Annotated in this window: 49 protein-coding genes, 1 tRNA gene and 1 riboswitch (2 of these 51 running past the window's edge); of the genes, 29 read left to right on the top strand and 21 right to left on the bottom strand. The window is 72.5% G+C overall.

Features of this window, described 5'->3' with window-relative positions:
- The 5 genes from ACGFI8_RS06885 to ACGFI8_RS06865 form a co-directional block, all read left to right on the top strand.
- Positions 1-418 carry the end of a fatty acid desaturase family protein gene (locus ACGFI8_RS06885; protein WP_392800976.1) on the top strand. Its footprint begins 578 nt before the window's first position, so 418 of the gene's 996 nt are visible here — the last part of the coding sequence; the start codon falls outside the window, past its left edge; the stop codon is at positions 416-418.
- A gap of 10 nt (positions 419-428) precedes the next feature.
- Positions 429-992, top strand: coding sequence for a DUF1684 domain-containing protein (locus ACGFI8_RS06880; protein ID WP_392800973.1), 564 nt, complete (start codon positions 429-431; stop codon positions 990-992).
- Positions 993-1,348: 356 nt separating this feature from the next.
- Positions 1,349-3,190 (top strand): potassium channel family protein, encoded by a 1,842-nt coding sequence (locus ACGFI8_RS06875; RefSeq protein WP_392800970.1) that lies wholly within the window; start codon positions 1,349-1,351, stop codon positions 3,188-3,190.
- 135 nt (positions 3,191-3,325) lie between these two features.
- Positions 3,326-3,796 carry a trypsin-like serine peptidase gene (locus ACGFI8_RS06870; RefSeq protein ID WP_392800968.1) on the top strand — a complete coding sequence of 157 codons (471 nt, stop codon included), beginning with the start codon at positions 3,326-3,328 and terminating at the stop codon, positions 3,794-3,796.
- Positions 3,797-3,827: 31 nt separating this feature from the next.
- Positions 3,828-4,532, top strand: coding sequence for a phosphatase PAP2 family protein (locus ACGFI8_RS06865; RefSeq protein WP_392800965.1), 705 nt, complete (start codon positions 3,828-3,830; stop codon positions 4,530-4,532).
- On the opposite strand, the gene nagA is transcribed toward ACGFI8_RS06865, so the two are convergent.
- Together nagA and ACGFI8_RS06855 are read right to left on the bottom strand one after the other, a co-directional pair.
- On the bottom strand, positions 4,517-5,638 hold the full coding sequence (nagA, locus tag ACGFI8_RS06860) for an N-acetylglucosamine-6-phosphate deacetylase (protein ID WP_392800962.1): 1,122 nt from the start codon (positions 5,636-5,638) through the stop codon (positions 4,517-4,519). The genes ACGFI8_RS06865 and nagA overlap by 16 nt on opposite strands.
- Entirely contained in the window at positions 5,638-6,576 is a 939-nt protein-coding gene (locus ACGFI8_RS06855) for an ROK family protein (protein WP_392800960.1), read from the bottom strand. The genes nagA and ACGFI8_RS06855 overlap by 1 nt, the downstream gene beginning before the upstream one ends.
- Before the next feature lie 221 nt (positions 6,577-6,797).
- Here ACGFI8_RS06855 and ACGFI8_RS06850 point away from each other — a divergent pair, with 221 nt between their 5' ends.
- Entirely contained in the window at positions 6,798-7,583 is a 786-nt protein-coding gene (locus tag ACGFI8_RS06850) for a DeoR/GlpR family DNA-binding transcription regulator (protein WP_392800958.1), read from the top strand.
- Here ACGFI8_RS06850 and ACGFI8_RS06845 read toward each other — a convergent pair.
- Positions 7,573-8,181, bottom strand: coding sequence for a PadR family transcriptional regulator (locus ACGFI8_RS06845; protein ID WP_392800955.1), 609 nt, complete (start codon positions 8,179-8,181; stop codon positions 7,573-7,575). The genes ACGFI8_RS06850 and ACGFI8_RS06845 overlap by 11 nt on opposite strands.
- A 115-nt stretch (positions 8,182-8,296) precedes the next feature.
- On the opposite strand from ACGFI8_RS06845, the gene ACGFI8_RS06840 reads away from it, so the two are divergent.
- A complete protein-coding gene (locus ACGFI8_RS06840; RefSeq protein ID WP_392800952.1) occupies positions 8,297-9,091 on the top strand; it encodes a PIG-L deacetylase family protein in 795 nt (264 codons plus the stop codon).
- Here ACGFI8_RS06840 and ACGFI8_RS06835 read toward each other — a convergent pair.
- Positions 9,056-9,700 carry a MarC family protein gene (locus ACGFI8_RS06835; protein ID WP_392800949.1) on the bottom strand — a complete coding sequence of 215 codons (645 nt, stop codon included), beginning with the start codon at positions 9,698-9,700 and terminating at the stop codon, positions 9,056-9,058. The two genes, ACGFI8_RS06840 and ACGFI8_RS06835, sit on opposite strands and share 36 nt — an antisense overlap.
- A gap of 119 nt (positions 9,701-9,819) precedes the next feature.
- Here ACGFI8_RS06835 and ACGFI8_RS06830 point away from each other — a divergent pair, with 119 nt between their 5' ends.
- Complete coding sequence (locus ACGFI8_RS06830; RefSeq protein WP_392800947.1) at positions 9,820-10,203, top strand: DUF3263 domain-containing protein; 384 nt, start codon at positions 9,820-9,822, stop codon at positions 10,201-10,203.
- 8 nt (positions 10,204-10,211) lie between these two features.
- On the opposite strand, the gene ACGFI8_RS06825 is transcribed toward ACGFI8_RS06830, so the two are convergent.
- Positions 10,212-12,476: an AAA family ATPase gene (locus ACGFI8_RS06825; protein ID WP_392800945.1), complete on the bottom strand. Its 2,265-nt coding sequence runs from the start codon at positions 12,474-12,476 to the stop codon at positions 10,212-10,214.
- Positions 12,477-12,553: 77 nt separating this feature from the next.
- Here ACGFI8_RS06825 and ACGFI8_RS06820 point away from each other — a divergent pair, with 77 nt between their 5' ends.
- Together ACGFI8_RS06820 and ACGFI8_RS06815 are read left to right on the top strand one after the other, a co-directional pair.
- A complete protein-coding gene (locus ACGFI8_RS06820; RefSeq protein WP_392800943.1) occupies positions 12,554-15,241 on the top strand; it encodes an alpha/beta fold hydrolase in 2,688 nt (895 codons plus the stop codon).
- Positions 15,238-16,110, top strand: a complete 873-nt coding sequence (locus ACGFI8_RS06815) for an ABC transporter permease (protein ID WP_392800940.1) — start codon at positions 15,238-15,240, stop codon at positions 16,108-16,110. Before ACGFI8_RS06820 ends, ACGFI8_RS06815 begins: the two co-directional genes overlap by 4 nt.
- Positions 16,111-16,158: 48 nt before the next feature.
- Here ACGFI8_RS06815 and ACGFI8_RS06810 read toward each other — a convergent pair whose 3' ends face one another.
- Positions 16,159-17,079 (bottom strand): glucosyl-3-phosphoglycerate synthase, encoded by a 921-nt coding sequence (locus ACGFI8_RS06810; RefSeq protein ID WP_392800938.1) that lies wholly within the window; start codon positions 17,077-17,079, stop codon positions 16,159-16,161.
- Positions 17,080-17,177: 98 nt separating this feature from the next.
- Positions 17,178-17,312, top strand: a riboswitch (SAM riboswitch).
- Positions 17,313-17,325: 13 nt separating this feature from the next.
- On the opposite strand from ACGFI8_RS06810, the gene thrC reads away from it, so the two are divergent.
- From thrC to ACGFI8_RS06775, 7 genes are all read left to right on the top strand, one after another.
- Complete coding sequence (thrC, locus tag ACGFI8_RS06805) at positions 17,326-18,594, top strand: threonine synthase (RefSeq protein WP_392800936.1); 1,269 nt, start codon at positions 17,326-17,328, stop codon at positions 18,592-18,594.
- 368 nt (positions 18,595-18,962) lie between these two features.
- A complete protein-coding gene (locus tag ACGFI8_RS06800; RefSeq protein WP_392800933.1) occupies positions 18,963-19,973 on the top strand; it encodes a GNAT family N-acetyltransferase in 1,011 nt (336 codons plus the stop codon).
- Between the two features lie 67 nt (positions 19,974-20,040).
- A complete protein-coding gene (gene paaN, locus ACGFI8_RS06795) occupies positions 20,041-21,714 on the top strand; it encodes a phenylacetic acid degradation protein PaaN (RefSeq protein ID WP_392800930.1) in 1,674 nt (557 codons plus the stop codon).
- Positions 21,715-21,994: 280 nt separating this feature from the next.
- Positions 21,995-22,198, top strand: coding sequence for a cold-shock protein (locus tag ACGFI8_RS06790; RefSeq protein ID WP_223100800.1), 204 nt, complete (start codon positions 21,995-21,997; stop codon positions 22,196-22,198).
- 454 nt (positions 22,199-22,652) lie between these two features.
- On the top strand, positions 22,653-24,275 hold the full coding sequence (gene groL / locus ACGFI8_RS06785; RefSeq protein ID WP_392800927.1) for a chaperonin GroEL: 1,623 nt from the start codon (positions 22,653-22,655) through the stop codon (positions 24,273-24,275).
- Between the two features lie 356 nt (positions 24,276-24,631).
- Positions 24,632-25,501, top strand: coding sequence for a GNAT family N-acetyltransferase (locus tag ACGFI8_RS06780; protein ID WP_392800924.1), 870 nt, complete (start codon positions 24,632-24,634; stop codon positions 25,499-25,501).
- A gap of 219 nt (positions 25,502-25,720) precedes the next feature.
- A complete protein-coding gene (locus tag ACGFI8_RS06775; protein ID WP_392800922.1) occupies positions 25,721-26,794 on the top strand; it encodes a dipeptidase in 1,074 nt (357 codons plus the stop codon).
- A gap of 256 nt (positions 26,795-27,050) precedes the next feature.
- On the opposite strand, the gene ACGFI8_RS06770 is transcribed toward ACGFI8_RS06775, so the two are convergent.
- Complete coding sequence (locus ACGFI8_RS06770) at positions 27,051-29,408, bottom strand: S8 family serine peptidase (RefSeq protein ID WP_392800919.1); 2,358 nt, start codon at positions 29,406-29,408, stop codon at positions 27,051-27,053.
- Between the two features lie 62 nt (positions 29,409-29,470).
- Here ACGFI8_RS06770 and ACGFI8_RS06765 point away from each other — a divergent pair, with 62 nt between their 5' ends.
- Positions 29,471-31,042: a phytoene desaturase family protein gene (locus tag ACGFI8_RS06765; protein WP_392800916.1), complete on the top strand. Its 1,572-nt coding sequence runs from the start codon at positions 29,471-29,473 to the stop codon at positions 31,040-31,042.
- On the opposite strand, the gene ACGFI8_RS06760 is transcribed toward ACGFI8_RS06765, so the two are convergent.
- The gene (locus ACGFI8_RS06760; protein WP_392800914.1) at positions 31,039-31,491 is read right to left on the bottom strand and encodes an SRPBCC family protein; all 453 of its coding nucleotides are present in this window, start codon (positions 31,489-31,491) and stop codon (positions 31,039-31,041) included. The genes ACGFI8_RS06765 and ACGFI8_RS06760 overlap by 4 nt on opposite strands.
- A gap of 67 nt (positions 31,492-31,558) precedes the next feature.
- Here ACGFI8_RS06760 and ACGFI8_RS06755 point away from each other — a divergent pair, with 67 nt between their 5' ends.
- Positions 31,559-33,403, top strand: coding sequence for a glycerol-3-phosphate dehydrogenase/oxidase (locus ACGFI8_RS06755; protein ID WP_392800911.1), 1,845 nt, complete (start codon positions 31,559-31,561; stop codon positions 33,401-33,403).
- Positions 33,404-33,469: 66 nt separating this feature from the next.
- Here the strand turns inward: ACGFI8_RS06755 and ACGFI8_RS06750 are convergent, their stop codons facing one another.
- The gene (locus ACGFI8_RS06750) at positions 33,470-33,748 is read right to left on the bottom strand and encodes a hypothetical protein (RefSeq protein ID WP_392800908.1); all 279 of its coding nucleotides are present in this window, start codon (positions 33,746-33,748) and stop codon (positions 33,470-33,472) included.
- Positions 33,749-33,777: 29 nt separating this feature from the next.
- Between ACGFI8_RS06750 and ACGFI8_RS06745 the strand changes: the two genes are divergently transcribed.
- A complete protein-coding gene (locus ACGFI8_RS06745) occupies positions 33,778-34,389 on the top strand; it encodes a metal-dependent phosphohydrolase (RefSeq protein WP_392800905.1) in 612 nt (203 codons plus the stop codon).
- Here ACGFI8_RS06745 and bfr read toward each other — a convergent pair.
- The 3 genes from bfr to ACGFI8_RS06730 all read right to left on the bottom strand — a co-directional run bounded on the left by bfr (position 34,364) and on the right by ACGFI8_RS06730 (position 35,425).
- Positions 34,364-34,846, bottom strand: coding sequence for a bacterioferritin (gene bfr / locus ACGFI8_RS06740; RefSeq protein WP_392800903.1), 483 nt, complete (start codon positions 34,844-34,846; stop codon positions 34,364-34,366). The two genes, ACGFI8_RS06745 and bfr, sit on opposite strands and share 26 nt — an antisense overlap.
- A 30-nt stretch (positions 34,847-34,876) precedes the next feature.
- Positions 34,877-35,062 (bottom strand): bacterioferritin-associated ferredoxin, encoded by a 186-nt coding sequence (locus ACGFI8_RS06735; protein WP_392800901.1) that lies wholly within the window; start codon positions 35,060-35,062, stop codon positions 34,877-34,879.
- Between the two features lie 84 nt (positions 35,063-35,146).
- Positions 35,147-35,425 carry a DUF4031 domain-containing protein gene (locus tag ACGFI8_RS06730; RefSeq protein WP_392800898.1) on the bottom strand — a complete coding sequence of 93 codons (279 nt, stop codon included), beginning with the start codon at positions 35,423-35,425 and terminating at the stop codon, positions 35,147-35,149.
- 19 nt (positions 35,426-35,444) lie between these two features.
- Here ACGFI8_RS06730 and ACGFI8_RS06725 point away from each other — a divergent pair, with 19 nt between their 5' ends.
- Together ACGFI8_RS06725 and ACGFI8_RS06720 are read left to right on the top strand one after the other, a co-directional pair.
- The gene (locus ACGFI8_RS06725) at positions 35,445-36,848 is read left to right on the top strand and encodes an FAD-binding oxidoreductase (RefSeq protein ID WP_392800896.1); all 1,404 of its coding nucleotides are present in this window, start codon (positions 35,445-35,447) and stop codon (positions 36,846-36,848) included.
- Between the two features lie 64 nt (positions 36,849-36,912).
- On the top strand, positions 36,913-38,133 hold the full coding sequence (locus tag ACGFI8_RS06720; protein ID WP_392800893.1) for an acyltransferase family protein: 1,221 nt from the start codon (positions 36,913-36,915) through the stop codon (positions 38,131-38,133).
- A 384-nt stretch (positions 38,134-38,517) separates the two neighbouring features.
- Here ACGFI8_RS06720 and ACGFI8_RS06715 read toward each other — a convergent pair.
- From ACGFI8_RS06715 to ACGFI8_RS06705, 3 genes are all read right to left on the bottom strand, one after another.
- A tRNA-Pro gene (locus tag ACGFI8_RS06715) sits at positions 38,518-38,591 on the bottom strand.
- An 84-nt stretch (positions 38,592-38,675) separates the two neighbouring features.
- On the bottom strand, positions 38,676-39,851 hold the full coding sequence (locus ACGFI8_RS06710; RefSeq protein ID WP_392800890.1) for an alpha/beta hydrolase family protein: 1,176 nt from the start codon (positions 39,849-39,851) through the stop codon (positions 38,676-38,678).
- A complete protein-coding gene (locus tag ACGFI8_RS06705; protein ID WP_392800887.1) occupies positions 39,848-40,741 on the bottom strand; it encodes a metallophosphoesterase in 894 nt (297 codons plus the stop codon). The genes ACGFI8_RS06710 and ACGFI8_RS06705 overlap by 4 nt, the downstream gene beginning before the upstream one ends.
- Positions 40,742-40,805: 64 nt before the next feature.
- Between ACGFI8_RS06705 and ACGFI8_RS06700 the strand changes: the two genes are divergently transcribed.
- Positions 40,806-41,258 carry a GatB/YqeY domain-containing protein gene (locus ACGFI8_RS06700; protein ID WP_392800885.1) on the top strand — a complete coding sequence of 151 codons (453 nt, stop codon included), beginning with the start codon at positions 40,806-40,808 and terminating at the stop codon, positions 41,256-41,258.
- A 79-nt stretch (positions 41,259-41,337) separates the two neighbouring features.
- Here ACGFI8_RS06700 and ACGFI8_RS06695 read toward each other — a convergent pair whose 3' ends face one another.
- Positions 41,338-43,797, bottom strand: coding sequence for a penicillin-binding protein (locus ACGFI8_RS06695; protein WP_392800883.1), 2,460 nt, complete (start codon positions 43,795-43,797; stop codon positions 41,338-41,340).
- A 433-nt stretch (positions 43,798-44,230) separates the two neighbouring features.
- Here ACGFI8_RS06695 and ACGFI8_RS06690 point away from each other — a divergent pair, with 433 nt between their 5' ends.
- A complete protein-coding gene (locus ACGFI8_RS06690) occupies positions 44,231-44,536 on the top strand; it encodes a WhiB family transcriptional regulator (RefSeq protein WP_392800880.1) in 306 nt (101 codons plus the stop codon).
- Between the two features lie 21 nt (positions 44,537-44,557).
- Here the strand turns inward: ACGFI8_RS06690 and ACGFI8_RS06685 are convergent, their stop codons facing one another.
- The 3 genes from ACGFI8_RS06685 to ACGFI8_RS06675 are packed head-to-tail and all read right to left on the bottom strand — an operon-like array spanning position 44,558 to position 47,612.
- On the bottom strand, positions 44,558-45,700 hold the full coding sequence (locus tag ACGFI8_RS06685; RefSeq protein WP_392800877.1) for an ArsA family ATPase: 1,143 nt from the start codon (positions 45,698-45,700) through the stop codon (positions 44,558-44,560).
- Between the two features lie 28 nt (positions 45,701-45,728).
- Positions 45,729-46,706, bottom strand: coding sequence for an ArsA-related P-loop ATPase (locus tag ACGFI8_RS06680; RefSeq protein ID WP_392800874.1), 978 nt, complete (start codon positions 46,704-46,706; stop codon positions 45,729-45,731).
- Positions 46,707-46,736: 30 nt separating this feature from the next.
- Positions 46,737-47,612, bottom strand: a complete 876-nt coding sequence (locus ACGFI8_RS06675; protein WP_392800872.1) for a hypothetical protein — start codon at positions 47,610-47,612, stop codon at positions 46,737-46,739.
- Between the two features lie 124 nt (positions 47,613-47,736).
- Between ACGFI8_RS06675 and ACGFI8_RS06670 the strand changes: the two genes are divergently transcribed.
- The 5 genes from ACGFI8_RS06670 (at position 47,737) to ACGFI8_RS06650 (ending at position 54,677) form a co-directional block, all read left to right on the top strand.
- Positions 47,737-47,895: a hypothetical protein gene (locus tag ACGFI8_RS06670; protein ID WP_350549782.1), complete on the top strand. Its 159-nt coding sequence runs from the start codon at positions 47,737-47,739 to the stop codon at positions 47,893-47,895.
- A gap of 1 nt (position 47,896) precedes the next feature.
- Positions 47,897-48,355 carry a RidA family protein gene (locus ACGFI8_RS06665; protein WP_392800869.1) on the top strand — a complete coding sequence of 153 codons (459 nt, stop codon included), beginning with the start codon at positions 47,897-47,899 and terminating at the stop codon, positions 48,353-48,355.
- 199 nt (positions 48,356-48,554) lie between these two features.
- Positions 48,555-49,340, top strand: coding sequence for an MBL fold metallo-hydrolase (locus ACGFI8_RS06660; protein WP_392800866.1), 786 nt, complete (start codon positions 48,555-48,557; stop codon positions 49,338-49,340).
- A complete protein-coding gene (locus ACGFI8_RS06655; protein ID WP_392800864.1) occupies positions 49,337-52,921 on the top strand; it encodes an adenylate/guanylate cyclase domain-containing protein in 3,585 nt (1,194 codons plus the stop codon). Before ACGFI8_RS06660 ends, ACGFI8_RS06655 begins: the two co-directional genes overlap by 4 nt.
- A gap of 61 nt (positions 52,922-52,982) precedes the next feature.
- A complete protein-coding gene (locus ACGFI8_RS06650) occupies positions 52,983-54,677 on the top strand; it encodes a protein kinase (RefSeq protein WP_392800862.1) in 1,695 nt (564 codons plus the stop codon).
- 16 nt (positions 54,678-54,693) lie between these two features.
- On the opposite strand, the gene ACGFI8_RS06645 is transcribed toward ACGFI8_RS06650, so the two are convergent.
- Both ACGFI8_RS06645 and ACGFI8_RS06640 read right to left on the bottom strand, forming a co-directional pair.
- Complete coding sequence (locus ACGFI8_RS06645; RefSeq protein ID WP_392800859.1) at positions 54,694-55,854, bottom strand: acyl-CoA dehydrogenase family protein; 1,161 nt, start codon at positions 55,852-55,854, stop codon at positions 54,694-54,696.
- 24 nt (positions 55,855-55,878) lie between these two features.
- Positions 55,879-56,797 carry the final stretch of a biotin carboxylase N-terminal domain-containing protein gene (locus ACGFI8_RS06640; RefSeq protein ID WP_392800856.1) on the bottom strand. Its footprint extends 1,112 nt past the window's final position, so only the last 919 of its 2,031 coding nucleotides appear in the window; the start codon falls outside the window, past its right edge; the stop codon is at positions 55,879-55,881.

The following is a 56,797-nucleotide window of genomic DNA, read 5'->3' as shown; positions in this document are numbered from 1 at the left end:
CTTCGCCGTCTACGTGGCCGCCGCGTTCCTGCTGTTCTCGCCGGGCCTGGCGATCGCCTTCATCGCGGTACACCAGGGGCTGTTCGGCTTGTATCTCGGCCTGACGTTCGCACCCAACCACAAGGGCATGCCGGTGCTCACGGCCGCCGACGAGCTCGACTTCCTGCGCAAGCAGGTGCTCACGTCACGCAACGTCCGCGGCGGCGCCTGGCTCGACGTCGCGCTCGGCGGCCTGAACTACCAGATCGAGCACCACCTGTTCCCGAACATGCCCACGCCCAACCTGCGCCGCGCCCAGCCGATCGTCGAGCGGTTCTGCGCCGAGATCGGGGTGCCGTACCACTCGGCCACCTTCGTCGGCTCCTACGCCCAGGCGCTGCGCCATCTGCACGAGGCCGGAGCGCCGCTGCGGCGGTAGCTTTCGGTGGGTGGATGCTCTCTCACTCGCCGACTACCGGGCCCGGGTCGCCGCCATGTACCTGTCCGATGCGGACCTGGCGGGGTTCCGGGCCCTTCGCGACGACCTGTTCGCCACCCACCCGCAGTCGGCGGCGCCGGGACCGCTGCGCTACTTTCCGGCCTCGGAGGATTTCATCGCGACGGTACGGCCGGAGCCCGCCCACGGCACCCTGGAGATCGCCGCCGGCGGCCCGGACGGCGTGCTGCCTTACGACCGCGTGGGCATCCTGCCCACACCGTGGGGCCCGCTGACCCTGTTCTGGCTGGCCGCGTACGGCGGCGGCCTGTTCCTGCCCTTCCGCGACACCACCAGCGGCCACGAAACCTACGGCGCGGGCCGCTACCTGACCGACACGATCAAGGGCACCCACGGCCGCGGCGTCGAGATCCTGCCCGACGGCCGGGTCCGCCTGGACTTCAATTACGCCTACAACCCCTCGTGCGCCTACGACGATGCGTGGGCCTGCCCACTGGCGCCGTACGAGAACCGCTTGACCGCCGAAATCCGCGCCGGCGAACTGTCCTACCACTGACCGCGCCTCGGATTGCTGGTGTTCGGGCCTGGCGGCCGCGGCGCGCGGGGTTCGCCGTGATCCACCGTTGCCGTGCCGGCTATCCAGGATGGCCGAAACTGCCCCCTTCCGTCCGACTTCGGGCCGCCGGCGGGCGAGAACAGATCGTCCAGCTGGCCGGGTGCCGGTGCGGTGTCATCGGCGTGTGCTGCGCCGGCGCCGAGCAGCAGCATGCCGCCGGCGATGCCGACGGTGCCTACCGTCCGGCGAAACCACGTGTTCATCCTCGAAAACCCATCTGGTCGACAATGCGATTCGCCGGGCCCAACGAGGTCGGGCGGTCATCGGAAACTGGTGATCTTCGCTAGGATCGCCCGGTGGCGTCCGAGTCGTGGCTGATGCGGCGGCTGCGCGGCAACCTTCCACGCGTTCAGGCGATCACCCGTCCGTGGTCGATCGAGCCCGGCGGCGGGGCGGACCGGCCGGCGGAGCGGCACGTCGTGCACGCGCCAGCCAAGCGGGTCGTGGTCTGCGGCGACGACCCGCTGGCGCTGCGGCTGATCGGGGAGCTGATCCAGCAGTATGGCGTCCAGGTGACGGCGATCCTGCCCAGCGCCAAGCGGCGGCACGGGCCCGAGATCGCGCGGCTGCTGGCCGAGCGCGGCGGCCGGGTCGTCGAGGCCGAGCGGCCCGACACCGAGGCGTTCGAGCGCGCCGACCTCGCCGACGCCGACGCGCTCGCGCTGGTCAAGCAGGACGACATCGGCAACCTCGACGCGGCGCTGCAGGCGCAGGAGGTCAACCGCAAGATCCGGCTGGTCATCCGGATGTTCAACCTGCGTCTCGGGCACAGCGTGCGGCGCAACTTCGCCGACGTCCGCGTGCTCTCCGACGCCCAGATGGCCGCGCCCGCGTTCGTCTCCGAGGCGCTCGGCGAGGTCGCGCCGGTGCACGTGCGGGTCGCGCAGCGCACGCTCTTCGTCGCCCGCCGCGCCGAGGTGCGCCCCGACGACGTGGTCTGCGGGCTGGCCCGCACGGACGGCACGGACGTGGCCGAGCTCCTGCCGGAAGAACAAGCCGATCTGGTACTCGCCGTCGCCACCGGCGAACGCGCCGCCACGGTCCTCGCGCGGGACGAGCGGCTCCAACCGCGGCGAAGGGCGCGCGCCGACCGGGTGCGGCGCTGGTGGCGCCGGCAGCTGCACAGCCCCCTGCGCACCCTGCGCGGCCTGGTCAGCCGCCGGTTGTGGGTCACCGCGGCGGTGCTGGTGGCCGTGCTCGTCGCCGGCACCGCGGTGATCGCGCACTACAAGCACGTCAGCTGGTGGAACGCCGGCTACGTGACCCTGCTGTCCGAGTTGACCGGCGCCAGCCCCGACCTCGAGGAGCACTGGCCGGAGAAGCTGGTCACCACCCTGCTCGGCCTGGTCAACGTGGCGCTGATCCCGGTCATCACGGCCGCGGTCGTCGAGGCCGTCGTCAACGCGCGGCTCGCGATCGCGCTCGGCCGGCTGCGCGAGCCGGTGTCCGACCATGTGGTGGTGGTCGGGCTGGGCAACGTGGGCACCCGGGTCATGCACTCGTTGGTCGACCTCGGCGTGCCGGTCGTGGTGATCGACCGCAACGAGAACGCCCGCGGCGCGCAGGCGGCCCGGGAGCGCGGCGTGCCGTTCATCGTCGGCGACGCGAGCCGTGTGGAGACCCTGCGGGCCGCGTCCGTGGACACCTGCCGGGCCCTGATCGTGGTCTCCACCGACGACCAGGCCAACCTGGAGGCGGCGCTGGAGGGCCGGGCGCTCAAGCCCGACCTGCGGGTCATCCTGCGGCTGTTCGACGGCCGGTTCGCCGACCGCGTCCAGCGCGCCTTCGGCATCACCGCTTCGCGGAGCGTGTCGTATCTCGCCGCGCCCGCCTTCGCCGCCGCCCTCCTCGAGCGCGAGGTCATCGGCACGATCCCGGTGGACCGCCAGGTGCTGCTGCTGGCGGAGGTGCCGGTGTGCGCCGGCTCGCAGTTGGACGGCCGCACGGTCGACGCGGCCCAGGAGGTCGGCGGGGTCCGGGTGCTCGCCGTGGCGACGGACGAGGAGCGCCAGACCGTCTGGGCGCCGCCGGCCGCCTATGTCCTGCGCGCCGACGATCTGTTGACCGTGGTAACGACGCGGCTGGGACTCGGCGACCTGTTGGCTCGGACCGGCGGGACGGTCGACGGATCCCGGTGAATTCCCGATCCCTGCCGGCGGGATCGCTCGTTGAATGGGCGGATCGCCCGATTTACCCCTAACGGTGCGGGCGTCCCTTCTCGCGAACCCATCGGGAGGACGCGCTCATCCGATCGCGTACGCCAACTCAAGCCGGTGGCGTGGATCCTCATCAACGGCGTCGAGCTGTGCACCGCCTGGCGCGTCGGCACGCAGAACCGCATGCTGACCAACCGCCACTGCTTCGCGACGACCCGCGAGGCGCGCGGCACCGAGGTGTGGTTCAACCAGATCCAGCAGTTCGGATACCTGGAGATCGACGACCGTGCGCCGGTGCGCGGCGAGGAGCTTTACATCCCGCAGCACCCGCGCGGCGCCCCGACCCTCATCGCCATGCAGGACAGCATCGAGCGCAGCGGCAACTGCGCGGTCAGCAACCCGTCCTACAACGGCTACGCCGCGAACACCGACATGTCGTACTTCTGCGACACCGACGGCGGCTCGTCCGGCTCCCCGGTCATCTCCCGGCGCACCAACAAGGTCATCGCCCTGCACCACTTCGGCGGCTGCCCGAACTCCGGCGTTCGCATCGACCGCATCGCCGCCCAGCTGCGCGGCCTGGCTTAGCTTTCGGGAGCGCTCGGGTACCGTTCCCCTCGTGCGCCTTGAGTTACGACCGGTCCGTCCCCCAGGTTGGTGGCTCGACGCGCTGTTGGTGGCGGGCTTCGCGGCGATCACGATCCTGCTCGCCGCGAAGACCCCGCTACTGGGCCTCGACCTGGCCGTCCGCGACTTCGTCGACGCGCACCGCCCGGGCTGGGTCGACACCACGCTGCGGATCTTCAACCGGCTCGGCCAGGGCGGCCAGGTGCTCACCCCGCTGGCCCTGATCACGGCGTTCTTCCTGGCCCGGGCCCGGCACACGGTACGCCCGTTCCTGCTGGTCGCCGGCGCCTACGTGATCACCTACCTGACCATCGGCCCGCTGAAGATCTGGACCGACCGCACGGCCGCGAGCGATCACCAGATCACTCATCCCGAGTACCTGTTCCGCATCGACTCGGGGATGTCGTACCCGTCGGGCCACGTGGTCAACGCCATCGTCTGGTACGGCGTGCTGGCCACCCTGCTGACCGGCGTGCTGAGCCGGCGCCTGGTGGCCGCGATCCGCTACACGGTCCCGCTGGTGCTGCTGCTCACCACGACGTACCTGAGCTTCCACTGGATCACCGACGGCCTCGCCGCCCTGCTGCTGGGCCTGTTGCTGGACCGCATCCTGCAGCGCGCCCCGTGGGACGCGCTGCCGCTGGGCTCACGCCTGACCCGCTCCGGCTGGGCCGGCCCCTTCTACGACACCCACTGACCGTCGCGCATGACGCGCCGGACGTTCAGCGCGTCGTCGAGCAGGACCAGGTCGGCGCGGGCGCCCGCGCGCAGCGCGCCGCGCTCCTCGGCCAGGCCGATCGCGCCGGCCGGGGTGGCCGAGGCCATGCGTGAGGCAGGGACCAGCGACAACCCGGCGCCCACCGCGCGGCGGAAGGCCTTGTCCATGGTGAGCGTGCTGCCGGCGATCGCGCCGTCGCGGGTCAGCCGGGCCACGCCGCCGGCGACGTCGACGCTCTGCCCGCCGAGCTCGTAGGTGCCGTCGGGCATGCCGGCGGCGGCCATGGCGTCGGTGATCAGGGCGGCGCGGGCCGGGCCGGTGACCGAGGCGGCGAAGGCCAGGGTGCCGTCGTGCAGGTGGATGCCGTCGGCGACGAACTCGCAGACCACGTCGGCCGCGCCGAGCAGCGCGAAGACCGGGCCGGGCTGGCGGTGGTGGGGCGGGCGCATGCCGTTGAACACGTGGGTGCCGACGGTGGCGCCGGCCTCGACGCCGGCGAGGGTCTCCTCGTACGTGGCGTCGGTGTGCCCGATCGCGGCGACGACCCCGCGGGCGACCAGCAGCCGGATCGCGTCCAGGGCGCCGGGGAGCTCGGGGGCGATCGTCACCAGGCGTATCGCACCCTCGCCCGCCTCGATGAGCGCGTCGAGCTCGTCGAGGGACGGGTGGCGCAGGTGGGCCGGGTTCTGCGCGCCGCAGCGGGCCTGCGAGAGGTACGGGCCCTCGAAGTGGATGCCGGCGAGCACGCCCTCGGCCACGAGCGGGGCGAACGCCTTGGTGGCGCTCATCATCAGCTCCGGCGGCGAGGTCACCAGGCTGGCCAGCATGGTCGTGGTGCCGTGGCCCAGGTGGTACGCGGCGGCCTTGCGGGCCTCGTCCGCGTCGCCGGTGGTGAAGGTCGCGCCGCCGCCGCCGTGGACGTGGATGTCGACGAAGCCGGGCACCACGACGCCGGCCGACGCGTCAGCCGCCGTTGAGGAGCCCGACGAACCGACCTCGGCGATGCGGTCGCCCTCGACACGGACGAAGCCGTCGTCGATGACGCGGTCGCCCGCGACCACCCGGACCCCGGACACCACGGTCATCAGTTGTTCCCCTTCGTGATCAGGTTGTCCAGCGCGATCAGGGCGGCGCCCAGGCAGCCCGCCTCGTCGCCCAGCGCGGCGCGGGTGATGGCCGGCTCGCGGTGGAAGGTCACGCGGGCGTGCACGCCCTCGCGCAGCGGAGCCAGCAGCGCCTCGCCGGCCTCGGCCAGGCCGCCGCCGAGCACGATCACCGCCGGGTCGAACAGCGCGATGCCGGTCATCAGCCCGTCGGCGAGCGCGTCGATCGTCTCGCGCCAGACGGCGACCGCGGTCGGCTCGCCCTCGGCGGCCAGGCGGGCGACCTCCTCGGCGGTGGCCGGGCGGCCGGCCTGCTCGGAGTACCGGCGGCCGACCGCGGACGCCGAGGCGATCGCCTCCAGGCAGCCGCGCTGGCCGCAGCCGCACCGCGGGCCGCCCGGGCGCACGACGATGTGGCCGATCTCGCCGCCGGCGCCGTGCGCCCCGGTGTACACCTGGCCGTGCACCACGTTGGCCGCCGCGATGCCGGTGCCGATCGGGATGACCAGCACGTAGTCGTGGCCGCGGCCGGCGCCCAGCCGCGCCTCGGCCAGGCCGCCGGCGCGCACGTCGTGGCCGAGGGCCGCGGGCAGCCCGAGGCGTCGCTCCAGAAGAGCCTGCAGCGGTACGTCACGGAAGCCCACGTTCGCCGCCCAGACCGCGACGCCGTTGGCCTCGTCGATGACCCCCGGCACCACCAGCCCGGCGCCGATCGGCTCCAGGCCCTTCGCGTGCGCCGTCGCGGCGAGCCCCTCGGCGATGCCGAGGATGGTCTCGATCACAGCCTCCGCGCCGCGGTCCGCCCCGGTCGGGTGGCGCTCCGCGTGCTGGACCGTGTGCAGCGCGTCGCCGTCGGCGCCGACCAGGGCACACTTGATCCCGGTGCCCCCGACATCGAGGGCGATCACGGTCTGCGTCATGTGCGGTTCGTCCTCTGGCTGGTCTCAGGCTGATCTCGGGGTGATCTCGGGGTGATCGTTACGGCATCAAACCCGGCAGGTTCGCGCATCATTGCGCACCGACAGCCCGGCTGGCAACCATATCCCCCTGGTTAGTTTGAGCAGTTGCCTTTGCGTTTACCCGCCGTTTCGCGCATTATTGTGCACACATCTCGCACCGTACGCGCAGGGGAGGGGGCCGCGTGGACCGCTATGCGCGCTGGAATGCGCTCCTCGAGATCCTCACCGACAGTGGGCGGATCAGCGTGGAAGACGCCGCTGGGCGGCTCGACGTGTCGCAGGCGACCATCCGCCGCGACTTCGACCAGCTCGCGCAGCAGCAGATGATCACGCGCACCCGTGGCGGCGCCGTGGCCAACGGGGTGTCCTACGACCTGCCGCTGCGGTACAAGACGGCCAAGCACGCCCCGGAGAAGCAGCGCATCGGCGCGGCGGCCGCCGCGCTCGTCTCCCCGGGCATGGTGGTCGCGCTCAACGGCGGCACCACCACGACCGAGGTCGCCCGCGCCCTCGCGGTGCGCCCCGAGCTCACCGGCGGCGTCGACGACGCGCAGCTCACCGTCGTCACCAACGCCCTGAACATCGCCAACGAGCTGCTGGTCCGTTCCCGGATGAAGATCGTCGTCACCGGCGGCGTGGTCCGGCCCCAGTCCTTCGAGCTCGTCGGCCCGCTCGGCGGCAACATCCTGCGCGACGTGACCCTGGACATCGCGCTGCTCGGCGTCGACGCGCTCGACGTGACGCTCGGTGCCGCAGCCCACCACGAGGGCGAGGCCGCCATGAACAGCCTGATGGTCGCCCGGGCCCGGCGGGTCGTGATCATCGCGGACAGCTCGAAGCTCGGCGGCCACGCGTTCGCCCGGATCTGCCCGATCGACCGCATCGACACGCTGGTCACCGACTCCAACGCGACCACCGCGACGCTGGACGCCTTCCGCGAGGCCGGCGTCAAGATCGTCACCGCCTGACGCGGGCCAGCTCGTCGAGGGTGGCGAGCGCGTCCCAGTCGCCCGGGTCGGTCGTGTCGTTCCACCGCAGGACCTGCTCCCGGGCCCAGCGGGCCCAGCGCAGGACGGCGTCCTCCTGCTCGTACTGCAGCCGGAGCCCGATCGCGCTGAGATGCGCCCGCCGCGCGAACGGCACCGGACGCGTCGCGGCCATCTCCGCCAGCGCGGCGATGCGCCCGGCCGCCTCCGCCTCGATGCGCTCCAGCGTGGCCAGCAGCTGCTCCGGCGTGCCCGCGTCGGCGAAGAAGACCTTGACCATTCCCTCGAACTCGATGGTCCGCGGCGCCGGCGGCTCGCCCAGCCACTCCCGCAGCGCCGTCCGGCCGTCGTCCGTGATGCGGTAGACGGTGCGGCCCCGCTGGCCGGTGAGCTCCCGCACCGAGGTGGCCAGGCCCTGCTCGACGAGGCGCTTCGGCTCGTCGTAGAGCTTGCGCTCGGCCCGTGGCCAAAACCAGTTGAGGCTGCGTTTGACCTGCTTGGCGAGCTCGTACGTGGTCCAGTCGCGCACCGCGAGCAGGCCGAGCAGGGCGTAGGAGGTGGTGGTTCTCGTCGGGGGCATGACAGTCACGTTGACATGCTGCCCAGGGCAGCGTCTACTCAGCGCATACTGCACAGGGCAGTATCTGGAGGGAGTTGCGATGACGATCTCGGCGGCCCCCGATCGGGGAGTTCGTATGCGCGCTCGGCTGATGGTCGTGGTGGCGCACCCCGACGACGAGACCTTTGGGTGCGGATCGCTGCTGCTGCACGCGGCGGCGGCCGGCGCCACGACCGCGGTGGTCTGCGCCACCCGGGGCGAGGCCGGCGAACCGGCGCCCGGCAGCGGCGTCACCGCGGCGGAGCTCCCGGCGGTGCGCGAGCGGGAGCTGCGTGCCGCGGCCGAGCTGCTGGGTGTGGCCCGGGTGGACCTGCTCGGCCTGGCCGACTCCGGCATGGCCGGGCCGGCCGGGCCCGGCACCCTCGCCGGCGCGGACCCCGCCGTCGTCGCCGGCCGGGTGCTGGCGCACATCGAGGACTTCCGGCCGGACGTGGTCGTCACCCTTGACGCCGGCGACGGGCACCGCGACCACGTGGCGATCCGGGACGCGACGCTCGCCGCGGTCGAGCGCTCAGAGTGGCGGGTGCCGCGGGTGTACCTGCAATGCCTGCCCCGCTCGCTGATGCGCCGCTGGCTGCTGCACCTCGCCGGTGAGCGCCCGGACTCGCCGTACCTGGAGGCGGACGTGCCGGGGACGCCGGACGAACTCGTCACCACGGTCGTGGACACCGGGCGGCATCTGGCTCGGCGGGAGCGGGCGATCGCGGCGCACGCGTCGCAGGTCTCGCCCTACGAAGGGATGCCGGACGACCTGCGGCGGGCCTTCCTGACCTCGGACCACCTCCGCCGGGTCGTTCCGGCCTGGGACGGCGGCGCGCCCGAGCCGGACATCTTCTCAGCGGCCGTGTCCTCTCAGGCCGTGCAGGACTGATGCGACCAGCCGGGTGAAGCCGCTGGCCAGCAGGGTCGCGGCGATCGCGGTGAGCAGCAGGCCGGCGACGCGGTCCTGCACGACGCGGGCGCGGCCGGACGGCCGGCGACCGGCCCGCCCGGCGACGAGCACGCAGACGCCGGTCACCGCCGCGTAGAGCAGCGCGGCGACGATCAGCGCGAGCACGCCGACGGCGCCGCGGGCCTCGGCCCGGAAGCCGATGAGCACGGCGATCGTGGCGCCGCCGACCGTGAGCGGAAACGTCAGCGGCATGAGGACCACCTGGCGCCAGCTCTTGCCGGACGCCGCCGTCACCTCCTGGTCGGGGTCGGCGGTGCGGCCGAGCATCAGCGGTACCGCCGCGATCATGAGCGCGATGCCGCCGGTGGCCGACAGGGCACCGCCGGGCAGGCCGAGCAGCTCCAGCACGGGCTCGCCGGCGAGCAGCGTGACCACCGCGACGCCGGCCACGCCGAGGAACAGCCCCACCGCGAGCCGCCGCCGCTGGCCGTCGTCGAAGGGCTGCAGCAGCGCGGCGTACGACATACCGGCGCCGACCGGGCGGTAGAGGCCGACGAGCGCGAGCAGCAGCAGGATCCCCAGGTCCATGTGCGACACCCGGCGCACTACCCCCGGCCGCCCGTCTCACACCCCGGCGCGAAGCCCCTCGTTGTGGGGTGGGTGATCGTGGGTGTGAGCAACTAGGGTGGGGCGCATCCCCATACCGGATGAGCTGCCAGGAGCCGACGATGAAGCGCGACGACCTCGCCGCCGCCCGCGTCCCGGTCCAGCCGTCCACAGAGGACGCCGACGACTTCGTCGACGGTGACGAGCCCGCGGACGACGAGGCCGGGCCGCCCCGGGACATCGCCGTCGCCGAGGAGCCGGCCGAGCTGGACGAGCGCGGCAAGCGGATCCTGGCGTTCGAGAAGCAGTGGTGGCGCCGGGCGGGCGCGAAGGAGCAGGCGATCCGCGACACGTTCGGGCTCAGCGCGACGCGGTACTACCAGCTGCTCAACGCCCTGCTCGACGACCCGCTGGCCCTGGCACACGACGCGATGGTGGTCCAGCGCCTGCGCCGCGTACGCGCCTCCCGCACCCGCCGCCGCTAGCGCCTGAATCAGCGGACCTTCTGCTGCTCCGCGTAGTTCGCCAGCCAGGCCACCTGCGTCGGGTCCAGGGACGGGCGGACGCGCTCCCGGGCCAGTTCGACGTGCGCCGCTGTCACCTCCGTGGCGTCCAGCGACTCGCGCATCGCGGCCAGGGCCGACTCGCGGACCAGGGCGGCGCAGTCCGCGGCCGAGAAGCGGTCCAGCGAGGTCGCCAGGGACTTCAGGTCGACGTCGGCGGCGAGCGGTACCGACTTCGCGGCCGCGCGCAGGATCTCGGCTCGCGCGTCGGCGTCCGGGGGCGGGACGAAGACCAGGCGCTCCAGGCGGCCGGGGCGCAGCAGGGCCGGGTCGATCAGGTCGGGGCGGTTCGTAGCGCCGATGACCACCACGTTGCGCAGCGACTCCACGCCGTCGAGCTCGGTGAGCAGGGCGGCCACGACCCGGTCGGTCGTGCCGCCGTCGGTGGCCTGGCCGCGGGTCGGGGCCAGGGCGTCGACCTCGTCCAGGAACACGAGCGTGGGGGCGGCCTCCCGGGCGCGGCGGAAGAGCTCCCGCACGGCCCGCTCGGACTCGCCGACCCACTTCGACAGCAGCTCCGCGCCCTTGACCGAGAGGACGTTGGCCTTGCCGGTGCCGGCGATCGCCTTGACCAGGAACGTCTTGCCGCAGCCGGGCGGGCCGTAGAGGAGCACGCCGCGGGGCGGCTCCACGCCGAGGCGGGAGAAGGCGTCGGGGTACGACAGCGGCCACAGCACCGACTCGGTGAGCGTCTGCTTGACCTCGACCATGTCGCCGACGTCGTCCAGGGTGACCTTCGCCAGCTCCAGGGAGCTCTCCGCCATCGAGGTCGGGCGGACCACCTCCAGCGCGGCCTCGAAGTCGGCCATGACCACGCGCGGGGTCTCGCCCTCGCGGCGGTGGCGCAGCGCCGCCCGCACCCCCGCCTCGCGGGCCAGCGCCGCGAGGTCCGCGGCGACGAAGCCGGGGGTGCGGCCGGCGACCTCGTCGAGGCGTACGTCGTCGTCGAGCGGCATGCCCCGGGTGAGCACGGCGAGCTGCTCGCGGCGCAGCGCGGCGTCGGGCAGCGGCAGCGAGATCTCGTGGGCCAGCAGCTCGGGGGAGTGCAGCGCCGGGTCGACCGCCTCGGGGCGGCTCGTGGTGCACACCACCGCCTCGCCCTCGCGGATCAGCTCGGCGAGGAGCTGACGGAAGACCGTGGCCAGCGGCCCCGGCTGGTCGCGCGGGGCGAGCGCGTCGACGTCGGAGATGAGCAGGATCGCCGGGCCCGGGGCGCGCATCTCGTCGGCGGCCCGGCGCAGCCGGCCGGCCGCGTCGTTGTTGGTCAGCGCGGCGATCTCCGGCGCCCACAGCGGGATGACCTGCGCGCCGACCTCGTTGCCGACGGCGTGCACGAGCGCCGACTTGCCCGAGCCGGCCGGGCCGGTGACGAGGACGCCGAGGGAGACCGAGGTGCCCAGCTTGGCCAGCACCTCGCCGTGGTGGAAGCCGAGGTCCAGCAGCTCGATCAGCTGCTCGGCCTGTGCACGCAACCCGGGCAGGTCGTCGAGAACGGGCGCCGGCCTGGCGGGCGCCGTGGTCACGGCTACCGCGGCCGGGGCCGACGCGGGCACGGCCATGACGCTGCCGGGGGCGTGCGTGGCCTGGCCGTGCTCCCAGCCGACCGTGGTGTCCATGGTGACCAGCGCGCCCTGGCCCGGGTCGGCGGCGACGACGGTCAACAGGGCGCTGGTCCAGGCGTAGCCGACGGTGTTGGACAGGCTGCGCCGAGCCGCCTCGACCAGGCCGCGGTCCACCATGTGTACCGCCGTCGGTACCGACGACGAGGACACGGGCAGTGTGCCCAGCGACACGTCCTGCGGCAGCAGCGACACGTTGTCGCCGACCGTGACGACCTTGCCGAGCAGGGCCAGCCGCAGCATCTCGGGCGAGACGACCGCCATGATCTCGACGGGGCCGGACAGGGTGACGGTCTGCGCGGCGCGCAGCGGGGCGGCTGCGACGGTGACCTGCCCGCCGTTGCGCAGGCCGAGGTTGCCCAGCACCAGGTCGTCGGCGTAGAGCAGGGCCCGGCTGGCGCCCGGCTCGGCCACCGCGACGATCCCGGCCGACGTGCGGCGGCCGGCGAGCGAGATCGGGTCGCCGGGGCGCAGGCCGAGCGCGGTGATCACCTCCGGGTGCAGGCGGACGACCCCGCGGCGGGCGTCGAGCGCGGCTGGGCGCAGGCTGGCAGTAAGGGTCAAGGTCGCCGACACGAAAACGAGCGTAGCCGTTGCTGTGAAGGGCCTGAGTGTTTCCGTCGCGCGCAACATCGGGTGCGTACGTTTGGTCAATGCGACTTCGCCTGCCGAGCCTCAGTCGGCGCCAGCTCATCGCCGGCGCCGTCGTGGTAGTGCTCGTGGCGGGGCTGGTCGGCTGGGCCGTCGCGCCCGCGCCGAAGAGCTTCCGCACCATCGACCAGTTGATCACGGTGCGCACCGGGCCGGACGACTCGGCCGAGGTCACCCTCGACACCACGCTGTACCTGCCCAAGTCCGCGAGCGCCACCGACCCGGTGCCGGCCGTACTGCTGGCCCACGGCTTCGGCGGCACGAAGCAGAGCGTGCGCGGCGACGCCGAGCAGTTCGCCGACCTCGGCTACGCCGTGCTCGCCTGGACCGCGCAGGGCTTCGGCCGCTCGACCGGCGAGATCCACGTCGACAGCCCGGACTGGGAGGTCAAGGACGCCCAGCGGCTCATCGACTGGCTCGCGGCCCGGCCCGACATCCGCAAGGACGGCACCGACCCGCGGGTCGCGGCGGTCGGCGGCTCGTACGGCGGGGCGCTGTCGCTGCTGCTCGCCGCGCAGGACACCCGGGTCGACGCGATCGTACCGATGATCACGTGGAACGACCTGGTGAACGTCTTCCTGCCGGGCGGAGTCTTCAAGAAGCAGTGGGCCGGGCAGTTCTTCGGGGCCTCGGAAAACCCCGACGACCCGCAGTGCGGTCGCTTCGCCAAGGACATCTGCCAGGCGTACCTCGACATCGCCACCACCGGCCGGGCCACCCCCGCCGACGAGGCGCTGCTGCGCAAGTCGTCGCCGTCGCAGGTGCTCGACAAGATCAAGGCGCCGACGCTGCTCGTCCAGGGCCAGGTGGACACGCTGTTCCCGCTGAGCGAGGGCGACGCCAACGCGCGCGGCATCGCCGCCAACGGCACGCCCGTGCGGGTGGCGTGGTTCACCGGCGGGCACGACGGCGGGACCGGGCCCCAGTCCGAGGTGGACCGGCTGCGGTACCTCACCGGCCAGTGGCTCGACCACTACCTCAAGGGCAACGGCAAGGCGCCCGGCACCAGCTTCACCTACTCGCGCGTGTCCGGCCTCAACGCGCAGGGCCGCGGACTGGTCACCGCCGCCTCCTCGGTCGATGCCTACCCCGGCCTCAACGGCGCCGGCAGCTCCGTCGACCTGCGGGGCCCGGCCCAGCAGATCGCCAGCCCGCCGAACGGTAACCCGGCGCCGATCTCGTCGCTGCCGATCGCGGGCCTGTCGAGCCTGCTCGGCGCCAGCGGCATCTCCCAGGAGATCCCGGGCCAGCACGCCGACTTCGTCTCCGCGCCGCTCGGCGCCGCGCTCGATGCCGCCGGCGCGCCGAGGGTGCGCATCCGGGCGGCGTCGCCGACCGGCGAGGCGACGCTGTTCGTGAAGCTCTACGACGTGCCCGCCAAGGGCGCGCCGTCGATCCCGGACGGGCTGATCGCCCCGGTCCACCTGACCGGCCTGCCGAAGGACATCGCCGACGCGGTGCCGGTGACCGTCACCCTGCCCGCGGTCGTGCACCGCTTCGAGGCGGGCAGCCGGGTGCGGGTCACGGTCGCGACGGCCGACTCCGGCTACTGGTCGGCGCGGGACCCGGTCTTGTACTCGGTCGCGGTCGACGGCGCGATCACCCTGCCCGCCATCGCCGGGACGCCGATCGCCAGCCCCGACGTGATCTGGCGGTACGTGCTGGCCGGCCTCGTCGCCGCCATCGCGCTCGGGCTCGCCGCCGCGCTGCTGATCGCCCGCCGCCGGGGCCGGCGCATCGACCGCAGCGTGGCCGCCGAGCACGTGGACACGCCGCTGGTGGTGCGGGGGCTGCGCAAGGAGTACAAGAACTTCGTCGCGGTGTCCAAGGTGGACTTCACCGTGCGGCGCGGGCAGGTCGTCGGCCTGCTCGGCCCGAACGGCGCCGGCAAGACCACGTCGCTGCGCGTGCTCATGGGCCTCACCCGCCCGACGTCCGGCGAGATCTTCGTCTTCGGGCACCGGCTGCTGCCCGGCTCGCCGGTGCTGTCGCGGGTCGGGGCGCTGGTGGAGGGGCCGGGCTTCCTGCCGCACCTCACCGGCGCGCAAAACCTCGAGCTGTTCTGGCGGGCCACCGGCCGGCCCGCCGCCGACGCGCACTTCGAGGAGGCGTACGACATCGCCGGCCTCGGCACCGCGGTACAGCGGCGGGTGGGCACGTACAGCCACGGCATGAAGCAGCGGCTCGCCATCGCGCAGGCCATGCTGGGCCTGCCGGAGCTGCTGGTGCTCGACGAGCCGACGGACGGGCTCGACCCGCCGCAGATCGCGGAGATGCGCAAGGTGCTGCGGCGGTACGCCACCGGCGGCCGCGCCGTGCTGGTCTCCAGCCACCTGCTCGCGGAGGTGGAGCAGACCTGCACCGACGTGGTCGTCATGCACAAGGGCGAGGTCGTCGCGGCCGGGCCGGTCGAGGAGATCGTCGGCGACTCGCCGAGCGTGCAGCTCGACGTGTCCGACGTGGACGCCGCCGAGAAGGTGCTGCAGGAACTGACCGGCGTGCGCGCGGTGGCCTGGTCCGGCGGGCGCGGCCTGGTCGTCGACATCGACAGCACGCCGCGCGCCGAGGTGGTGGCGGCCCTGGTGCGCGCCGGCGTCGGCATCGACCGGGTCGCGCCGCGCAGGCGGCTGGAGGACGCGTTCCTCTCCCTCGTGGGCGGGGACACCAAGGCGAGTGGGGAGCGATCGTGAGTACGGATGTGATCGGGGGCGCGGTCGGCTACCGGCCGGGCGCCACCCTCTCGCTGTGGACCGAGATCCGCCGGCAGGCCTCCCGCCGGCGCACCCAGCTGGCGCTGGGCTTCATGGTGCTGCTGCCGCTGATCATCCTGACCGCGTTCCAGCTGGACAACGGCAACCACGACGACCAGGGCGGCCAGAGCGGCCAGTTTTCCCGCCTGTCCGACCTCGCCACGTCCGGCGGCCCCAACTTCACCCTCTTCACGCTGCTGGTCTCGGCGGGCTTCCTGCTGGTCGTGGTGGTCGCGCTGTTCTGCGGCGACACGGTGGCCAGCGAGGCGAGCTGGGGGAGCCTGCGGTACCTCCTGGCGATGCCGGTGCCGCGGGCCCGCCTGCTCGGCATCAAGCTGGCCGTGTCGCTGCTGTACAGCCTGCTCGCGATCCTGACCCTGGTGGCCACGGCGCTGCTGGCCGGGACGCTGCGCTACGGCTGGGCACCGCTGAGCGCCCCGATCGGCGGCGATATTCCGGCGGGCACGGGCGTCCTGCGGCTGCTGGAGATCGTCGCGTACCTCTGCGTGACCCTCCTGGTCGTAGCCTCACTCGCGTTCCTGCTGTCGGTGTCGACCGACGCCCCGCTCGGCGCCGTCGGCGGCGCGGTGCTGCTGCAGATCCTGTCGAACATCCTCGACCAGATCACCGCGCTGGGAAACCTGCGCACCGTGCTCCCCACCCACTACGCCGACGCCTGGCTGGGCCTGCTCTCCAGCCCCATGCAGACCGACGACCTGGTCAAGGGCTGCATAGCCGCGCTGGCCTACGCCACCGTGTTCTTCTCCCTGGCCTGGTGGCGTTTCCTGCGCAAGGACGTGGTGAGCTGACCGATAGCCGGACGGCCCGCGACCGCGACCGTCCGGCCGCGGCCCTGGTCAGGCGGGGGAGTAGCCGGGGACGCTGCGCATCGGGGGGCGGTCCGGGTGGGCGACCGGCGTCACCCGCGGTACGACCGCGGAATCATGGCGCTCGAACTGCGTCAGGGTCGGCCAGAGCGGGTGGCCGGGGGACACGCGGGCGTTGATCGTGTGCACGATCGTCGCGGCCATGCGGCCCAGGGCGGCCGTGTCCTGGTGGCCGTGGGTGCGCTGGCCCAGGTCGACCTGGGCCACCGCGTCCAGACCGTGGCGGCGGTAGGTGTCGACGAGGAGGCCGGTCTCGACGCCGTAGCCGGCGGCGAACGGCAGCGACTCCAGCAGCGTGCGGCGGGCCGCGTACTCGCCGGCCAGCGGCTGTACCACGCCGGCCAGCTCCGGGAAGTGTGCGTTGAGCAGCGGGCGGGCGGCGAGCTCGGTGACCCGGCCGCCGCCGGCCGCGGAGACGTCGAGCAGGGGGCGGTCGTAGAAGGCCTTCACCATCAGCGTGCCCGGGTCGCCGAGCAGCGGGCCCAGCAGGCCCGTCACGAAGTGTGGGCGGAAGTCGGTGAGGTCGGCGTCGACGTACACCAGGATGTCACCCTTGGTGACCGCCAGCGCCTTCCACAGCACCTCGCCCTTGCCCGGGCGGGAGCCCGTCGCCGGCAGGATGTCGTCGCGGTGGTGGACCGTGGCGCCGGCGGCCGCGGCGACCTCGGCGGTGCGGTCGACCGAGCCGGAGTCGACCACGACCAGCTCGTCGACGAGCGGGCCGAGGGTCCGTACGCCGGTCACGATCTCGCCGACCGTGGGCTCCTCGTCCAGGGCGGGCAGCACGACGCTCACCCTCGTATCGCCTTTCGCGTCGAGCAGCTCGTCGGCGGGCCAGTCCCGCCAGCTCGACGTGCGCCGCGAGAACCAGTCGGCCGCGATCGGGTGCATGAGTGAAACGCTAGTCGGCGCCATGTCGTGACTTGACTCATACCCGGGCGCCGGTGGTGCCCCTTACACTCGTCTGAAGCGCACGAACACAATTGCATACCTCATCCAGAGGGGCAGAGGGATACGGCCCGATGAAGCCCCGGCAACCCCTGCGGCGACTCGATGTTGAGGTCGGCCGCGGTAGGTGCCAAATCCGTCCCGGTGCACGCCCGTGTGCTTGGGAAAGATGAGAGGAAGGCCTCCGTCATGACCTCGACGCTCAGCGTCTTCACCGACTCCCCGGCCCGCAACCTCGTCTGCCGGGGCTGTGGGGCCACGTTCCCGCTCGCCGCGCAGCACGCCTGTTACGAGTGTTTCGGCCCCCTTGAGGTGGGCTACGACCCCGCGGCGCTGGCGGCGGTGACCCGCGAGCAGATCGAGGCGGGGCCGAAGAACATCTGGCGCTACGCGCCGCTGCTGCCGGTCGGCGTCGACCCGGAGACCCGCGTGACGCTCGACCCGGGGCTCACCCCGCTGGTCAAGGCCGACGGGCTGGGCAAGGAGCTCGGCTTCACCGCCCAGCTGTGGGTCAAGGACGACTCGGCCAACCCCACGCACTCGTTCAAGGACCGGGTCGTCTCCGTCGCGCTCACCGCCGCGCGGGCGCTGGGCTTCACGCGGTACTCCTGCGCCTCCACCGGCAACCTCGCCAACTCCGTCGCCGCGCACGCGGCCCGGGCCGGCGTCCCGTCGACCGTGTTCATCCCGGCCGACCTGGAGCCGGGCAAGGTCGTCATGACCGCGGTGTACGGCGGCGAGGTCGTCGCCATCGAGGGCTCCTACGACGAGGTGAACCGGCTCTGCTCGGAGCTGACCGAGACCGACGAGTTCGAGGACACCGCGTTCGTCAACGTCAACGTCCGGCCGTTCTACGCCGAGGGCTCCAAGACGCTCGGATACGAGGTCGCCGAGCAGCTCGGCTGGCGCATCCCGGCCCAGGTGGTCATCCCGATGGCCAGCGGCGAGCTGCTCACGAAGATCGACAAGGCGTTCGCCGAGCTGGTCGAGATCGGCCTGGTGCCGAACACGCCGTGGAAGGTCTTCGGCGCCCAGTCGGCCGGCTGCAACCCGATCGCGAAGGCGCTGCACGACGGCGTCGACGAGATCACCCCGGTCAAGCCGACCGGCATCGCCAAGTCGCTGAACATCGGCGACCCGGCCGCCGGCGTCTACGCGCTGGAGTCGGTGCGCCGTAGCGGCGGCTGGATGGAGTACGTGGACGACGACGAGATCCGCGCGGGCATCCAGCTGCTGGCCCGCACCACCGGCGTCTACGCCGAGACGGCCGGCGGCGTGACCACCGCGGTGCTCAAGAAGCTCGTCGAGTCCGGCCGGCTCGATCCCAGCGCCGAGACGGTCATCTTCAACACCGGCGACGGGCTCAAGACCCTCGATGCGGTGGCGGACCGGGTGGGCCCCACCCATCGGGTGAAGCCGTCGCTGAAGTCGGCGCGGGAGGCCGGCCTGCTCGGATGATTTTTTTGGGTTACTCGATCACCGAGCGTTCAGATTGAGAGAGCGCTTCCACGCTTGGACGAGGGAAGGGTCGTCCGATTGGTGGAGGTGATCGACACCGAGCGTAATCGGCGGCGAGCCGTACGTTCGGTGGTGGACTTGACGCCTTAAGACCCGAGCGCCAGGATGCTCGGTGCGGGAGGACGTGTCGCCGCGAGGCTCTAACCGATTGCTCGGTGGGAGCCCGCGACCACAACACCGGAGGTGTTGGCGAGCGTCCTCTCGACCAATTTCCGGACCTTCTGGTTCTCCCTGGTTCTCCGGACCGTCGGACGGTCACCGGCATAAATGGATTGCCGGGGCGTCGCGTCGCGGGCGACCCTGGCGGTATGGCCCAATCTCCGCTCGAGATCGTCGAGGTGCGCGCCGATGACCCGGCGGCGATCGACGCTGTGTTCGAGATCGGCAACGACGCGCTGCGCGCGGACCTGCCGGATTTGCCGGACAACTGCCGATACCAGCACGACATGAGCTTCGTGGTCCCGCCGCTGTGGGGCGAGCGGCGCGTCTTCCTGGCGCTGGACGGCGACGTGCCGGCCGGAACCGTCCAGGTCGACCTGCCCCGCTACGACAACCTGGACAAGGCGCACGTCGAGGTCCAGGTCCGGCCCGCACACCGGCGCCGGGGGATTGGCCGCGCGCTGTACCGGCACGCCGCGGGCATCGCCCGGGCCGCCGGCCGCACGAGCCTGCTCGGGTTCAGCCGCTTGGATCCCGCGCCGTCCGGGTTCGCCGCGGCGTTCGGGGCGAGCAACGGGCTGACCGACGCGCGGCGCCGGCTGCTGCTGGCCGACCTCGACGAGGGCGGGATCGACCGCCTGTACGCCGACGGCCTGGCCCGGTCCGGGGGCTACTCCGCCGTGCAGTGGCACAACGGGCCGCCGGACGAGCATCTCGAGGACCTCGCCGCGCTCGACAGCTCGTTCCTGGCCGAGACGCCCATGGGGGAGCTCGACTACGAGCCGGAGAAGATCGACGCCGAGCGGCTGCGGCGCCAGCACGAGGTGTACGCGAAGTGGGGCTCCCGGCGGTACGAGACCGGCATGATCCACGAGGCGACCGGCCGGCTCGTCGCCTGGACCGCGCTGCGGGTGACGAAGAGCGTGGACTGGCACGGCTGGCAGCTCATCACCCTGGTGCACCCCGCGCACCGCGGGCACCGGCTGGGCGTCGTGGCGAAGGTGGCGAACCTGCGCTTCCTGCGCGCGCACGAGCCTGCGGTGACGACGATCGACACGTTCAACGCCGCGGAGAACTCCTACATGATCGCGATCAACGAGGCCATGGGCTTCCGCTTCGTCGAGCTCTGGGCCAACTGGCAGGGGCCCGCACCCGAATAGGGTTGTCCGGCCGCTGGGAAATCGTCAGATCGTCGGCGGCCCCGCCCGGCGGTGGCAGGATGGCGCCATGGAGAACTCACACCCCATGTTCGCCAGCCACGCCGACACGCTGGAGCGGGCGCTGACCGCGATCGCCGAGCGTGCGTACTGGTCCAACTACCCCGAGTCGCCGAGCCCCCGGATCTACGGCGAGCACGCCGCCGCCGAGGGCGAGGCCGCATTCCGCGCCTACCTGGGCGCCGACTTCCCCCTCAAGGACCAGCCGGGCATCACCGACTGGGTGTCGACCGAGCGCTCGCCGTTCGGCGTCGCGCTCGACGTGCGGTACCCCCACCTGGATCTTGATCTTGCCTTTGCCGCGCTCGCCGAGGGCATGCCGGCGTGGCGCGCGGCCGGCCCGCAGACCCGCGCCGGCGTGTGCCTGGAGATCATCGCCCGCCTGCACCGGGCCGCGTTCGAGCTGGCCAATGCCGTGCACGCGACGACCGGTCAGGCCTTCGTCATGGCCTTCCAGGCCGGCGCGCCGCACGCGTTCGACCGCGCGCTGGAGGCGGTCGCCTACGCCTACCGGGAGATGATCCGCACCCCGGCCACGGCCGACTGGGAGAAGCCCGCCGGCAAGGGCCAGACGCTGCACATGTCGAAGACCTTCCATGTCGTACCGCGGGGTGCGGCCCTCGTCATCGGCTGCAACACGTTCCCGACGTGGAACTCCTACCCCGGCCTGTTCGCGTCCCTGGCCACGGGCAACCCCGTGATCGTCAAGCCGCACCCGCGTGCCGTCTTGCCGCTCGCGATCACGGTCAAGATCGCCCGCGAGGTGCTCGCCGACGCCGGCTTCGACCCCAACCTCGTGCTGCTGGCCGCCGAGGCCCCCGGCGAGGGGCTGGCCAAGACGCTCGCGCTGCGCCCCGAGGTGCGCATCATCGACTTCACCGGCTCGACCGAGTTCGGCGACTGGCTGGAGGCCAACGCCCGCCAAGCCGTCGTCTACACCGAGAAGGCCGGCGTCAACACCGTGGTGATCGACTCGACGGACGATTTCGCCGGGATGTGCCGCAACATCGGATTCTCCCTGGTGCTGTACTCCGGGCAGATGTGCACGACCCCGCAGAACATCCTCGTCCCGGCATCCGGCATCGCCACGAACGAGGGGCACAAGAGCCTCGACGAGGTGGCGGGCGGCATCGCGACCGCGGTGGGCGCGCTCACCGCCGACGCCGCCAAGGGCGTCGAGCTCACCGGCGCGATCGTCAACGACGGCGTGCTGGAGCGGCTCGAGAAGGCCGGCGCGGTCGGCGAGGCGGTGCTCGAATCCTCAGATGTTTCGCACCCCGCGTATGAGGGCGCGACCGTGCGTACGCCGCTCATCCGGAAACTGGGCGCGGGCGACGCGCAGACCTATGGGACGGAGTGGTTCGGGCCCATTTCCTTCGTTGTTGCAACCGATTCCACCGAGGGCAGTTTGCGGATCTTCACCGACACCGTCGGCAAGAAGGGCGCATTGACCGCTTCGGTGTATTCGACATCGGACGAGGTCCTGGACGCGATGGAAGAGGCCGCTCTGCTTGCTGGTGTGCATTTGTCAGTCAACCTTACCAGCGGGGTCTTCGTGAACCAGTCGGCAGCGTTTTCCGACTTCCATGCCAGCGGCGCCAATCCGGCGGCCAATGCCGCGCTCACCGATGGTGCCTACGTGGCCAGCCGCTTCCGCGTCGTGCAGTCGCGCCGCCACGTGTAGCTTCCCGGGTTAGTAAGACGTTGTCGCCGGGCGATGTTTGACTCTGCAAGGGAACGCGTGGAGAAGGCATGCTCGGCGACCTTTTCTAACTGCATGATTCGTGACCTTGCTGTCCGATTTGGGCCTGTCGAGGCTCGGGTTACCTCGTGTACCGTGCGGTTCGGTCGTCGTTCCTTCGCCGGAGCCACCCCCGGAACCGGCGGCTGTGGTCGAAGGCCCAGGGGCTGGTCCCCACAGCCAGCCGAGTGACGCAGCAGGACCGAAGTAGAGGAAGTGCACCGTGGCACAGGGCACAGTCAAGTGGTTCAACAGCGAGAAGGGCTATGGCTTCATCGCGGTCGACGGGGGGCAGGACGTGTTCGTCCACTTCTCCGCGATTGAGATGGACGGCTACAAGTCGCTGGAAGACGGACAACGCGTCGAGTTCGAGATCGCGCAGGGTCAGAAGGGCCCGCAGGCGGAGCAGGTGCGCCTTCTCGCCTGACCAAGTCCGCATTCACCCCGCCGGGCACCGTCCTCATTGACGAGGAACGGTGCCCTGCGTCTTTTTCCGGCAATTCTGGCGCGATACGCGGGCTCATTGTGTGGTTTTTGATCTTTGAGTGATTTACGCCAATGCCGTCCCTTTTGGGGGCCTTGGCGGGCCCGGTCGCCGAGTTGATCTTGCCAGGGCGCCACCTTGTGCGTCACCCCGGGTTTGCTTGCACTCGACCAGCCAGAGTGCTAAACAAGGACTTGGCACTCGCAACAGGTGAGTGCCAATGGTCGGGACGGTGCAGTCCTCCGGTGGGCAACCGCCGCGAGGCTGGTCGTCGCGGGCTCATCCGGCCCGACCGCCGAGGATCCCGCTGGGTCCCCGAAGGTGCGAAAGCAGGCGGTGAGCCGCAGGCCCCACGTGGGTCGAGGCGAATCGTGAGTGTCCAGGAGGACAACGCCGAATGGCCAAGATTATCGCGTTCGACGAAGAGGCGCGCCGCGGTCTTGAGCGGGGTATGAACACCCTCGCCGACGCCGTCAAGGTGACGCTGGGCCCGAAGGGCCGCAACGTCGTCCTCGAGAAGAAGTGGGGCGCGCCCACCATCACCAACGATGGTGTGAGCATCGCCAAGGAGATCGAGCTCGAGGACCCGTACGAGAAGATCGGCGCTGAGCTGGTCAAGGAAGTCGCGAAGAAGACCGACGACGTCGCCGGTGACGGCACGACGACGGCGACCGTGCTGGCGCAGGCGCTGGTCCGCGAGGGCCTGCGTAACGTCGCCGCGGGCGCGAACCCGATGGCCCTGAAGCGCGGCATCGAGGCGGCGGTCGCGTCCGTCGCCGACGAGCTGGCCAACCTGGCCAAGGACGTGGAGACCAAGGAGCAGATCGCCTCCACCGCCTCCATCTCCGCGGGCGACTCCACGGTCGGCGAGATCATCGCCGAGGCGATGGACAAGGTCGGCAAGGAAGGCGTCATCACCGTCGAGGAGAGCAACACCTTCGGCCTCGAGCTCGAGCTCACCGAGGGCATGCGCTTCGACAAGGGTTACATCTCGCCGTACTTCGTGACCGACACCGACCGGATGGAGGCCGTCCTCGACGACCCGTACATCCTGATCGTCGAGTCGAAGATCTCCGCGGTGAAGGACCTCCTCCCGGTGCTGGAGAAGGTCATGCAGTCGGGCAAGTCGCTCGCCATCATCTCCGAGGACGTCGAGGCCGAGGCCCTGGCGACCCTCGTGGTGAACAAGATCCGTGGCACCTTCAAGTCGGTCGCCGTCAAGGCCCCCGGCTTCGGTGACCGCCGCAAGGCGATGCTGACCGACATCGCGATCCTGACCGGCGGTCAGGTCATCAGCGAGACCGTCGGCCTCAAGCTGGAGAACGCCGACCTGTCCCTGCTCGGCCGCGCTCGCAAGGTGGTCGTGACCAAGGACGAGACGACCATCGTCGACGGCGCCGGCGACGCTGACGCGATCAACGGCCGGGTCTCGCAGATCCGCGCCGAGATCGAGAAGAGCGACTCGGACTACGACCGCGAGAAGCTGCAGGAGCGGCTGGCCAAGCTGGCCGGCGGCGTCGCGGTCATCAAGGTCGGTGCGGCCACCGAGGTCGAGCTCAAGGAGCGCAAGCACCGCATCGAGGACGCCGTGCGCAACGCGAAGGCGGCCGTCGAGGAGGGCATCGTCCCCGGTGGTGGCGTGGCCCTGGTGCAGGCCGGCAAGACCGCGTTCGACAAGCTGGACCTGGTCGGCGACGAGGCCACCGGCGCGCAGATCGTGCGCGTCGCGCTCGACGCCCCGCTGCGGCAGATCGCCGTCAACGCCGGCCTCGAGGGCGGCGTCGTCGTCGAGCGCGTCCGCAACCTCGACGCGGGCCACGGCCTCAACGCGGCGACCGGCGAGTACGTCAACCTGCTGGCCGAGGGCATCATCGACCCGGCCAAGGTGACCCGGTCGGCGCTGCAGAACGCCGCCTCCATCGCGGCGCTGTTCCTCACCACGGAGGCCGTGGTGGCGGACAAGCCGGAGAAGGAGAAGGCCCCGGCGGGCGCGCCGGGCGGCGGCGACATGGACTTCTGAGTCCAAGTCTCTCGTCAGGGCGGGTCGACCTCCGGGTCGGCCCGCCCTTTCGCATCCCCACGCCGCGCTTGCGGGATGCCCGCCGCGCCGCGCCGGGCTCGTGTCGGGCCGCGCTGCGTCGGGCCGGGTCTGCGTCCACGCGCCTGCGTGCGCGTGCTCGGCTTGCCGCGTCCGGTCGCCGCGCCGCGTCTGTGGGACGCTGTCCGCGTCCGTGCGCCGTGTCCGCGTCGGTTTGGTCTGTGTGGCGCGAGCGGGGCCGGGGCGTTTGTTGCGGGGCGTCGGTGGCTCGTTTCGTTTTCCTCACATCCGTGCTACGAGTGCGCCTGACAGCCCAAACAGTTAGATATGTTTACCAAATGATCGTGGATCTCCAGGACGTTTCCGCAGCGGAGGGGCTTGTCGCCCGGGCGCTGGACCTGCCGGAGGACGCGGCCGAGGCGGGGGGTCTCGTCGGGCGGCTCGCGGCGCCGCCGGCCGGGCGGGTCGTCGCGCGCCTGGCCGCCGCCGACGGCAGCGGCGTCGTCTTCGCCTCGATCAACGACTCCGACCCGGGGCTCGGGCACATCGAACTGCTCGCCGTGCTGCCGCAGGCCCGGCGCCGGGGCCTCGGCTCCGCCCTGGTGCGCGCCGCCGAGGAACGCCTGGCCGCCCTCGGCGCAGATCGGATCCGCCTCGGCGGCAACCCGCCGTGCTACGCGTGGCCGGGCGTCGACGTGCGGTACACCCCGGCGGTCTGCCTGGCTCGCCGGGCCGGCTACAAGGTCTCGGACACGGCCTGGAACATGACCGCGGACCTTGCGCTGTCCAGCCCGGAGGCCCCGGCCGACGAGGCCCGCCTGGAGGCGTCCGGCGTGAAGGTGCTCCCGGCCGGCCCCGACGCCCCCGACTGGGTTCGCTCGATCTGGGGCGACGGCTGGGCCTGGGAGGTCGAGCAGTCGGTGGACCGGCGCGGCGCCGGCTGCTACGTCGCCGTGCGGGATGGGGAGATCCTGGGCTTCGCCGCGTACGGCGCGAACCGCCCGAGCTGGTTCGGCCCGATGGGCACCGCGCCGGCCGCCGAGGGCCTGGGTGTCGGCCGGGTACTGCTGCGCCGCTGCCTGTCCGACCAGCGCGCGGCCGGCCACGCGACGGCGCAGATCGGCTGGGCGGGCCCGATCGGCTTCTACTCCAAGGCGGTGGCGGCCCGCCTGGAGCGCATCTTCTGGATCTACACCAAGACCCTCTAGGGGGTCGGCGCCACGGCAGACGCGTGCGGGGCGGGCCGTGGGTTCGCCACGATCCTGCCCCGCACACGTGCCGCCGGAGCCCGTGATCCCCCGTCACGCCACGGGCGCCGACGCGCTTTTTCTGCGGCGAGCCCCCGTATGGCGGCCGACTTCACCATATGAGGACAGTTCGCATGGTGTGGGCAAATCGTGCATTTCGGAAACCGTAGAGTCGGGGCCATGGATGTGATGGACGGGCACAACGACCTGCCCTGGCGGCTGCGGGTCCGCGACCCCCACGGGGCGCTCGACCTCGCTGCTGACCTCACCGCCACCGGCCTGCACACCGACCTCCCGCGCCTGCGGCGCGGCGGCGTCGGCGCCCAGTTCTGGAGCGTCTACGTTCCCGACGACCGGCCCGAGCCGCAGGCCGCCGTCCAGGTCGTCGAGCAGGTCGAGCTCGTGCGCCGGATCGTCGCCCGTCACCCGGACCGCCTCGCCATCGCCACCAGCGCCGCCGAGGTCGAGCGGGTCCGTGCCTCCGGCCGCATCGCCTCGCTGCTGGGGGCCGAGGGCGGGCACTGCATCGACAACTCGCTGGTCGTGCTGCGCTCGCTGTACAAGCTCGGCATCCGCTACCTCACGCTGACCCACTCCCGCAACACCGCCTGGGCCGACAGCGCCACCGACGAGCCGGCCAGCGGCGGGCTGTCGCCGTTCGGCCACGAGGTCGTGCGCGAGCTCAACCACCTCGGCATGCTCGCCGACCTCTCCCACGTCGCCGACACCACCATGCACGCGGCGCTGGACACCTCGACCGCGCCTGCGTTCTTCTCGCACTCGTCGGCCCGCGCGCTGTGCGACCACCCGCGCAACGTCCCCGACGACGTCCTGCGCCGGGTCCGCGACACCGAGGGCGTGGTGATGGTGACCTTCGTGCCCTTCTTCCTCACCGACGAGTGCCGGCACTGGGGCGACGAGCTGTACCGGGTCGAGGACGCCATCGCCCTGCCGTGCGACAGCCCCGAGTTCCTGCGCGAGCGCCAGGCCTGGATCGAGGCCAACCCGTGCCCGCCGACGAGCGTGCGCGACGTCGCCGACCACGTCGAGCACGTACGCGAGGTCGCGGGCGTCGGCGCCGTCGGCCTCGGCGGCGACTTCGACGGCACCGAGGTCGTGCCCGCCCGCCTGCCGGACGTGTCCGCGTACCCGGCGCTGTTCGACGAGCTGACCGCCCGCGGCTGGTCCGAGCCGGAGCTGCGCGGCCTCGCCTGGGACAACGCGATGCGCGTCCTGCGCGCCACCTGCGGCTGACGCCCCGCGCGGGCTGGTCCGCCGCGCCGGGGCGGTGCGGGCGGCGGGGCTACAAGACGACCGGGTCGAGGTCGGGGCGGGTGAACGCCGCGCGCGGGCCAGGTCCCGGGGCGGGTGTGGGCGTCGGGGTTACGAAACGTCCCGGGCTGAGGTTGGAGCGGGTGGCGCTCCGTGCGGGCCGGGTCCGGGGCGCTGCCGGCGGCGGGGCGCGCGGAGTGGGCAGGACGGACCGGGCCGCGAAACGGCTGGGGCGGGGTCAGGGCGGGGGGAGTGCGACCGCGGCCTGCACCGCCGCCAAGGCGTCGACCAGGCCGGCGCCCTCCGTGTCGGCCGGGGGGCCGCAGGCCGGGCCGGTGAGCTGTACCGGGCGGGCGGTGGTCGCCAGGATCGCGCGGGTCCGGGTGATGTCGCCGACCAGCGCCGGGTTGGCCGACCACATCAGCGCGACCACGCCCGCCACGTGCGGGGTCGCCATCGACGTGCCGCTGAGGTAGCCGTAGCCGCCGCCCGGCAGCGCGGAGAGCACGTCGACGCCGGGCGCCATGACGTCGGGCTTGGCCAGGCCGCCGGGGGTCGGGCCGCGGCTGGAGAAGGCGGCGACGCGGCTGTTGCGGTCCACGGCGCCGACGGTCAGCGTGGTGGCGTAGTTGGACGGCGGGTCGGTGATCGACTCGCAGCGCGGGCCCGTGTTGCCGGCCGCCGCGACGAAGAAGATGCCCGCGGCGGCGAAGGCGTCGATGGCGGGGCGCATCGAATACAGGTCGCAGCCCTCCACCGCGGGGCACCCCCACGAGTTGGTGAGCACCTGCGGCGCGCGCTCGGGGCGCCCGGCGTGCCACGGGTCGGCACCCGGCGCATAGGGCGCGAGCATGAACTGCAGGCAGGTCAGGTAGTTGGCCATGCTGCCGAGGTTGCGGGGCAGGTTTGCGCAGGCCATCCACTGCGCGCCCGGGGCCACGCCGACGCCGGCGCCGACCGCGGTGGCCATCGTGTGGGTGCCGTGGCCGTTGTTGTCGGACGGGCTGCGGGCGGTGCCGAAGGGGTCGAGCCACGAGTCGTCACCACCGCGGAAGTTGCCGCGCAGGGCCGGGTGGGTGCCGTCGACGCCAGAGTCGGAGCTGCCGACGACGATGCCCTTGCCGGTGGAATACCGCGCCCAGACCTGGTCCGCCCCGATGAGCGTGAGATTCCACGGCGTCCCGGACGGCGCGCCGACCGTGCCGTGCATCGGCGGCGCGGTCGCCGGCAGCGGCCGCAGGTGCGGGTTGAGCAGCACGTGCGCGACGTCGGAGCGGCTCGCCAGCCACTGGCGCGCGACCGGCCCGGCGTCCACCTCCACGCCGTTGACCAGGTAGAACGGCGTGAACGAGATGTGCCTGTCCTGCAGCACGTCCCGCAGCGGGGCCTGCGTGCGCTCGGCGGTGGCGACCAGGCGCTCATACGTCTGCCGGACCCGGGCCGTGCGGTCCGGGATCGCGGACAGCCCGGACAGGTCGGCCTGCTCGCGCATGACCACGAACAGCCGCTCGCCCTCGAAACCGGGCCGGCCGGCCACGGCGTAGACCGCGGCGCCGCCCGCGGCGACCACGGCGGCCAGCACCGCGGCGAGCCAGGGGCGCCAGCGCACCCGGCGGAACACCACCAGCACCGCGATCGCGGCCAGCAGGGCCAGCACGCCGGTCAACACGGCGCCCACCGCGCCCCAGAACAGCCCGTCGCGCAGCCCCAGGATGAGCGACGTCTCGTCGGGGTCGACGAAAGCGAGCAGGCCGAACAGCACCGGCGTGAGCAGCGCGACGACCGACGGCTCACCCTTGTGCCGCAGGGCGGCGAGGGCGAAGGCCACCGGCGGCACGCACAGCAGCGCCAGCAGCTGCACGGCCGGCTCGCCGACGCCCGCGGCCAGCGGCACCAGGCCGACGCCGGCGAGCAGGCCCGCGAGCGCCCCGCGCCCCCAGCCGCTGCCGCCGCAGGTCGCGACCCGGCCGGTCAGCGCCAGCATCGGGCGGGTCGCGAGCCAGCCCACCGCGAGCGCGGCGACCAGGGCGAGCACCGTCTCCACGATGCCGCCGAGCGAGCCGACCCACAGCCAGGGCAGCAGGAGCAGCAGGCCCGCGCCGAGCGACAGCCAGAACATCCAGCGGTCCGCCGGGATGCGCCGCTCCAGCCGGCCGGCGATCGTCATGTGCACGGCCGCGGTCACGGCGGCCAGCGCGGCGAGGACGGCGAGATAGACCTCGTGATAGGTCACCGGGACCAGCCGCGCCAGGCCCAGCAGCACGCCGAAGATCGAGGCGAGCAGCCACTGGCGGCCGGCGGTGCGGGCGAACGGCACCGGGGACAGCTGCGCGAGCAACAGCGCCGGCAGCCCGGCCAGCAGCGCGGTGAGCACCGACACCATCGGCCAGAACACCACCGGCAGCGAGAGTCCCTCGATGACCAGCGAGTCGCCCATCAGCCAGACGAACGCGTTCGCCACGACGACCACGGCCACGGTCCACAGCCCGAGCAGGATGGTCAGCGCGAGCGACCAGCCCCAGGCGCGCCGCGACGGCGTCGCCGGCGGAGACGCTGGGGGCGGCGGGACCACGGGCCCGGCCTCGGGGGGAACCATGGTCGGGACTCTACGTGGCGGGTATGACAAATCGGGGCGCGAAGGGAAGGAGACTGGGGAGCATGACGGAGACGGTCGACGCGGTCGTCATCGGCGCCGGGCACAACGGGCTGGTCGCCGCCAACATGCTCGCCGACGCCGGCTGGGACGTCGCGGTACTGGAGGCCACCGAGCACCTCGGCGGCGCCGTCCGCTCGGCCGAGATCGCCGCGCCCGGGTTCCTCAGCGACCTGTGCAGCTCGTTCTACCCGCTCGCCGCCGCCTCGCCCCCGCTGCTCGCGCTCGACCTGGAGGCGCACGGGCTGCGCTGGACCCACGCCCCCGACGTCGTGGCGCACCTCTTCCCCGACGGGCGGGCCGCGGTCATCAGCCGCGAGCTGGACCTCACCGTCGAGTCGCTGGAGCGCTTCGCGCCGAGGGACGGCAAGGCATGGCGGCAGTGGTACGCCGAGTGGCACCGCCTGGCCCCCGACCTCCTCGCCGCGCTGCTGACCCCGTTTCCGCCCGTCCGCGCCGGCGCCCGCCTCGCCGCCGGGGCGGGCCTGGGCGGCGCGCTCCGGCTGGGCCGCCGGTTCCTGGCCCCGGCGCGGGTCCTGGGCGAGGAGCTGTTCGCCGGCGAGGGTGCCCGCATGCTCCTCACCGGGCTCGCCCTGCACACCGACCTGGCACCCGACGACGCGTCCGGCGGCGGGTTCGGCTGGCTGCTGGCGATGCTGGCCCAGCAGTACGGCTTCCCGGTCCCGGCGGGCGGCGCGCAGCAGCTCACCGAGGCGCTGCTGCGCCGCTTCGACGGGGTCGTGCACCGCCGGGCCGAGGTGGACCGGATCGTCGTCGGCGGCGGCCGTGCGCTCGGCGTGCGCTGCGCGGACGGGCGACTCTTCCGGGCCCGCCGGGCGGTGATCGCGGATGTTCCGGCGCCCCAGCTGTACCAGCGCCTGATCGGACCGGAGCATCTGCCCGGACGGCTGCTCGCGGACCTCGCCGGGTTTCGCTGGGACAATCCCACCCTCAAGATCGACTGGGCGCTGTCCGGCCCGGTGCCGTGGATCGCGCCGGAGGTCGCCGGGGCGGGCACGATCCACCTCGGCGCCGATCCGGTCCGCTACGCCGCCGACCTGTCCGCCGGCCGTCCGCCCGAGGAGCCGTTCCTGCTGGTGGGGCAGATGACGACCGCCGACCCGAGCCGGTCGCCGGTCGGGACCGAGTCGCTGTGGGCGTACACCCACCTGCCCCGCGGGACCACCGCGGACCAGGTGGCGGCCCACGTGGACCGGGTGACCGACGTGCTGCGACGGCACGCCCCCGGCTTCGACGACTTGGTGCTCGGCCGTTACGTCTTCGGCCCCGCGGAGCTGCAGCGGAAGAACCCCTCGCTGGTCGAGGGGGCGATCAATGGGGGGACGGCCGCGGCGTACCAGCAGCTGATCTGGCGCCCCACGACGGGGCTGGGTCGCGCCGACACGCCGATCGACCGGCTCTTCCTGGCCAGCTCCAGCGCGCACCCCGGCGGCGGCGTGCACGGCGCGGCCGGGGCCAACGCGGCGCGCGCGGCCCTGGCTCGGCACCGCCCCGTGGTCGGGGACGCCTACCGGGCCGTGATCGGCGCCGCGATGCACCGGATCTACCCACGTTAGTGCGTCGGCTGCCCGGTGCGGTGCTCGGCGATGTCGGCCAGGCGCTGCAGTACCTCCGCGTTGCGGAAGTGCAACAGCGCGTCACCGACCCGGTTGCGCATGTTCAGCAGCGGCCCCTCGGTGAAGCGCTCCTGCAGGGTGACCCGGGTCGCCTCGGCGTCGAGCGGGTCGAGCGTGAACCGCGCCTGCCCGGCCCCGAGCGGCCACACGTGCACCTTGAGCAGCAGCATCCGGCCCGGCTCGCACTCCAGCGACTCGCTGCGTTCGCGGACGGAGACCGGCCACGGCCCGGCCTTGTGGTGCACCCGGGCTCCGGGCGCGGGCCAGCCTGCATCGACGTCGCGGACGTGCGCCGTGCCGACCACCCAGTCGGAGTACGACCAGCCGTCGGACAGCACGGAGTACACCCGGTCGGCCGGCGCGCGGACGATGCGTTCGGTGATGGACACCCCCGTGTGATTCCCAGGGCAACGCATCTCACACCAACGGCGTGACAGGCGAGGCTACCGTGTAGTAGTGCGCCGTGATCCCTCCGAATCCCGCTTCGAGGCGTCCCGCCTGTCGCCCGCCCGCCGCGCGGCCGACGTGGCCCGGCTGCGCCGCGAACGCTTCGACGTCCTGATCATCGGCGGCGGCGTCACCGGCGCCGGCGCCGCGCTCGACGCCGCCTCCCGCGGGCTCTCGGTGGCCCTCATCGAGGCGCGCGACCTGGCCTCCGGCACGTCGAGCCGCTCCTCGAAACTCATCCACGGCGGCCTGCGATACCTCGAACAGCTCGAGTTCGGCCTGGTCGCCGAGGCCCTGCAGGAGCGCGGCCTGCTCGCCACCCGCCTGGCACCGCACCTCGTGCGCCCGGTGCCGATCCTCGTCCCGCTGCCGGCCCACCGCGGCCTCACCGGCCTGGCTCACCGGGCGTGGCAGCGCGCCTACTACGGCGCCGGCGTGGGCCTCTACGACGCCTTCGCCGGCGCGGCGCAGCTGCGCCGGTCCTCGCCGCGCGGCATGCCGCTGCACCGGCACCTGTCGCGCACCGAGACCCGCCGCCGCTTCCCGTCCCTGCGCGAGGACGCGATCAGCGGCGCCATCCAGTACTTCGACGGCCAGGTCGACGACGCCCGCCTCGTGGCCACCCTGGCCCGCACCGCCGCCGCCCTGGGCGCCGCCGTCGTACCCAGCGCCCGCGCCGTGGGCCTGCTGCGCGACGCCCGCGAGGTCACCGGGGTGACCGTGCGCGACCTCGAGACCCGCGAGGAGTTCGAGGTCCACGCCCGCACCGTCGTCGCCGCGACCGGCGTCTGGATGGACGACATCGCCGGCATGCTGTCCGGGGAGGGGCCGCGCGAGTCGGCCGGCCTCCAGGTCCGCGCCAGCAAGGGCGTCCATCTGGTCGTACCCCGCTCGGCCATCACCGGCGAGGCCGGGCTCATCCTGCGCACCCCCACGTCGGTGCTCTTCGTCATCCCGTGGGGCGGCCACTGGATCATCGGCACGACCGACACCGACTGGACCCTCGACCGCGGCCATCCCGCCGCCTCGGCCACCGACATCTCCTACCTGCTCGGCCAGGTCAACGCGGTGCTCGACCGCCCGCTCGGCACCGCCGACATCGAGGGCGTCTACGCGGGCCTGCGCCCCCTGCTGTCCCGCGAGGCCAGGCACCGCCAGCCGCACAGCCGCGACGAGCAGACGTCCGCGCTGTCGCGCACCCACGCCGTCGTCGAGCCCATGCTCGGCCTGCTCCTCATCGCCGGCGGCAAATACACGACGTACCGCGTGATGGCCGCCGACGTCATCGACCGCGTGGCGCACCGCCTGGGCGGCCTGCGCCGGCACGGCGGCCTGGTCCCCGCCTCGCGCACCGCGGACCTGCCCCTCCTCGGCGCCGACGGCTACCATCCACTGTGGACAAACCGGGCCGATCTGGCCCGCCGGCACGGGATCCCGGTCGGGGTGTTCGAGCACCTGCTGGAGCGGTACGGCGCGCTGGCCTTCGAGGTGCTCGCCCTCGACCAGCAGCTGCGGCGCCCGGTGGCCGGCGCGCCCGAATACCTGGCCGCCGAGGTCGCGTACGCCGCCCTCGCCGAGGGGGCGCTGCACCTCGAGGACGTGCTGACCCGGCGCACGCGCATCTCGTTCGAGACCGACCACCGCGGCGCCGCCTCGGCCGCGGACGCGGCGAAGGTGATGGGCGACGTGCTCGGCTGGGACGCGGCGACGCGCGCCCGCGAGGTCGACCACTACCTGGCGCGGGTGGCCGCCGAGCAGGAGTCGCAGCGGATGCCCGACGACCTGACCGCGGACGCGGCCCGGCTCGGCGCCCCGGACGTGCGCGGCTTCCGTGCCGACCGCGCGGCCGTCTGACGCCTCGGCACCCCGGGAAGTCCCGCCGAAGGCCTGGGCCCGGCCCGTGGCGGCCGGGCCCAGGCGCTAGGTCCAGCGCTTGGCGGACCAGGTGCTGGAGCTCCAGTAGTGCCCGCCCGCCACCGCGCCCGTGACCACGGCCGAGGCCTGTGAGGTGCCGCTGCCGCGGAAGAGCCTGTCGCCGACGCGGGCGCCGGGGTACGTCACGTCGCAGTACGAGCCGGGGGCGGCCGGCACCGGCTGGCCGAGCCGCCCGACGCGCAGACCCTGCGCTCGTGGACGCTGCCGCGCATCGCCGCGAACCAGCGCGACCGCGCGGCCGGCCGCGCGCTCAGCCTGGATCACATCGTGGAGAGCGCGCGGGGCCTAGGCTCGTGAGCGTGATCGAGGCTTGGCAGCGGATCTTCCCGGGCGAGGAGTCCGTGGGGCGCGACCTGCTCGCGCGGTGGTCCGAGCCCCATCGGCGGTACCACACGCTCGACCACCTGGCGCTCATGCTGCGCGTGATCGACGAGCACGCCGGCCTGGCCGACGACGCCGACGCGGTGCGCCTGGCGGCGTGGTTCCACGACGCGGTGTACGAGATCTTCGCCCAGGACAACGAAGAGCGCAGCGCCCTGTTGGCCGTACAGGTGCTGCCCGGTCTCGGTGTTTCTCCCTCGCGCGTCGAGGAGGTGGCGCGGCTGGTGCGGCTCACCGCCGGCCACGCCGTCGCGTCCGGTGATCGCAACGGCGGCCTGCTGGCGGATGCCGACCTGGCGATCCTCGCTTCGGAGAAATCCGACTATGCCCGGTATGCCGAGGCGGTGCGGGCCGAGTACGCGGCGATCCCCGACGACGTGTTCCGCCCGGGACGGGCCGGAATTCTGCGAAAATTGGCTGATCTGCCGGAAATTTTCCGAGTTGTACCGGCACGGGCGGAGTGGACCGCCCGTGCGCGCGCGAATCTCGAAGCGGAGATCAGGACCCTTCTGGATGCTCCGTGACGTTCTGGAGGTACAGCGCCTCGCCGAGCTTCTCGACGAGCCCGAGCTGCGTCTCCAGGTAGTCCACGTGGTCCTCCTCGTCGGCGAGGATGTCCTCGAAGATGTTCGCCGAGGTCACGTCCCCGATCGAGCGCATGTACTCGATGCCGCGGCGCAGCCGGTCGATCGCCTCGACCTCGACCTGCAGGTCGCACTTGAACTGCTCCGGCACCGTCTCGCCGATGCGCAGCGGGAACAGGCGTTGGTAGTTGGGCAACGCATCCAGGAACAGAATGCGATCGGTGAGCACCTCGGCGTGCTTCATCTCGTCGAACGACTCGTGTCTGGTGTGCTTGGCCAGGATCGTGTATCCCCAGTTCTCCTGCATCTTGGCGTGGAGGAAGTACTGGTTGATCGCCGTGAGCTCGGCGGTGAGCTGCTCATTCAGAAACTCGATGACGCGTGCATCCCCCTGCATGCTGGCAGGCTACGCCTTTTATGCCCGTTTCTAGGTGAAAACGGGCAGCACGGCTGGGGCCTCCGCGTCGATGATGTCCGCGATGCGATCCAGGCAGGTCCCGCAGCCGGTGCCCGCCCCGCACTCGTCGCCGACGGCGTCCTCGGTGTGGGCGCCGGACTGGATGATCCGGCGGATCTCGCACTCGCGGACGCGGTGGCAGATGCAGACGTACACGGCCGAACTCCTCGCTTAGGCTTACCTAAGCAAGGGTCACCTAAGGTTTGTTCGGAAACAACCCCTGAGCAGGTGTTTTCTGACTCAGCTCGGGCTCCGAGAAGCGGACAAATGGCGCGGGCGGCGCAGCCCGGCAGCAACCAGGCGCTCGACGATCTCCCGCGACGTCACCTGCCGCGCGCCCAGCCACACGGCGATCCGCGCCCCGTCCGTCGACACGTCGTAGTGGTCGCGCTCGAACGCGCGCCGCCTGGCCCCGATCAACTCCGCGAAGGCGTGCAGCTCGGCGACGGACACGTCGCTGATCAGATGGGCCCAGAGGCGCCCGTGCGCCGGCCACCGGGGCGTGTCTATGTAGAGCACACGCACTAGCGTGCCAGGTATGGATCTCAACTTGGGTCTTGTCGGGGAGCTGCGGGCGGCCCTGCCTCACGAGGGTGGCGTGCTGACCGATCCGGACCTGTTGCGCTCGTACGAGCACGACGAGGCCGACCTGGTGCCGTTCGGGACGCCCGCGGTGGTGGTACGGCCGCGGACCACCGGCCAGGTGTCGGCGGTACTGCGCGCCGCGAGCCGCTTCAAGGTGCCCGTGATCCCACAGGGCGCCCGCTCCGGCCTCGCCGGCGGCGCCAACGCCATCGAGGGCGCGATCGTGCTGTCCCTCGTCGCGATGAACGAGATCATCGACATCGACACGGAGAACCGCATCGCCGTCGTCCAGCCCGGCGTCGTCAACGCCCAGCTGCGCCGCGCCGTGGCCGAGAAGGGCCTGTACTACCCGCCGGACCCCGGCTCCTGGGAGCAGTCCACGATCGGCGGCAACGTGTCCACCGACGCCGGCGGCATGTGCTGCGTCAAGTACGGCGTGACCAGCGACCACGTCATCGGCCTGGAGGTCGTGCTGGCCAGCGGCGAGGTGCTCACCTGCGGCCGGCGCACCGCGAAGGGCGTCGCCGGCTACGACCTGACCAGCCTCTTCGTCGGCTCCGAGGGCACCCTGGGCGTGATCACCGAGATCACCGTCCGGCTCCGACCCGCCCCCGAGCCCTCCCTGACCCTGGTCGCCGTCTTCGACACCTTCCCGGCCGCCGGCGCCGCGGTCTCCGCCATCATCGGCTCCGGCCTGCAGCCGAGCATGCTGGAGGTCATCGACCGGGTCGCGATGAGCGCGATCGAGGCGTACCACCCGATGGACCTCCCGACCACCGCCGCCGCCCTGCTCATCGCCTCCGTCGACTCCGGCTCCCGCGCCCCGGACGACCTGGCCCGCATCTCCGCGATGTGCCATCAGGCGTGCGCGGCCGACGTGTTCGTGGCCGCGGACACCGCCGAGGCCGACGCCCTGCTGGCCGCCCGCCGCCTGGCCCACCCGGCCCTGGAGCACTTCGCCTCCCACCTGTTTCCGCTCGGCGGCGGCGTCATGGTCGACGACGTGGCGGTGCCGCGCACCCGCCTCGTCGAGCTGATCGAGGGCATCGAACGCATCGCCACCGAGCACGGCGTGGTCGTGGCCACGGTCGGCCACGCCGGCGACGGCAACCTGCACCCGATCATCGTGATCGACCGCTCGGACCCGGTCAGCCTGGCCCAGGGCCAGAAGGTCTTCGACGCCATCATGTCGCTGGGCCTGTCCCTGGGCGGCACGTCGACCGGCGAACACGGCGTGGGCCTGCTGAAGCGCGACTGGCTGGCCCGGGAGATCGGCCCGACGGGCCTGAAGGCGCACCGCTCCATCAAGGCCGCCCTGGACCCGGACAACATCCTCAACCCCGGCAAGATCTTCTGATCCGCCGGGCCGTCCGGCGACGGTGTATTTCCTAGTCAGGCCCCAGGCCGTACCATCCAGCGCTATGTTCACGGAGCCGACCAAGGTGCCCAGGTCCCGCACCCTCGGCTCCTCGTATCCGGGCCGGAACAACGCGTTCAACCTCATCCGGCTCGTGCTCGCCCTCGCGGTGCTCGTCGGCCACTCCAACGTGCTCGCCTTCGGCCGCGATGACAATCCGCTGCGCCTCCCGGCCGACCTCGGCGGCCTCGCCGTCACCGGGTTCTTCGCGCTCTCCGGGTTTCTCATCACGCGCAGCGGCCGCCGCACCCCGTTCCTGCGTTACTGGTGGCACCGGGTGCTGCGCATCTACCCGGGCCTGTGGGCCTGCCTGCTGCTCACCGCGCTCGTGGTCGGACCGCTGCTGTGGACGTACCGCCACGGCGCGCTCGACGGCTACTGGTCCACGGCGAGCGGCCCGATGGAGTACCTCCGCCGGAACCTCGCCGCCGACCCGCGCCAGGATTCCATCGGCGACGTCCTCGCGGGGCGCGCGAACCCCGCACTCAACGGGTCGTTGTGGACCCTCAAGTACGAGCTGGGATGTTATGCCGGGGTCAGCGTGCTCGCGCTGATCGGCGTGCTCCGGCGCGCCCGGCCCCTCATCCTGGTCCCGACCCTGCTCGGCACGGCGGTCATCGTCGCCGACCAGATCCGCGACACGACCGGCACCGGCCGGTGGATCCCGTTCTCGGCGCGCCTCACCGTCCCCGTCGCCGGCACGTTCCTGACCTTCTACCTGCTCGTGCTCGCCACGTCGTTCCTGCTCGGCGCGTGCGCGGAGCTTTACCGCGACCGCGTGCCGCTCAACGACGCCCTCGGCGCCGCGAGCCTGGCCGTGGTACTGATGGCGCTGTACCTTCAGCTGCCGCTGCTAGGCCCCGCCCTGCCCGCGTACGTCTACCTGCTGCTCTGGCTGGGCATCCGCCTACCCGCGGTCTCGGAGCGACTGAGCCGAGTCGGCCGGCGCAACGACTACTCCTACGGCGTGTACATCTACGCCTTCCTCGTCCAGCAGACCCTCGCCGTCTACGGCGTGTACCGCTTCGGCGAGTGGCCGTACATGCTCATCTGCATGGGGCTGACCCTGCTCCTGGCCGCCGCGTCGTGGCACTTCATCGAGAAGCCGGCCCTGCGGCTCAAGGAGTGGACACCGTCACTGCGCCCGTTCACCGCGAACCCCCGATGGATGTGGAGCAGAGAGCGTCTGCCGGTCATGCCTGCTCGAACCGGCGGCGTGCGGTAAGGACCTCGTCCAGGTGGCGGCGGCTCCAGCGGCCGGTGCAGTTCGCCGAAGCGGCGCGAGTCGGTGCCGATGGCCTCCATCACCGGGAGCGCCCACTTGGTGCCACCTGGACGCCTCGCTGCCGTTGCTGCGGACCCTGGTCGGCGCGGAACCGGACCTGCGGTTCGCGTTCGGCGCGATCGAGCTCGCCGCATCGGCGACTGCCCTTCCGCCACCGTGATCGTCGACGACCTGGACGCGGTCGTGGACCAGTTGACGGCCGAGGGCGGCGAGGTCACCACCCCGGAGGCGGCCCGTTGGCTTTGCTCGCGAAAGGGCCGGGAAACGACTCAGGGCTGGTTCCCTGTTTCCAGAGAACCAGCCCTGAGCTGGTGTTTCACGAAGTCGGGGTAGCCGGATTTGAACCGACGGCCTCTTCGTCCCGAACGAAGCGCGCTACCAAGCTGCGCTATACCCCGAGCGTGCCGAGTAATCGTAGCCCACACCCGCGCCGCCGCAAACTCGGTATCCCCCGTGTTGGCGTTTGGGTGGGTGAGCTGGGATTACACGGATTTCAGGAACGTGGACAGGTGGTGCTCGTACGCCTCGGGGTTCAGGTTCCAACCGCGGCAGTGACCGGCCTCACGCGTTTCGACCAAAGTTACGTGCTCGGCGGCGGCCTTCGCGAACTCGACCGTCGGCCACGGGGCCACCGTGCGGTCGTCGTGGTCCACGTACACCAGCGTCGGCACGTCCAGGCGGGCGGCCAGCGGGCGGTAGTCCAGGTCCGCGGCCCGCACGCCCAGGCGGTGCTGGATCAGCCTCAGTGCCGTCCACGTCCATGCCGGCGGCACGTTGAGCTGGCGGGCGTTCATGCGCAGCGTCGCGTTCCAGTCGACCACCGGGCAGTCCAGCACGACGCCGCGCAGGAAGCCGTCGTGGTGCCAGTGGCGGAGCAGGTTGAGGATGGCGGCGCCGCCCATGGACCAGCCCATCAGGATGACGTCGCGGGCGCCCGCCGACCGTGCGTAGTCGATCGCCGACAGTACGTCGCGCCACTCCGTGTGGCCCAGGTGGAAGCGGCGGTCGGGGGACGCGGGCGCGTCCTGGTCGTTGCGGTACGACACGACCAGGGTGTGGTGGCCGGACGCGGCCAGGGTCGGCAGGGCGCGCAGGGCCTCGCCGCGCGGGGCGCCGCGGCCGTGCACGGCGATGATCCAGGTGTCGTCGGCCGGGCCGGCGGTGGGCGGGACCAGCCACGCGGGCAGTGCCCCGAGCTCACCCTGGACGACGACGTCGTCGAACGGCAGGCCCCGGGCGCTGTGCGGGTCGCCCTCGAAGACATATCCCGAGGTGTACCCCCGGACGCCCGCCGCCAGCGAGCCGCGCGTGACGGCCTCGACCTCGCGGGTGACCGTCGCGCGGTCGGCGGCGATCACGTCGCCGAGGCGGGCGTGGCCGCCGGCCCAGACGAACGACAGCGGGATGGACCGGGCCGTGTCCGGGGTCCTCGTCAGCGTGATGCGGTTGCCGGCGTAGGCGCGGACGCGGACGGGGTACACCCGGTTGCCGTTGACGTTGAGCACCTGGCCGGCCAGGAACCAGCTCGCGCCGGCGGTGCCGGTGGGCACCAGCACCGCCAGGCCGGCCGCGCCCGCGATGCCCGCGTAGGCGGCCCGGCGCGCCCATTTGCTCGCCGCCGCGGCCGGCAGCGGCCCGGCCTGGGGCTGGGCAGTCATCGCGGTATGAGCGTCAGGATCGACGCCTCCGGCGGGCACGCGAAGCGGATCGGCGCCGTCGGGTGCGTGCCCAGGCCGGCCGACACGTGCAGGTACGACTCGGAATAGGGCCAGCGGTGCAGGCCCTTGGCCATGCTCCGGTCGAGGCCGCAGTTGGTGACGAGGGCGCCGTAGAACGGCACGGCCACCTGGCCGCCGTGAGTGTGGCCGGCCAGCAGGAGGTCGAAGCCGTCGTCGGCCATGCGGTCGAGGATGCGCGGCTCGGGGGAGTGGGCCAGGCCGATGCGCACGTCCACGTCGGCCGCGGCCGGGCCGGCGACCGCGTCGTAGTCGTCGCGGTTGATGTGCGGGTCGTCGACGCCGACGAGCTCGACGGTGCGGCCGCCCGCCTTGATCGTGGTGCGGGCGTTGTTGAGGTCGGCCCAGCCGGAGCCGGTGAGCAGATCGCGCAGCTCCTCGACGGGGAGCGCGGCGCCCTGCACGTACGGCTTGTTCTTGTTGAAGTACCCGAGCGGGTTCTTGAACACCGGGCCGCGGTAGTCGTTGGAGCCGAAGACGAAGGCGCCCGGGCGGTCCAGCAGCGGGGTGAGCGCGCGTACCACGGCGGGGACGGCGTCCACGTGGGCCATGTTGTCGCCGGTCACCACGACCAGGTCGGGGTCGGTGCCGGCGAGCTCGGCCACCCAGCGCTGCTTGCGGTGCTGGCCCGGCGTCATGTGCAGGTCGCTGATGTGCAGGATTCGCAGCGGCTCGGCGTCGGGCGCCAGCACCGGTACGTCGAAGCGGCGCAGCGTGAACATGTTGCGCTCGACGAGCGAGGCGTAGGCAAAGGTGGCGGCGCCGGCGGCTACGGTGCCGGCCGCGAGTCGCAGTACGGTCTTCGAGCGCATCTGCACAGCCTACCGGCGCTTTTACAACAGAATATGAGCAAGATCGGACGGATAGACTTTTCTCATGTTGAAGGCACGCCTGGAGTCCGACCTGCGCGACGCCATGAAGGCTCGTGACGAGCTGGTGACGTCGACCCTGCGGATGGCGATCGCCGCGGTGCGCAACGCCGAGGTCGCCGGGAAGTCCGCTCGTGAGCTCTCCGACGACGAGGTCCTGTCGGTGCTCACCAAGGAGGCCAAGAAGCGGCGCGAGGCCGCCGAGGCGTTCGCCGGCGCGGGCCGCGAGGCCCAGGCGGCGAAGGAGCGCGCGGAGGAGGAGGTCATCGCCGGATACCTGCCCAAGCAGCTGTCCGACGACGAGCTCGCCGGCATCGTGCGCGACGCCCTGGCCGCCGCAGGGTTCAGCGGCCCGGGGAGCATGGGCCCGGCGATGAAGGCCGCCCAGGCCGCCGTCGCGGGCCGCGCCGAGGGCGGCCGCGTCGCCGCCGTCGTGAAGGCGCAGCTCACCGCGGGCTGACGCGCGACAGACCGATATCCGATACAACGAACGGCGGGCGCCCCCGAGGGGACGCCCGCCGTTTCGCGTGTTCAGGCGATCAGCAGACCCACGGGATCGGGCAGTTGGGGTCGGCGAAGCCGCCGTTGTTCTGCGGCACGTCGCCGTTCGGGTTGCCGTTGTTGCCCAGGTACGGCGGTGCCTGCGCCCCCTGGCCCTTGCTGATGATCAGCGAGACCGAGCTGCCCTTGGCCGTCGAGCCGGCCGGATCGGTGCGGTCGACCGTGCCGGGCGGGCACTGCGACGCGACCTGCTGGCTGGAGACCGAGACGCCGAAGCCCGCGTTCTTGACCTTCGAGCGGGCCTGGTCGACGGAGAGGCACTTGACCGACGGGATGTCGACCAGCTTGCCCTGCGTCTTGTCCTTCGTCGGCGGCGTGAACTGCACGACCGGCTGGCCCTTGAGGCCGTCGCGCAGCGTGGCCAGCGCGGCGTAGTTGACCGGCGGGTGCTTCATGTTCTTGTTCGTCTCGGGCCAGTCCGGGTCGGTGAGGAACCCGGAGACCGCGAGCTGCTTGGTCATGACGGTGAAGGTCGCGCTCTTCTCCGAGTCGGTCGTGCCGGTCTTGCCGGCGATCGGCCGCTTCACGAAGTCGTGGGCGTAGCCGGCGGTCGCGCCGCCGCACTTGCCGGTCGCGGACTGGTCGCCGACCGGGCAGCGGGCCATGTCCACGGCCGCGCGGGCGACCTCGGGGTCGATGTTCTGCTTGCACTTCGGGTCGAGCCCGTCGACCTTCTTGCCGCTGTTGTCCCTGACCTCGAGGATCGGGGTCGGCTCGCAGTACTGGCCGTCCGCGGCGAGCGTGGCGTAGGCGTTGGCCAGCTGCAGCGGGGTCGTCGCGCTCACGCCGAGGGTGAAGGCGCCCCACTGCTTCGGGTTGGCCGCGTACTGCGCGTCGGACGGGGCGTTGAACTGGATGCCCATCCGCTTGGCCACGTCGACGACGTGGTCGACGCCGACCCGCTGCTCCAGCGGCACGAAGAACGTGTTGATCGAGCTGCCGAAGCCGGTCCACATGTTGTACGGGCCGGACTGGCCGCCGGAGTTCTTCGGGCAGTAGTGCGGGCCGTTGCAGGCCGCGGGGCTGCGCGCGTCGATGACGAAGTCCGAGACGAACTGCTTCTCGGTGTTGATCGTCGTCGCGAGCGGGAATCCGGCCTCGAGAGCCGCGACCGCCGTGAAGATCTTGAACGCCGAGCCGGCCTGGTAGCCGGGGATGTCCGTGTCGCCGGTGATGATTGGGACCGTCGTGCGCGGCCAGTTGCCCTTCTGGCCCTTCTTGTCGGGGCTGGTGTTCTGCCCGTTCTGCGACTGGTCGTTGCTGAAGATGCGGTTGGTCGCCAGCGCGGTGACCCGGCCGGTGCCCGGCTGTACGGCCGCGAGCATCAGCGCGTTGGACTGGCCCATCTTGACCTGCTGGTCCTTGGACACGAACGGCTGTTCCTGCGCGTATTTGAACGCCGCCGCCTGCGTCTGGATGTCCAGCGACGAGATGACCGTGTAGCCGCCGGCCCGCAGCCGGTTGGCGCGCTGGTACTGGTCCTCGCCGAACGTCTTCTGGGTCAGCCACCAGCGGCGCAGGTAGTCGCAGTAGAAGCCGGCGCCGAGCTCCGGGCGCTGCACCGACTCGCAGCCCTCGGGGGTGCGCTTGCCGACGATGTTCAGCTTCTCCTTGCCGGCCGCGTCGGCGGTGGCCCGGTCGATGTACCCCATCGAGACCATCTGGTTGAGCACGTACTTCTGCCGGTCGAGCGCGGGCTGCAGGCCCTTGGCGGTCGCCGGGTCGTTGGTGCCGGGCGCCTTCACCAGGCCGGCGATCAGCGCGGCCTCGGGCAGCGTCAGGTCCTTGGGGTCCTTCTCGAAGTACACGTGCGATGCCGCGAAGATGCCGTAGGCACCGTGGCCGAACGCGGCGATGTTGAGGTACCGCTCGAGGATGTCCTTCTTGGAGAGCTTCTTCTCGAGGTCGATCGCGTATTTCATCTCGCGCAGCTTGCGCGTCGGCGTCTTGTCGGTGGCGTCCACGACCTCCTGCGGCGTCTTGGCCGAGTAGGAGATGGCCTGCCGCACGTACTGCATCGTCAGGGTCGAGGCGCCCTGCTCGGTCTGGCCGCCGGCGTTCTGGTTGGCCACGAACGCGCGGGCTACGCCCTTCACGTCGACGCCGCGGTGCACGTAGAACCGGTTGTCCTCGGCCGCGACGATCGCCTCCTGCATGACTCGGGCGACATCGTCGATCTTCACGTCGCGCCGGTTTTCGTCGTACATCATCGCGAGGAGGGTCTTGCCGTCCGACGCGTAGATGTAGCTGATCTGCGGCGAGGGCAGTACGTCAATGTCGGTGGGAAGGTTTTCGAACGTGTCGGAGCCGGCCTTGGCGGCGAGGCCCGACATCGCGACTGCAGGGAACGCGGCCGCAGCGACCACCAGCCCTGCCAAGAGCCCACACAGCAGCAGGGAAGCCGCGTTGGGCAGCAGGCCGTGCTCGCGTTTGCGCATCCAGGTCACCGCCTCAGACTACGGGACGACGTCATAAGGCCACGTCCAGATGGACGCGTCCTCGTTGTCCTAGACGCGTTACACCGAGTGTGAGGTTGACCCGTTTTCCGATTCTGCGTCAAGCGGTGCGGGGGCGCCGGGATTTTGGGCAAGTCGCACCCGGGAGTGACGCGGGGGTAGCACCCATCGGCCCTTCGGGGGATCGCGAAGAGCCGGTTAACCTGGTGCAACAACGTTGCGTAACTGAACGACTACAGAGCATGATGTTCCGGAAAGCTCCTCTCGGGGTTCCCGTGGCCGGGGACCCTCCTGTCACGCCGTGCAATCCGGCGAACTGCACCCGAATGCCATGGGGGGACGTGGTTTGGGCGCTTTTCACCGGGGCAAGAGCGGCGGATGGACCCGGGGGGAGTCCAAGGGGGGAAGAGGAAATATGAGCATGGTCGTCGACTGGCCCAGCATCGCCGCGTGTCGTAATGGCGACCCGGATGCCCTGTTCGTTCAGGGCGCCGAGCAAAACGTGGCGAAGCGGATCTGCCGCAGCTGTCCTGTGCGGTACGAGTGCCTGGCGGACGCCCTCGACAACCGGATCGAGTTCGGGGTCTGGGGCGGCATGACCGAGCGCGAGCGCCGTGCGTTGCTGCGCCGTCACCCGCAGGTGCCCAGCTGGCGCAAGATGTTCGAAGCGGCCATGGACCGCAACGAGAAGGACACCAAGGAGCTGGTTCCGACCGGCTGAGTCGATACAACGCCAATCGCTCTACGCGAAGGTTGATCCGATCGCGCGCAGCCCGTCGAGGTCGTGGACGTCGGCGGGCTGTGCCGGAATTCGGACGACCGGCACGCCCGGATACGCGTGCAGGAACCGGCCGGAGACCGCCGCCTGCCGGTCGTGCTGGTCGGCGAGTTCCGCGTGTACGCGCAGCACGTCGGCCGTGGCCGGGTGCCCGCCGATCTCGTCGAGGCGGGCCGCGGCCGCGCGCGCGTCGTCGGCGGACAGCTGCGGCGCGGCGACCGGCACCACCCGGTTGAGCACCAGGCCGGCCAGGGGCATCCGGTCGGCGGCGAGCCGCCCGGCGAAGTACACCGCCTCGCGCACCGCGTCCGGCTCGGGCGCCGCGACGACCAGGAATGCCGTCTCGGGCGCCTGCAGCACGCGATACGTCTGCTCGGCCCGCTCGCGGAAACCGCCGAACATCGAGTCCAGCGCGCCGACGAAGCCCGACAGGTCGGTCAGCAACTGCGCACCCAGGATCTTCGTCACGGTGCGGCTGAACAGCCCGAACGAGGCCGAGACCAGGTTGAACACGCTGCGGCCGCCGGCGCGCGCCGGTGCCAGCAGCAGGCGCAGCATCTTGCCGTCGAGGAACCGCGACAGGCGGGCGGGCGCGTCGAGGAAGTCCAGCGCCGAGCGCGACGGCGGGGTGTCGACCACGATCAGGTCCCACTCGTCGCGGGCGCGCAGCTGGCTGAGCTTCTCCATGGCCATGTACTCCTGCGTGCCCGAGAACGTCGAGCTCATGGCCTGGTAGAACGGGTTGGCGAAGATCTCCTCGGCCTTCCTCGGGTCGGTGTGCGCGAGCACGACCTCGTCGAAGGTCCGCTTCATGTCGAGCATCATCGCCTGGAGCTCGGCCGAGTCCGGCTGCAGGCCCTTGACCTGCCGGGGCGTGTTGTCCAGCTCGGTCAGGCCGAGCGCCTGGGCCAGCCGCCGGGCCGGGTCGATGGTCAGCACCACCGTGCGCCGGCCGTGCTCCTCCGCCGCCCGCAGCGCCAGTGCCGCGGCCGTTGTCGTCTTTCCAACACCGCCCGAGCCGCAGCAGACCACGATGCGGATCGCCCGGTCGGCGAGGACCGCATCAAGATCCAGCTGAGGCGACCGCGGCTCGGCAGTGGGAGGCACATTGCGAGCGTATCCGCTGGGGGCATCCTCAAGCAGACGTGAGGAGCAGATCACCGAGCGACTCGAGCGCTTCCGCGGTCACGCCCTCGGTGACGACCGGCAGCTCGACCAGCGGCCGGCCGAGACCCTGCAGCTCGGCGCGTAGCGACGCCTCGGCGGCCACCCGCGTCTGGTACGCCCGCGCCTCGCCGACCAGCCCGCCCAGGAGATCCTTGTCGGCCGGCACGCCGGCCGCGGCGAGCCCGCGGCGCAGGTCGGCCTGGGTGAGCTTGGCGCCCGCCAGGACCGGCGGCCGGGTGGCGTTCACGATGACGGTACCGATGGGGATGCCCAGCCGCGTGAGCTCGTCGATCGCGTCCGCGGTCTCCTGGACCGGCATCTCCTCCAGGAGGGTGACCACGTGCACGGCGGTCATCGGCGAGCGCAGGATGGCCGCGACGCCCTCGCTCTGTGTCTTGATCGGGCCGACCTTGGCCAGCCGGGCCGTCTCGGCCGTCACGTTGAGGAACCGGCCTATCCGCCCGGTCGGGGGCGCGTCCAGCACCACAGCGTCGTAGACGCGCCGGCCGTCGGCGGTCCGGGTGACCGCCTCCTTGATCTTGCCGGTGAGCAGCACGTCGCGCAGGCCCGGGGCGATCGTGGTGGCGAAGTCCACCGCGCCGACCTTGCGCAGCGCCCGGCCGGCCACGCCCAGCCGGTAGAACATCTCGAGGTACTCCAGCAGCGCCTCTTCGACGTCCACCGCCAGCGCCCGCATCTCCCCGCCGCCCCTGGCCGTGGCGATGCGCAGCTCCTGGTAGGGCAGCGGGTCGCGGTCGAACAGCTGGGCGATGCCCTGCCGCGCCTCGACCTCGATGAGCAGGGTCCGTTTGCCGTCTCGGGCCAGAGCGAGGGCCAAGGCGGCGGCGACCGTCGTCTTGCCGGTGCCACCCTTGCCGGTGACCACATGCAGACGGGCGGGCCAGCCATAGCCGCCCCGCCCGTCTGCGGAGTCGCGCGTCGTCACGCCCTCGACGCTACCTGGTCGAGGAAACGATCACGCGCCGGTGATCTCGCACACCCACCAGCCCTTGCTCTGCGTGGCGATGTACTTGTACTTCATCTCCGAGACCTTCTCGTCGCTGGTCGACACCTTGACCGGCACGATCAGCGTGGCCTGGTCCTTGTCCTGCTTCTCCACGGTCGGCGCGGGCCAGGTGTACGTCGGGCTGCTCAGCGACGCGTCGAACCGGCGGATCTCGTCGACCCGCGCCGCGAGCTTGTCCTTGTTCCGCGACGAGGCGCACACGTACTTCAGCGCCTCCTCGGTGTTCTTGTTCTTGTACACCGCGGTGAGGAAGCCGTTGACGGCCTCGACCGGGCTCGACGCGCCGGTGCCCTGGTTGTTCTGCACCACGAAATACGCGGCCGCGCCGCCACCGCCGCAGAGCACCAGCACAACGCCCAGGACGATCAGCGTGATCATCAGGCCGCGCTTCTTCTTGACCGGGGCCTGCTGGGGATACACCGGATAGCCCATCGCCGGCGGCCCGGAGAACGGCGGGGCCATCCCGGGCTGGGGGATCGGGCCGGTGGGCATGGGCCCGGTCGGGAACTGCCCGGTGGGCGGCGGGAACTGCCCGGTGGGCTGCCCGAAGGCGCCTGTGGCCGGCATCTGCCCGGTCGGCGGCGCGTAGGGCGACGCATACGGCTGCCCGGAGGTCGGGGGCGCCGAGGTCGGCGGTGCGTAGGGGGAGGCATACGGCTGCCCGGAGGTCGGGGGCGCCGAGGTCGGCGGGGCCGCATACGGGTCCTGCACCGGCGGGGCCGCGAACGGGTCCTGCACCGGCGGTGGCGGCGGCCAGCCCTGCCCCGGCTGCCCCGGCTGGCCTTGATACTCGGGCTGACCCGGGTACTGGGGCGGTTGCGTCATCTTTCCCACCTCTGTGCGACACGCGACGGCGGCCCTCACAGTAGCGGCAGGAGGCGATCCGTGGGGTCCCCCGATATCAGCCTGTGCCCGACGGGCCGGTCTCGCGCGGCGTTACTGTCCCCACATGCAGAAATGGGAGTACCTGACCGCACCGCTGCTGGTCCACAACACCAAGATGATTCTCGACAACTTCGGCGAGGAGGGCTGGGAGCTGGTGACGGTCGTCCCGGGCCCCAACCCGGAAAACCTGGTCGCCTACTTCAAGCGCCCGAAGGCCGGCTGAGATGGGCGACGTCTACGCCCGGCTCGCTGAGCTCGGGGTCACGATCCCGCCCGTGGTACCGCCGGTGGCCGCCTATGTGCCCGCGGTGCAGACGGGCAACCACGTGTACGTCTCCGGCCAACTGCCGATGGTCGACGGCGCGCTGCTGGCCACCGGGCTGGTGGGCGCGGACGTCTCGCCGGAGCGGGCCAAGGAGCTCGCCCGGCAGTCCGGGATCAACGTGCTCGCCGCCGTCGAGGCGCTCGTCGGCCTCGGCCGGGTGGTGAGGGTCGTGAAGATCGTCGGGTTCGTCGCCTCGGCGCCCGGCTTCACCGGCCAGCCCGCGGTCATCAACGGCGCGAGCGAGCTGCTCGGCGAGGTCTTCGGCGACGCTGGCCGCCACGCGCGCAGCGCGGTGGGCGTGTCTTCGCTGCCGCTGAACGCGCCGGTCGAGGTCGAGGCGATCGTGGAGATCGCCTGAGCGGCCCGCGGGCTGAGCGAAGCGAACATATGATAGCGAAGCGAACATAACCGAAATGTCGTATATGTCCGTCACGGTGTGGCGGACATATACGACTCGCCGAACGTTCAGAACGTGCCCGGCTCGCCAAGGAGAACGGGCCTTCCAATGGCCGGTCGGGTGACGTGTCGGCCGAACCGCACCGCCGTAGGATTCCCTCGTGGTAAGCCACGTCACCACCCCCGCGGCCGAGGTCCTCGAAGCGTTGCCCGACTGGGTGACGCTGGTCCGCGCGCCGAATCCGGGGCCGATGACGCTGGACGGCACCAACACGTGGCTGCTGCGCGCCCCGGGCGGCGGCAGCATCGTGGTCGACCCGGGACCCCTCGACGAGGGGCACCTGCGCGCGGTCGCCGCACACGCGCCCGTCGCGGCCATCGTGCTCACCCACGGTCACATCGACCATACGGAGGGCGTGTCGCGGCTGGCCGAGCTCACCGGTGCGCCCGTGCACCACCCGCCCGTGCTCGAGGGCCTCGACGCCGGCGGGGTCACGCTCGAGCCGCTGCCGACGCCCGGGCACACCAGGGACTCCGTCTGCTTCGTCGTGCGGTACGGCGGCGAAGAGATCGTGCTGACCGGCGACACGATCCTCGGCCGGGGTACGACGGTGGTGGCCTGGCCCGACGGGAACCTCGGCGACTACCTCGACAGCCTGGCCCGGCTCGCGGCGTTCGACGGCCGGCCCGCGCTGCCCGGCCACGGGCCCGCGCTGAGCGACGCCGGCGTCGCCGCCCGCTTCTACCGCGACCACCGCGAGGCCCGGCTCGAGCAGGTCCGCGCCGCGGTCGCCGCGGGCGCGACCGACGCCGCCGAGGTCGTGGCGCGCGTCTACGCCGACGTCGACCGCGACCTGTGGCCCGCGGCCGAGTGGAGCGTGCGTGCGCAGCTCGATTTCCTGCGACGGGAATCACACCGGCCGGTTGATGGGTTGAGTGCAACGTGACGTGTTCGGTGTGCGGGACTGTGGCCGTTCCCGGTGCGCGGTTCTGCCACCATTGCGGCTCCGCGCTGCCCGGCGCCGCCACCCTGCCCGCGGCCGAGCGGCGGATCGTCACCGTCCTGTTCGGTGACCTGTCCGACTTCACGGCCTGGTCCGAGGACCTGGATCCGGAGCGCGTCGGTGCCGTCACCGACCGTGTGCTGGCCGCGCTGGCCGGTGCCGTCAAGACCTTCGGCGGACACGTCGACAAGCTCACCGGCGACGGCATCATGGCCGTGTTCGGCGCGCCGGTCGCGCACGAGGACGACGCCGAGCGCGCGGTGCGCGCCGCCCTGTCGATGCAGCGCGCGGTGCGCCGGGTGCTCGACGACGAGCGCGGCGGCGGCGCCCCGCTCGGGCTGCGCATCGGGCTCAACACCGGGCCGGTGGTCGCGGGCGTGCAGGCCGGCATCGAGTACACGGTCATTGGCGACACCGTGAACACCGCCGCCCGGCTGGCCGACGCCGCCGCGATCGGCGCCGTGTACGCGGGCGACCGCACCTCCTCGTCCACCCGCCGCCTGGCCTCCTGGCGCGCCCTGCGCCCGCTGCGGCTCAAGGGCAAGCGGGAGCCGGTCGACGCGTTCGAGCTCCTCGGCCTGCTCGATGCCCCGGGCACTCGCTCCGGCCTCGGCGACGAGGCGCCGTTCGTCGGCCGCGAGGCCGAGCTGGGCCGCGTGTCCGGCCGCCTCGCCGAGATCGCCGACCGGCAGGAGCCGCGCGTGCTGGTCTTCACCGGCGAGGCGGGCCTGGGCAAGACCCGGCTGGCCGGCGAGATCGAGCGGTTCGCCGCCGGCTACCTCGGCGGCGCCGGATACACGCCCAGCGCGGGCTTCGCGCCCGGCGGCGGCGCCCGCGTGCTGTCGGTGCACTGCGCCGCGTTCGGCGAGCGGCGCCGGCTCGCGCCGCTGGCCGACCTGGTCCGGGCCGCGATCGGCCTGCCGCCCGACGCCGCGCTCACCCGCGAGGCGGTCGAGGAGCGGCTGCGCCGCCTCGCCCAGCGGCTGGCCCGCGCCGCCCGGGGCCGGCCGGAGCCGCCGCGGTTCGCCAGCGACCTGCTGCTGAGCCTGATCGGGTACACCGAGGCCGTCGGCGACACCACCTGGGTCGCCCCCGCGTCCGGGCTGGGCCGGCTGGGCGCAGTGGCACCCGGCCAGCCCGGGCTGGGCAAGCCCGACGAGCTCGACCTGGACGCCGTGCCCAACGCCGTCGCCGAGCTGCTGTCCGGCCTGGCCGCGGAGACCCCGCTCGTGGTGATCGTCGACGACCTGCACGACGCCACCGCGGAGACCCTCGACGCGCTCGGCGCCACCATCGAGCGGCTCAGCGGCCCGGTGCTCATCGTGCTGCTCGGCCGGCCCGAGCTGGTCCGCTCCGCCGGCGTGCTGACCCGCATCGCCGACGCCGAGGTGGTACCCATCCCGCCGCTGCGCGGTTCGGACGCGGCCCGGCTGCTCTCGGCGTATCTCGGCGGCGGCCGGCTGGCCCCGCCCGACGAGGACCGGCTGCTGGCCACCGCCCAGGGCAACCCGTTCTACCTCGCCGAGCTGGTCACGCTGCTGCAGGAGCGCGGCGCGCTGACCACCGTGGCCGGCACCGACCCGTCCGGCTGGCGGCTCACGCCCGGCTCGCTCGGCGGCCGGCTGCTCTCCCGCGACCTCGCCGCGGTTCTCGCCGCCCGCATCGACGCGCTGCCGGCCGACACCCGCGCGGTGCTGCGCGACGCCGCCGTCATCGGCGACAACGTGCCGGCCCGGGCCCTGGAGGCGCTGCGGTTCAACCCGCCCGGCCAGCCGGCCCGCCCGGCGGTCGTCGCCGCCGTCGAGCTGGAGCGAGCCGTCGAGGAGCTGCTGCAGCGCCGCATGCTGCGCCGCGGCCGGGGCGGCTACGCGTTCGCCACCCCGCTGCTGCGCGAGGCGGCGTACGCCGGCATCGGCAAGGCCGACCTCGCCGAGCGGCACGCCGCGCTGTCGCGGTGGGCCTCGGCCGCGGTCACCGCGTTCCTCGCGGCCGGCGGCACCGGCAACGTCACCGGGCTCAACATGACCATCGGCGCCGCCGACGCCTTCATCGCCGAGCACGCCGAGCGCGCCGGGCACCTGGCCGACGTCGTCGGGCTGCGCCCCGACTCGCTCGCCCGCTCCGCCGCGCCGCTGGGCGTCCAGGCGCTGGGCCGGGCCGCCCGGGCCGCGCTGTCCAGCGGCGAGCCGGCGCAGGCCGCGCAGGCCGGCGACCGCGCCGCGGCGCTCGGCGCCGGTGCGCTGCCGACCGCCGACCGGCTCGTGCACGCCCGGGCGCTGCTCCAGCTCGGCCGCTCGGCGGAGGCCCTCGGATTCGCCGAGAAGATCACCGCCAACGCGGGCGACGACGCCGCCGTGCGGGTCGGCGCCCTGCTCGTGGCCGGGCGCGCCTACCGGGCCATGGGCGATCACCGGCGCAGCTACCGGACGCTGACCGAGGCGCTGGAGGCGGCGACGGCGGCGCACCTGACGTACGAGCGCGGCGACGCCATGCGCCGCCTCGGCATGGCCGACTTCCTGGAGGGGCGCCTGGCCGAGGCCGGCGGCCGGTTCGCCGAGTCGTTCCAGATCGCGGTCACCGCCGGCGACCGGCGCGCCCAGGCGTGGTCGCTGCAACACCTGGCCTGGGTCACCACCACCCGCGGCGACTTCGCCGGCGCCGACGCGGCGCTGGGGCGGGCCGCGCGCCGCTTCGCCGAGCTCGGCGACCCGGTCGGGCGCGCCTGGCTGCGCGGCACGACGGCGTTCGTGCGGCTGCTGGCCGGCCGCCTCGGCGAGGCCCGCCGGCTGGCCAAGGCCTTCCTGCCCTTCGGCGAGCGGGTCGGCGACGCCTGGGCGGTCGGCACGCTGCGCGCGGTCGAGGCGTTCGCCGCGGCCGAGAGCGGCGACCTGGCCGAGGCCGACCGCGAGGCCCGGCGGGCGTACCGCGAGTTCGCCGCCGCCGGCGACGACTGGGGCCGCGGCCTGGCGCTGGTGGTCCGCGGCGTCGTCGCGCGCGAGCTGTCCGAGCCCGCGCACGCCTACGACCTGCTCTCCGACGCCACCGAGTACGGCGAGAAGACCGGCCACCCGCTCCTGCTCGGCATGTCCCGCACGCTCCGCGGCTTCGTCAGCCTCGACCGGGGCGATCCGGTCGCCGCCGAGGCCGACGCCCGGGCGGTGCTGGAGGTCGTGGAGACCCACGACGTGCTGGAGCCGGCCAAGGTGGGCCCGCGCGTGCTGTTCGGGCTGGCCCGCCTCGCCCAGGGCGACCTGGCCACGGCGCTGGAGACCCTCGGCTGCGTCGCCGCCGAGCGTCCCGGCCCGTCGGTGATCTTCTCGCGCCGGCACGCGGTGGCCGCCTACGCCTCGGCGCTGCTCGCGGCCGGGCGCAACGCCGAGGCCCTCGACTGGGCCCGGCAGGCGCAGTCCGCGCCCGGCGAGGACGTGCGCGGTCGCGATTATGCCGCGGCGGTACTCCAGGAGGCGCTCGACGCCAACGCTGAGTGCGCGAACGACTCCGTTCCGGTGGTCGCCGAGTCCTGAAATTCGGGTGTGGCCGATGCGTGACGGAGAATTGTCAGACCCCTGTCGTACCGTCTTAGCCGTGACCGCATCGACTCCACTCCCCACGGTGCCCGGCCTGACCGGGTTCTCCGTGCTGGCCCGCGGCGGCTATGCCACCGTCTACCGGGCTGAGCAGGAGTCGGTCGGCCGCGACGTCGCCGTCAAGGTCGAAAACCGCACGATCGAGACCGAGCGCGACCGCCGCCGCTTCCTGCGCGAGGCGCGCGCCGCCGGCCGCATGTCCAGCCATCCGCACGTCGTCGACCTGTTCGACGCCGGCGTCACCGGCGACGGCCACCCCTACCTGGTCATGGAGCTCTGCGACGGCTCCTATGCCGAGCGGATGCGCACCGCCCCGCTGAGCCCCGCCGAGGTCCGCGAGGTCGGCTTCAAGATCGCCGATGCGCTCGCCGACGCGCATTCGCTGGGCGTCCTGCACCGCGACGTCAAGCCGGCCAACATCCTGTTCAGCCGGTTCGGCGAGCCCGCCCTGGCCGACTTCGGCCTGGCCATCCTCGCCGAGTGGCGCGACGTGTCGATCACCCTCGACGTGCTCACCCCGGCCTACGCGCCGCCCGAGACGTTCCGCCACGCCCCGCCGGGCCCCGCCGCCGACGTCTACGCGTTGTGCGCCACGCTCTACGCCCTCCTGCGCGGCCGCCCGCCCCGCTGGCGCGCCGACCAGATGCCCAGCCTGCTGTCGCTGGTCGACATGTTCAACGAGCACATCCCCGACCTGCCGGGCTGCCCCGACGACCTGATGGCGATCCTGCGCGCCGGCATGTCCAACGACGACGCGGCCCGGCCCACGGCGCTGCAGCTTCGCGATGCGCTGACGGCCCTGCAGATGGCCCCGCCACCCCAGGTGATCCTGCCGCCGCTGGGCTCGCCGTCGGTCGAGCCGGTCTATACGTCGCCCCCGCTGCCGCCCCCTCCCCCGGCCGACCGGCTGCTCGACTCGCCGTTCCTGGGCGGGTTCCCGCGCGACCCGGAGCAGACCGTCCCGCACCAGGCCGGCCCGGAGGAGCCCCCGACCGACCCGCTGGCAGCCCGCTCCGGCGGTCCTGCCGGCCTTTCCGTTTCTTCTCCTGGTTCTTCCCCTGGTTCTTCTGCCGCCGGGCCCGTCGCGGCATCTGATGCTGATTCGTCGGGTTTGCGCGGCGAGCGCGGGGATGTCGCGTCGTCGGAGGCGCCGGTGGCGCCGCCGGCTGATCCGTTCGTGGCGCCGGTCGAGCCTCCGGCGGCGAGCCGGCGGGGCGTGTGGCTGGGCGTGATCGGCGGGCTGGTGGCGGTGGCCGTCCTGGCGGGGATCGCCATCGCGTACGGGTCCGGCGGTGACAGCCCGGAGCCCGCCGCGTCGCAGTCGGCGATCGCCGTCCCGCCCCTGGCCACGTGCGGCCCGGTCGCCGGCCCGGGCGCCCGCTGCTCCGACACCCCGGAGTGCTTCGACGCGAAACCGTCCCCGGTGGACTGCTCGGGCCGCCACACGTGGGAGGTGTTCGCATACGGCGACCTGCCCGCCGGCAGCGCCGTCTCCGACAAGAAGGACCCGGCCGTGGCCGCGGTGTGCAGCCTGCCGACCCTCGTCTCGGTCAACATCGCCGCCACGAACTGGCGGATCGACGTGCTCCTGCCGAGCCTCGACACCCAGAAGGCCGGCCAGACCACGTTCCGCTGCCTGGCCGGCAAGGGCGACGACGCCCTGACCGGCGAGCAACTGCACAAGTCCCGCTGAGCCGCGCTGTGGCGGGTCAGTACGACTTCTCCTGGCCCATGAGGTGCTGGGACACGAAGTTCAGGATCATCTCGCGGGAGACCGGTGCGATCCGGCCGGCCCGGACCGCGCCGAGCAGGGTGGCCACGCCGAATTCCGTGGTCATGCCGTTGCCGCCCAGCGACTGAATCGCGGTGTCGACGGCGAGCGCGGCGGCCTCGGCGGCGGCGTACTTCGCCATGTTCGCCGCCACGCCCGCCTCCAAATCGCGGCCGACGTCGTAGAGGGACGCGGCCTTGGCGACCATGAGCCGGGCGAGTTCCACCTGGATGTGGGCGTGCGCGAGCGGATGCGCCACGCCCTGGTGGCTGCCGATCGGGCGGCCCCACACGGCGCGGGTCGCGGCGTAGGTGGAGGCGCGCTCGAGGGCGTAGCGGGCCGTGCCGCACGCCATCGCGGCCACCGTGATCCGCTCCGGGTTGAGCCCGGAGAAGAGCGCCGGCAGGCCCGCCTCGGGATCCTCGCCGATGAGCGCACCGGCCGGGACGCGCACGTCATCGAGGTACACCATGAATTGGTTTTCGGGGCTGACGATCTCCATGTCCAGCTTGGTCGCGGTCAGGCCCGGCGCGTCGGTCGGCACCACGAACAGGGCGGGCTTGAGCCGTCCGGTGCGCTCGTCCTCCAGGCGCGCCACCACCATGATCTTCGAGCACTCGTCGACGCCCGAGATGTACACCTTCCGGCCGGTCAGCGAGTAGCCGCCCTCGAACGGCCGGGCCACCGTGCTGAGCTTGTGGAAGTTGGAGCCGGCGTCCGGCTCGGTGATGGCGAAGCAGACCTTCAGCGTGCCGGCGGCGAAGCCGGGCAGCATGGCCTGCCGCTGGGCGTCCGTGCCGTGCTTGGCCACGATCGTGGCCGCGATGGCAGGGGAGACGACGAGCAGCAGCAGCGGCGCTCCGGCCGCGGCCAGTTCCTCGCAGACGATCGCGAGCTCGGTGATGCCGCCGCCACCGCCGTCGTACCGCTCGGGCACGCTGACGCCGAGGTAGCCGAGCCGGGCGGCCTCCTCCCACAGCTCGTCGGAGTGCTCGCCGGCCTTCGCCTTGCGCACGAAGTACTCGTGACCGTAGCGCTTGCCGAGCTTGGCGACCGCGTCGCGGAGGTCCTGCTGTTGAGGGGTGTAGTCGAAGTCCACGAACGCTCCTCATGAGGGGAGGTGCTAGGCGGGGGTGAGGACTGCCAGTAGTGCGCCGGACTCGACCTGCGAGCCGGCCGCGACCCGCAGGTCGCTGATGACGCCGTCGGTGGGGGCGTGCACGGGGTGTTCGAGCTTCATCGCCTCCACCGTCAGCAGCAGGTCGCCGGCCGCGACCCGCTGGCCGGGCTCGACGAGCACCCGGCCGACCGCGCCAGGCAGCGGCGCGACCAGGGAGCCTTCGGGCTGCTCGGCGACGGGCAGCGGGTACCGCGGCAGCTCCGTCAGCGTCACCGAGCCCTCGGGACTGTCCACGAAGGACGCCCCGTCGACCTCGTGGACCGCGAACTGCAGCCGCACGCCGCCGACGTCGAGCACCACCCGCTCGCCGGTCGCGCTGAGGATCGCCGCCGGCGGGTGGTCGGGCGCGCCGGCCGGGTCGAGCGCGGCGCCGGGCAGCCCAGCGTTCCTCGGGTGCTCCGGATCGATCCGGCGCACCGCCCAAGCGGCGAGGTCGTTGGCGCGGTCCAGCCGGTAGCCGACCTCGATCGTGCCGGTCGGCCCCTCGTACACCACCGTCTGCAGCGCGCTGGGCACGTTGCGCCAGCCGGAGGGGAGGCCGGGCAGCAGCGCGGTCTTGGCGCGGCGCGCGGCGCCGGACAGCGCCGCCGCGAGGCACGACAGCCGCACCGCGTCGACCGAGGAGAGCAGGGGCGCGAACACCTCGGGGTGGCGGTCGAGAAAGCCGGTGTCGGTACCGCCGGACAGGAACGCCGCGTGCCGCAGCACCCGCACGAGCAGGTCGCGGTTGGTCGTCACGCCGTGGATGCGCGCCCGCGCGAGGGCCCCGCCGAGCATCCGGGCGGCCTCGGCGCGGGTCGGCGCCCAGGCGATCAGCTTCGCGAGCATCGGGTCGTAGTGCACGCCGATGACCGAGCCGTCG

It is taken from the genome of Dactylosporangium sp. NPDC048998, assembly GCF_043197855.1.
In the GTDB taxonomy this organism is placed as follows: domain Bacteria; phylum Actinomycetota; class Actinomycetes; order Mycobacteriales; family Micromonosporaceae; genus Dactylosporangium.
The sequence above is the reverse complement of the archived record's forward strand: the minus strand, read 5'-3'. Positions and strand labels throughout refer to the sequence as shown.

Excerpts from the sequence above, each read along its gene's own strand:
- nagA (WP_392800962.1), bottom strand. The coding sequence starts at position 5,638 with ATGACCGTGGTGTCCGGGGTCCGGGTGGTCGCGGGCGACCGCGTCATC.
- ACGFI8_RS06855 (WP_392800960.1), bottom strand. The coding sequence starts at position 6,576 with ATGACGCAGACCGTGATCGCCCTCGATGTCGGGGGCACCGGGATCAAG.
- ACGFI8_RS06845 (WP_392800955.1), bottom strand. The coding sequence starts at position 8,181 with ATGCCCCCGACGAGAACCACCACCTCCTACGCCCTGCTCGGCCTGCTC.
- ACGFI8_RS06840 (WP_392800952.1), top strand. The coding sequence starts at position 8,297 with ATGCGCGCTCGGCTGATGGTCGTGGTGGCGCACCCCGACGACGAGACC.
- ACGFI8_RS06835 (WP_392800949.1), bottom strand. The coding sequence starts at position 9,700 with ATGGACCTGGGGATCCTGCTGCTGCTCGCGCTCGTCGGCCTCTACCGC.
- ACGFI8_RS06830 (WP_392800947.1), top strand. The coding sequence starts at position 9,820 with ATGAGCTGCCAGGAGCCGACGATGAAGCGCGACGACCTCGCCGCCGCC.
- ACGFI8_RS06820 (WP_392800943.1), top strand. The coding sequence starts at position 12,554 with ATGCGACTTCGCCTGCCGAGCCTCAGTCGGCGCCAGCTCATCGCCGGC.
- ACGFI8_RS06810 (WP_392800938.1), bottom strand. The coding sequence starts at position 17,079 with ATGCACCCGATCGCGGCCGACTGGTTCTCGCGGCGCACGTCGAGCTGG.
- thrC (WP_392800936.1), top strand. The coding sequence starts at position 17,326 with ATGACCTCGACGCTCAGCGTCTTCACCGACTCCCCGGCCCGCAACCTC.
- ACGFI8_RS06800 (WP_392800933.1), top strand. The coding sequence starts at position 18,963 with ATGGCCCAATCTCCGCTCGAGATCGTCGAGGTGCGCGCCGATGACCCG.
- paaN (WP_392800930.1), top strand. The coding sequence starts at position 20,041 with ATGGAGAACTCACACCCCATGTTCGCCAGCCACGCCGACACGCTGGAG.
- groL (WP_392800927.1), top strand. The coding sequence starts at position 22,653 with ATGGCCAAGATTATCGCGTTCGACGAAGAGGCGCGCCGCGGTCTTGAG.
- ACGFI8_RS06780 (WP_392800924.1), top strand. The coding sequence starts at position 24,632 with ATGATCGTGGATCTCCAGGACGTTTCCGCAGCGGAGGGGCTTGTCGCC.
- ACGFI8_RS06775 (WP_392800922.1), top strand. The coding sequence starts at position 25,721 with ATGGATGTGATGGACGGGCACAACGACCTGCCCTGGCGGCTGCGGGTC.
- ACGFI8_RS06770 (WP_392800919.1), bottom strand. The coding sequence starts at position 29,408 with ATGGTTCCCCCCGAGGCCGGGCCCGTGGTCCCGCCGCCCCCAGCGTCT.
- ACGFI8_RS06765 (WP_392800916.1), top strand. The coding sequence starts at position 29,471 with ATGACGGAGACGGTCGACGCGGTCGTCATCGGCGCCGGGCACAACGGG.
- bfr (WP_392800903.1), bottom strand. The coding sequence starts at position 34,846 with ATGCAGGGGGATGCACGCGTCATCGAGTTTCTGAATGAGCAGCTCACC.
- ACGFI8_RS06725 (WP_392800896.1), top strand. The coding sequence starts at position 35,445 with ATGGATCTCAACTTGGGTCTTGTCGGGGAGCTGCGGGCGGCCCTGCCT.
- ACGFI8_RS06720 (WP_392800893.1), top strand. The coding sequence starts at position 36,913 with ATGTTCACGGAGCCGACCAAGGTGCCCAGGTCCCGCACCCTCGGCTCC.
- ACGFI8_RS06710 (WP_392800890.1), bottom strand. The coding sequence starts at position 39,851 with ATGACTGCCCAGCCCCAGGCCGGGCCGCTGCCGGCCGCGGCGGCGAGC.
- ACGFI8_RS06705 (WP_392800887.1), bottom strand. The coding sequence starts at position 40,741 with ATGCGCTCGAAGACCGTACTGCGACTCGCGGCCGGCACCGTAGCCGCC.
- ACGFI8_RS06700 (WP_392800885.1), top strand. The coding sequence starts at position 40,806 with ATGTTGAAGGCACGCCTGGAGTCCGACCTGCGCGACGCCATGAAGGCT.
- ACGFI8_RS06695 (WP_392800883.1), bottom strand. The coding sequence starts at position 43,797 with ATGCGCAAACGCGAGCACGGCCTGCTGCCCAACGCGGCTTCCCTGCTG.
- ACGFI8_RS06690 (WP_392800880.1), top strand. The coding sequence starts at position 44,231 with ATGAGCATGGTCGTCGACTGGCCCAGCATCGCCGCGTGTCGTAATGGC.
- ACGFI8_RS06675 (WP_392800872.1), bottom strand. The coding sequence starts at position 47,612 with ATGACGCAACCGCCCCAGTACCCGGGTCAGCCCGAGTATCAAGGCCAG.
- ACGFI8_RS06670 (WP_350549782.1), top strand. The coding sequence starts at position 47,737 with ATGCAGAAATGGGAGTACCTGACCGCACCGCTGCTGGTCCACAACACC.
- ACGFI8_RS06665 (WP_392800869.1), top strand. The coding sequence starts at position 47,897 with ATGGGCGACGTCTACGCCCGGCTCGCTGAGCTCGGGGTCACGATCCCG.